The following is a 55,873-nucleotide window of genomic DNA, read 5'->3' as shown; positions in this document are numbered from 1 at the left end:
CCGCACCGCACACTTCACTACTCCGCAGCCCAAAAGCTATAGATTCACAGAAGGGAATCAACCACCACATGTCCGAGATCAAGTACGAATTCGGTGCCATTTCTTCCGCCGCAGCCGACATCAACGCCACCTCTGGTCGCATCAACAGCACCTTGGCAGACCTGAAGGCGCGCCTACAGCCGATGGTAAGCACCTGGGAGGGTGAGTCCGCCGTGGCTTATAACCAAGCGCAGGCCAAGTGGGACAAGGCGTCCCAGGAACTCAACACCGTGCTCGCCACCATCTCCAAGACCGTCGCGCAGGGCAACGATGCAATGAGCGACGTCAACCGTCGCGCCGCCGCAAGCTGGGGCTAAATCCACACCCTGATTGCACGGTTCCACGCTGTCCCAACCGGGGCTGCGGTGTCACTGACCACACCCGCGTGGCAGGAGGCGGACGCAGCCGCAGCCTTGGCCACGAAACCAGCGTGGCTATTCCTTTTTCTAGTCCATACCCACGAGCCGGCACCTCCCGTTTGAGCCGCGGAAGGTGCCGGTTTCGGTGTTTTGGTCTTTGGGCAGGTGAGCAAGTAGGGTAGGAAACCTATGTGTTCGCTCGTCGGCAAGCAGCTGGCGAAGCGCTCCCTGCAGGTCTCCACCGGCCGCTGTACGGGAGTGAATGGATGCTTAGCGCTGGCCGGCAGTTCCGAGACAGACTTTCAAGGAGTCAAATTGTCTACTTTCCACCCAAAGAGCGGTGACATCACCCGCAAGTGGTACGTCATCGACGCTACTGATGTGGTGCTGGGCAAGCTCGCTTCCACCGTTGCAGACCTGCTGCGCGGCAAGCACAAGCCACAGTTCGCACCGAACGTTGATGCTGGTGACCACGTCATCATCATCAACGCTGACAAGATCCACGTTTCTTCCGTCAAGCGCGGCCGCGAGATGCGCTACCGCCACTCCGGTTACCCGGGCGGCCTGAAGTCCATGACCCTGGGTCAGTCTTTGGACGCCAACCCGGTTCGCGTTATCGAAGAATCCGTTGCCGGCATGATGCCGCACAACAAGCTCTCCCGCGCTTCCATCAAGAAGCTGCACGTCTTCGCAGGCGAAGAGCACCCGTACGCCGGCCAGAAGCCGGAAACCTTCGAGTTTAAGCAGGTGGCACAGTAATGTCTGAGCAGAACATCGACAACAACGTAGCCGACGCTGCTGACATCGCTGCAGCAAGCGCCGCTACCGAAGAGTTCACCAACACCATCGGTGACTCCATCGCACCGGCCGAGACCGAAGAGGTCGAGGCTGCCGCTCCGGTACACGAGGGCCCGATCCAGACCGTCGGTCGTCGTAAGCGCGCCGTCGCACGTGTTCGCCTCGTTGCTGGCTCCGGCCAGATTGTGGTTAACGGCCGCGAGTTCGGCGAGTACTTCCCGAACAAGCTGCACCAGCAGGATATCCTCACTCCGCTGACCCTGCTGGAGCGCGAGAACCAGTTCGACCTCAAGGTCACCGTTAACGGCGGCGGCCCAACCGGTCAGGCTGGCGCCCTGCGCCTGGCTATCGCTCGTGCACTGAACATCTACAACCCGGCTGACCGCACCGCCCTCAAGAAGGCTGGTCTGCTCACCCGAGATGCTCGTGCAGTTGAGCGTAAGAAGGCTGGTCTGCACAAGGCACGTCGCGCACCGCAGTACTCCAAGCGTTAATCTCGCTTCTACTGCGCGCGCAAGCGCAACGCAAAGCCGCTGCTTCCTTTGGGAGGCGGCGGCTTTCGTCGTTTTTGAGCTTTGGCAGAGGAGAACGACACCTCTGCATGGTAGTACTATATGTGGTACTGATTAGTTGTGGGTAGCAGCGTAGAAGAAATCTTGGCCAAAATGAAAAGAAGCCCAGTGAACATAGCTTTTTCGGATCTAGTAAGTGTGTGTGACTATTTTTTTGAGCGAAGAAGCAGCAAAGGTACGTCGCACAGAACTTATAAGACGCCATGGCGTGGAGATCCCCGAGTGAATATTCAGAACGCGAAAGGAAAAGCGAAAGCTTACCAAGTTCGCCAAGTTCTTAAAGCGGTACAAAGGCTACAAAGCGAGCAAGAAAGAAGATAAAAATGGACGTCAGCAAATACACCTATCAAGTCTTCTGGTCTGAAGAGGATAATGAGTTTGTGGCGACGGTTGCCGAGTTTCCTTCACTATCGTGGCTGGATTCTGACCGTAGCTGTGCAGAGCAGGAACTGCTGAAGTTGGTTGCGGAAGTAGTAGAAGATATGCAGGTTTCAGGGGAAGTCATCCCTCAGCCGTTGGGGGCTCGTTCATATTCGGGAAAATTCAACGTTCGAACCTCTCCGTCGCTGCATCGTAAGCTAGTGATGGAAGCAAAGACGGAAGGAATTTCACTCAACGCATTGATAAACCAGAAGCTTGCCTCCGCCTAGCCCGCCCCAACATGCAATCGATGGGCACAGGAGTGCATAATTGATTGCATGACTCGACTTTTTGGAACCGATGGCGTTCGCGGCCTCGCGAACAAGAAGCTGACCCCTATTCTGGCCTTGCAGCTAGGCCAGGCCGCTGCGGAGGTATTTACCGCCAAGCGTGAATCCTACGAGCGCCAGCCGCTGGCCATTATTGGCCGCGACCCGCGTGTTTCTGGCGAGATGCTGGATGCGGCGATTGCGTCCGGGCTGGCTTCCCGCGGCGTGGACGTGGTGCGCGTAGGCGTGCTGCCGACGCCGGCGATTGCCTACCTGACGGATGACTATGGTGCGGATTTGGGCGTGATGATTTCCGCCTCCCACAACCCGATGCCAGACAACGGCATCAAGTTCTTCTCCGCAGGTGGTAAGAAGCTACCAGACGAGGTAGAAGATCAGATTCAGGCCACCATGGAAAACCTCACCGAGGATGGCCCGACCGGCACCAAGTTGGGCCGCATCATTTCGGAGGCCCCGGACGGACGCGAGCGCTACCTCAACCACTTGAAGGAAGTAGTCTCCACCGACCTGAGCGGCATCAAGGTGGTCGTAGACACCGCCAATGGTGCGGCCTCCAAGGTTGCTCCGATCGCCTACGAGGCGGCTGGTGCAGAGGTTATTGCTATCCACAACAAGCCGAATGCCTTCAATATCAATGAAGACTGCGGTTCGACGCACATTGAAAAGGCACAGGCGGCCGTCGTCGAGCATGGCGCCGATCTGGGCTTGGCCCACGATGGTGACGCCGACCGTTGCCTGGCTGTGGATGCCGAGGGCAATGTTGTTGACGGTGACCAGATTATGGCACTGCTGGCCGTAGGCATGAAGGAGGATAATGACCTGCGCTATAACACCCTGGTAGCAACCGTCATGTCTAACCTGGGCCTGAAGCTAGCCATGCAGGAACAAGGCATTGAGGTGCGCCACACCGCAGTAGGCGACCGCTATGTTCTGGAAGAGCTCAACCGCGGAGATTTCTCCTTGGGCGGCGAGCAGTCCGGCCACGTGGTGTTGACGGATGATTGCACGACTGGCGACGGTACTCTCACCGGCCTGTCCATCATGGCGCGCATGGCCAAGTCTGGGAAGTCCCTAAAGGAATTAGCATCGGTGATGACCGTGCTGCCACAGGTGCTCATTAACGTGCCGGTATCGGATAAAAGCGTCATCATGGATGCCCCCGAAGTACAAGAGGCCATTGCCCAGGCCGAGGAAGAACTCGGCGAAACCGGCCGCGTTCTATTGCGCCCCTCCGGCACTGAGGAGGTTTTCCGCGTCATGGTGGAGGCTGCCGATAAGGAGCAGGCACGCAAGGTTGCCGGGAGGCTTTCCGCCATCGTTTCCTCGGTCTAGCGCAACCGCCGAGTGCGGAAGAATTTTGACATCCTAGGGAACCATTTGGCGCAATCCCCAGTCCAATGAAGGTGAGAACTTTTACCGCATATGGATTTGGGGGAATACACCAGTGTCTGAGGTTTTTCTTCGCCCCTTGGAGGCGATGTCCGCACTACGGCAGGTCGTAGCCGATAACGACGAACAACGCGATGCCCACCGGGCCGAGGTGCCGGATTTTCCGGTGGCCGCGGCTGGACGCAACTTTGGCGGCCACGGTGAGCGCATTCGTGATGTCTTGGTGCGCATCCATGAGCGCGGCGGTCGGAGGTTGGATAATCTATCCGCCACCGCCCATGCCGCTCATGAACAGGTGCGCGCCTTTGCCGATTTTGATGAGTCCTTCGGCAGCTCCTTTGCGCGCGGCGGGGAGGCGGACAGCAAGTGAGTACGCTGACAAAATCCCTGCTGGGGGACTATTCAAACGCGATTTCCCAATTCCAGTTCGCATGCTTGGGAAGCTACTCGGGTCCCAGCATGCCGATGAACCTACTGGGGGAGCTAGTCGGTGCGGTGGACGGTATCGCGCCCGAAAACCTGGTGAAAAACACCGTTGCGGCCGTAGGCGGTAACCGCCCGAAGGGAGGCGGTGCTGGATTAGCGGGCTATTTGCAGCAAGATGATTCCGAGGTTGCTCAAGGCGCTATGCGCGAGCACCTGTGCGGCGTGCAGGAAGATTTCGACATTGACCGCCAGGATGCTGCCCATCTCACCAGTTCGGCGGAGCAGTGCTCGGGCGCTATTGCCGACGTCGTCGATGTCTCCGACACTGCCCTTACCGAGCTCATCTCTGCGGTCATTCCACTGCTGAATATCTTGTCCATGGTGGCCACCAAGCACCCGCTGGCCAGGTTTATTATCCCGATTCTTTCCACCATCGGCGGGCGCGTTATCGAAGAGACGAATCACAATATCGCTAGCACCTGCCGCGACCGCGATGATGCGATTGAGTCCTGCTATAACGAATTTGAATCGCGCTGCGAATGCGTCTGTGAGCGCCCAATGCCGGAAGATTGCCCGACGCCGGCTAAACCTACAGATAATGCCTGTCCCGAACCGGTAGAACAATGCCCGGAGACTCCTACTCCCACTAAGCCGATGCCGAAGGAAGAATGCCCACCTCCGCCCTCGCAGCCCACCGAGCCGGCCCAGGTGGAGTGTCCACCAGAGCCCACGCCCATGCCGGAGCCTGACTCAAAGCAAGAATCGAGCCAGACGACTTCCGCGCCGCCACAGCCGACGCCTCCTTCGCCACCATCAGTTCCATCAAGGGAATGCCCCGAGCCCGAGCCGGAGCAATCATCCAAGACGGAAGTGCACACGGAGACCACCGCAGAACACGGCGCGGGCTGCCACTGCAATGAATGCACCGAGCAATCATTTACCGAGCGTCCATCGCAGTCCCAGCGCGAAGTAGAGATCACCAGGCCGGCACAGGCGGAGATCATTCCGCCGCAGGAGCCGCCAGAACAGCCACATCAAGTAGAAGAACCGTGCCCGGACCCTGAACCCCAGCCAGAGCCGGAACCCAAGCCAGACATGGATACAGAACCCGCTTCTGACTCGGGCGCAGGCGAGGAAACACTCTGCCCGGAAAATACCGCGGGAAATTCTGAAGAATGTGTGGAAACGACCCAAACCAGCTCAGAAGGCTGTGGAATTGAATCCTCCTGCAGTGGCAGCCTCGGCCTGGTAGGGGCCGGAATCGCTTTAGTAGGCGTGGGCCTCATTGTGGAAGGTGCCGCGCAGTGCCTGGAGCACATGTCCGACGCGGATTGCCCGGTGCAAGAGCCTGAACCGGGCCCTGAGCCTGAGCCAGAACCAGAACCTGATCCCTGCCCGGAACCTGAGCCCGAACCCGAGCCGGAGCCTTGTCCTGAACCGGAGCCAACTGGCGATGATGGCGTAATGGCGCCGCCTCCTGAGCTGTCTCAGGTAGAGGAGCCAACGCCGCCACCAGAGAAGGTGGCACACCTCCAGGCGGCCGGTCCAGCAGAGGCACCGTCACCAGCCCCAACCCCAGCTCCTGAACCAGCACCGGCACCGGACCCAGCACCGCAGCCGGCTCCAGAAGAAGCACCGGCACCGGCACCAGCGCCGCAGCAAGAGGCGGCACCCGCGCCAGAAGAACCAACCATTAAGGCACGAAAGGCAGGTCAGTGGTAATGAATAACGACTTCGCAGAATTTGCGCAGGGCTTTCGGGAAAGGACGGCTAAACGCCTGCTGGAATTTGAAAAAACGCTGGCGAAAGCGCAAGACGAGCTAGAAAAGTCCGCGGATAAGGCCATGCAGGAGGCGCGAAGGGAGAAGGGGCAGGTGGGGCGTCGGCAAGCGGCGGCGATGCCAAGGCCCCGATATGGCGCTGCCCCGGCGCGCTCAAGGAACGCGTCGGGGCAGGTGCAATCTGTGCTGCGGCGGGGCTAATACCTTAGGCGTCGCGGGTGACGCCGGCGCGCTCGGCCAAGTCCTCGCCTACGAGGCTTTCGACCTTCTTGGCGCTCGCCTCTGGATCCGCAAAGGCGGCATAGGTGGAATCGCCATTGAGGGTGGCCAGCAGGAAGCCGGTGACCAAGCCGCGGGCGATTTCGGTAGGGCCGGACTGGAAGGCGGCGGTGCCGATGGCGAGCTTGCGCAGGCGATCCTCGGTAAAGCCGGCGTGGCTGCCCTTGTCGATGGCGCGGAAGCAGACCGGTCCGTTCCAGTTATGGGCCAGCTTGGCGGGGTTGCCGGCATTGAAAATATCTTCCTGGCCGGAGCCAATGACCAAGCCCGGGGTAGTAATGCGGCGGGCTGCCTGCACCGCAGACGGCGCGGTGATGGAAGGGTAAATCGCGGCGACGGCGGCGACCTTCTGGTTATCTAAGGCGCCGAGCACGGCTGTGCCACCGCCCATGCCGTGGCCAATCATGCCGAGCTTGCCCGGGGAGACCGTAATATTGCCAGCGCCAAGCTTTACCCCAGCGGCAATCTGCAGCGCGGATTCCATATCCGCGGCCAGGTTGCGGTGGTTGGGGAAAGGGCCGGTCTCGGAATCGGGGGCTACCACGACGATGCCCCAGCTAGCCAGGTGGCGCAGGGTGGCGTGGTAATCCTTAATCTTGTGCATCCAGTCATGGCCAAAGGCCACGGCGGGCAGGCTTTGGCCCTCCGCAGGGGTATAAACCTTGCCGGTGACTCCGGCATAGTCAAGGTCGCCAACCAAAACTCGGTTGCGACCGCGCTTCGACAACGTTGCTAGATGTTTATTCAAATTCGCAGACACGCATTCCAGGATAGAGGAAGATCACCCGCTAGGCGGGAAAGGGTGCGGGTTTATCTGAGAAATGTCTGCGTAGTATCCAGCCGAGCCACGGGTGTGGTGGAAAGGCTTTCCTAAGCCCCTCCTAACTTGCGCCCCTGTGGGTAGGGGAGTGCAATGTGTGGGCAACTACATACTCTATTTTTCTGGGAAGGCGGGCTGCGGTACATGACTACCGGCGTCGTTGATGTGGAAGAACTTTCTACTCGTTATGGGATGGAGGTAAAGACCGAGGTCATTGACCGCGTGGCACATGCCTCCGATGCCTCGCACTACCTGTACACCCCCAAGGCAGTCATCGAGGCCCGCTCGGCCGAGCACGTGGCCGCCATCTTCCGCGCGGGCCGGCAGCAGAATGTTCCGGTCACCCTGCGCTCCGGCGGTACCTCCCTTGCCGGCCAGGCTTCCGGCGATGGCTACCTGGTGGACGTGCGCAAGCACTTCCGCGGCATCGAGGTATTGGATGAGGGCAAGCGCGTGCGCGTCCAGCCCGGCGCCACGGTGCGCCAGGTCAACGCCCGCCTGGGCCTGCGCAATCGCAAGCTTGGCCCGGATCCGGCTAGTGAATCTGCCTGCACCATCGGTGGCGTGGTGGCCAATAACTCCTCCGGTATGGCCTGCGGTACCGAGCTCAATACGTATAACACTCTGGAATCGCTAACCTTCGTGCTGCCTACCGGCACCGTGATCAATACCGCCGATGCGGATGCGGACCAGCAGTTCCAAGAGCAGGAACCGGAGCTGGTGGAAACACTTACCCGCCTGCAGCGCCGCGTGCGCGATAACCAGGAGTCCGTGGACATTATCCGCCGCCATTTCCAGCTGAAAAATACGATGGGCTATGGCCTCAATTCCTTCCTGGATTTTGATAGTCCGGTCAAGCTCTTTGAGCACCTGCTCATCGGCTCGGAGGGAACCCTGGCCTTCATCGCTGAGGCGGTATTCCGCACCGTGCCCATTTCCAAGCTGACCACCACCACGGTGGCTGTCTTTGATGACCTCACCGCTGCCACCAAGTCCCTGCCGGCCCTGCTAGATACCGGGGCGGCCACCCTGGAGCTGATGGACTCTGCCTCGATCCGCGTAGGCCAAGGCTTTGACAAGATCCCGCAGGCCATCACCGGTTTCGATGTGGACAAGCAGGCCGCACTGCTCATTGAGTACCACGCGGATGCAGAAGAAGAACTGCGGGAGAAGGAAGGCAAGGGCTCGCAGCTTCTGCGCGAGCTGCCGCTGCAATCGCCGGCTGCCTTCTCGGCCGATGCCGCTTCGCGCAATACCGCGTGGAGCTTCCGCAAGGGCCTGTACGCCCAGGTCGCTGAGGCGCGCCCGTCCGGTACAACCGCGCTTTTGGAAGATATCGTCGTGCCCGTGGGGGATTTGGCTGATACCTGCTCTTCCCTGCAGGAACTCTTTGCCCGCTATGGCTATGACGACGCCGTTATCTTCGGCCACGCCAAAGACGGCAATATCCACTTCCTGCTCACGGACCGTTTTGAAGGCGATGACGCCATCGGTCGGTATAACGACTTCAACGAGGGCATGGTGGACTTGGTTCTCTCGGCCGAGGGCAACCTCAAGGCCGAGCACGGCACCGGCCGCGCCATGGCGCCATATGTACGCCGCCAGTATGGCGACGAACTCTACGCGGTCATGCAAGAACTCAAGCGGGCCTGCGATCCCACCAACACGATGAACCCAGGCGTTATCTTGGACGATGACCCCGATGCGCACATCAAAAACATCAAGCTCAACCCCACCGTGGAAGAGGAAGTGGACCGCTGCGTGGAGTGCGGCTACTGCGAGCCGGTCTGCCCGTCGCGCGATCTCACCCTTACCCCGCGCCAGCGCATCGTCGTGCGCCGCGCCCGCAAGCGCGCGGAAGAAGCCGGCGATAGCCAGCTCGTAGCCGAGCTGGATGGGGCCTATGAATACATGGGCATCGAGACCTGCGCGGTGGATTCCATGTGCCGCACCGCCTGCCCGGTAGGTATCGATACCGGCAAGTTCATCAAGCGCCTGCGCCGCGAGGAGGCCCAACCAGCGCAGCAGAAGCTGTGGGGCGCTGCCGCCAAGAACTGGCAGGTGGTTAGCCAAGGCGCCGGGCTGGCGCTGACCGGCGCGCACCTGCTGCCCACCGAGCTGGTCAAGAAGGTCACCAACGTGGGCCGCAGCCTCCTCGGTGAGGATAACCTGCCGCAATACCAGCCAGAGTTAGGCAAGGGTGGCAAGTCCCGCGGCCGCTTAGCTGGGCGCGTGGGAGACCGCTACGCGCAGACCACCGGCATCTACCTGCCAGCCTGCGTCAACACCATGTTCGGCCCACAGGGCGGCGGCAAGGGCACTACCGATTCCTTCGTGGCTCTCTTGGAGCGCGCCGGGGTAGCGCTGGAGGTTCCGGAGGGCATCGACAAGCTCTGCTGTGGAACCCCGTGGACGTCTAAGGGCATGCAAGCCGGCCACGAGGCAATGGAGCAGCGCGTGCGCGATATCGTCATGGAGGCCACCGATGGTGCGCGCCTGCCGGTCATCGTGGACGCCAGCAGCTGTACCGCCGGTTTCAAGGACATGTTGGAATCCGTCGGTATTACCGTCATTGACGCGATTAGCTTTACGGCTGATACCTTGCTGCCGCAGCTTAATGTGCAGCACCCAGTCGCTTCCGTGACCGTGCACCCCACTTGCTCTGCCTTCCAACTGGGCATGATGGAGGACGTAGAAAAGGTAGCCCGCGCTGCCGCGGCCGAGGTACACATTCCCACTGACTGGAATTGCTGTGGCTATGCCGGCGACCGCGGCATGCTGCACCCAGAGCTCACCGACGCCGCAACGCGCGCCGAGGCAGCGCAAGTCAAGGAAATCGGCGCGCAGTATCACGCCTCGACCAACCGCACCTGCGAGCTTGGCCTAACCCGCGCTACCGGCGAGGATTACCACCACATTTTGGAACTCTTGGAGCAGGCGACACGCTAGTTTTCCCAGCGCACTAGCGGGTGGGGTGCCGTGCCCTGCTTGCCGACGCCCCGCCTGCCTAGAGCTTTGCCCCTTGTGCTGTAAAATCAACAACCATGTGTGGAATTGTTGGATATATTGGTCACGCTGGTGGTGACCGTGATTACTTCGCCCTCGACGTAGTTCTGGAAGGGCTGCGCCGTTTGGAATACCGCGGCTATGACTCCGCTGGCGTAGCAATGTACGCCGATGGGGACATTAGCTGGCGCAAGAAGGCCGGTAAGGTCGCTGCGCTGGATGCTGAGATTGAGGCCCGCCCGTTGCCAGACTCCGTGCTGGGCATTGGCCATACCCGCTGGGCTACCCATGGTGGCCCTACCGACCTGAATGCGCACCCGCACGTGGTCGATGGCGGCAAGCTGGCCGTGGTGCACAACGGCATCATTGAGAACTTCGCCGAGCTCAAGTCCGAGCTTTTGAGCAAGGGCTACAACTTTGTTTCCGAGACCGACACTGAGGTTGCCGCTACGTTGCTGGGCGATGTCTTCCACAACGAGGCCGCTGGGGACCTCACCAAGGCAATGCAGCTGACCTGCTCCCGCTTGGAGGGCGCCTTCACACTGCTGGCCATCCACGCCGAGCAGGCCGATCGCATCGTTGCCGCTCGCCGTGACTCGCCGCTGGTTATCGGCCTGGGCGAGGGCGAGAACTTCCTCGGTTCCGACGTATCTGGCTTCATCGATTACACCAAGTCCGCCGTGGAGATGGACAACGACCAGGTCGTGACCATCACCGCCGACGAGGTGGAAATCACCGATTATGCGGGCAACCCTGCACAGGGCAAGCCTTTTGAAATCAAGTGGGATGCCGCCGCTGCCGAAAAGGGTGGCTTCGATTCCTTCATGGAAAAGGAAATTCACGACCAGCCCGCCGCTGTGCGCGATACCCTGCTCGGCCGCTTTGATGAACAGGGCCAGCTGGCTCTCGATGATCTGCGCATCGATGAGACCGTATTGAAGTCCATCGACAAGATCATCGTCATTGCTTGCGGTACCGCCGCCTATGCCGGCCACGTGGCACGCTATGCCATCGAGCACTGGTGCCGCATTCCTACCGAGGTCGAGCTCGCCCACGAGTTCCGCTACCGCGATCCGATCGTGAACGAGAAGACCCTCGTCGTCGCGCTGTCCCAGTCTGGCGAGACCATGGACACCCTGATGGCTGTGCGCCACGCCCGTCAGCAGGGCGCCAAGGTTATTGCCATCTGCAATACCCAGGGCTCGTCCATTCCGCGCGAATCCGATGCCGCGCTCTACACCCACGCCGGTCCGGAAATCGCCGTGGCCTCCACCAAGGCCTTCCTGGCGCAGATTACCGCCACCTACCTGCTTGGCCTCTACCTGGCCCAGCTGCGCGGCAACATGTTCGCCGATGAAATCCAGAGCGTTCTTGCTGAGCTGCGCCACATGCCGGACAAGGTCCAAAACGTCATCGATGAAGAGGACCAGGTGGCCAACCTGGCCAACTCCATGAAGGATGCGGAATCCGTGCTCTTCTTGGGCCGCCACGTCGGATTCCCTGTGGCACTTGAGGGCGCGCTGAAGCTCAAGGAAATCGCCTACCTGCACGCCGAGGGCTTTGCCGCCGGCGAGCTCAAGCACGGCCCGATTGCACTGATTGAGGAAGGCCAGCCGGTCTTCGTCATCGTGCCGTCCCCGCGCGGCCGCGACTCCCTGCACTCCAAGGTTGTCTCCAATATCCAGGAGATCCGCGCCCGTGGTGCCATCACCATCGTGATTGCGGAAGAGGGCGATACCGCCGTGGAGGATTACGCTAACCACGTCATCCGCATCCCGAAGGCACCGACCCTCATGCAGCCGCTACTGGCCACCGTGCCGCTGCAGATCTTCGCCGCCCATGTAGCAAAGTCCAAGGGCTACGACGTGGATCAGCCGCGTAACCTGGCCAAGTCCGTGACCGTGGAGTAATCCACGCCGAACGGTACTAGCTAAGCCTCCTTGCCTGCTGCGTTTCTTGCGTGGAAGGGAAGGGGGCTTTGGCATTTCATTGAAGCTTGAAACTGTTATGCTATTAGGAGCGATTGTTGTCGGTGAAAGGAGTAGGCAGTGCTCATCCGTCGTGTTTTTGCGTAAAACACTAAAGGAAGAACGGATTTAAGCATGCCTATTTTATTGAACGACCTTTCCCTAGTATGGCCCGATGGCACAACCTGCTTCAGTGGCCTAAACGGTGTCTTTTCTGGTCCTTTAACTGCGCTCATTGGGGATAACGGTGCAGGAAAAACAACTCTGCTTAACGTCATCCTTGGCAAAATCTTGCCCACTGCTGGAACGGTGGAAAAGCCGGAATCGATAGCGTACCTGTCACAAGACCTTGCTTGGAATGAACATGATGTAGTAGCAGACATCTTCGGTGTCACCCAAGTGCTCGCGGCGATTTACGCAGTCGAAGCCGGTGAGTATGAACCAGAACTTTATGAGTTAATTGGGGAGCAATGGGACGTCGGTGAGCGCATTGCCGCTGCCCTTTCCGCCGCTGGATTGGATATCCCATTAGACCGCCCTATCGCAAGCCTCTCTGGAGGGGAAGCGGTACGCGTCGCTTTGGTGGCGGTGTTCCTGTCCGAGCCGGATTTCATTATCCTTGATGAACCGACCAATAACCTCGACGGATCTGCAAAGAAGCATCTGAAAGAAATGTTGGTGAATGCCGCTGCGCCGGTGTTAGTGGTAAGCCATGACAAAGACTTGTTGGATGTAGTTTCCGAGGTAGCGGAATTAAGGGATGGGAACCTACGCTTCTTCCAAGGCAACTATTCCGACTACCTAACCACGATTGATGTAGAGCAGGAAGTAGCTCAAAAAGCAGTATCTACCGCCAAGGCGACTTATAAGCGGCAACTCCGCGAACAACAAGCAATGCAGACACGGATTGCGCGTGATGCGCGCCGTGGAAAGAAGTTCGCGGAGTCGAAGCGCAAACCAGGCATGACGATGAAGCTTGATAAGCAGCGATCCGAAAAGACGGCATCGCGCAGAGCGCAGATCCATTCAGGCGCAGTTGAAGCGGCCCAACGCTCTTTAGCTCGAGCTGAGCGAAACATACGAGATGATGATTCGGTCTATATCGAGCTGCCACAAACTGAGCTGCCGGAAGGAAAGCGGGTTATTTCGATTCCCGGGCTGACGATTGTCGGCCCAGAACGGGTGCGCTTGTCAGGACCAAATGGAAGTGGCAAGACCACGCTCTTAAACCGAATTAACTCCGGTGAGGCGGGTTACGTGATCGGCAACTCGGGGTATTTGCGTCAACGAATTGGATTAGATCCTTCTCTAAGCGTATGGGACGTGGTTACCAACGCGAATCCACGAGAGGATCCGCAGTTCATCCGTGATCAGCTAGCTCAGTTGTTGTTTCAATCTGACTCGGTTCATGCGTTGACAGGGACCCTCTCGGGAGGCGAAAGATTTAGGGCGGAATTCGCCAGAGTGCTCTTAGCGGATCCGGCGCCGCAATTGCTAATGCTCGATGAGCCGACTAACAACATTGATATTTCAACTGTTGATTGGTTGGTCTCGGTCTTGAAGAACTATCGGGGCGCATTGCTAGTGGTTAGCCATGATGAAGATTTCTGCTCGCGGATAGAACTTACGAGGCAAGTTTCCATAGAAGAAATTGGATGTGCCGACTCCAAGGTGGAGGTATCGCGAGTCAGTGCGCCGCACCCCACCCGAATTCAGCCCAAGGGTGAGCAGTGGCACAATGGTGGGCATGCTGAAAACCACGATTGATCTCTCCGCCATAGCGCACAACGTCCGCCTCATCAAGGAAAAGGTGGGGCCTGAGGTCAAGCTCATGTGCGTGGTCAAGGCCGATGCTTATGGGCACGGCGCGGCCAAGGTTGTGCCGGTGATGGCGCGTGCCGGTGCGGATTGCTTTGGCGTGGCCACCTTGCGGGAGGCGGTGGACCTGCGCCGCGCGGGCGTGGATGCGCCCATCGTGGCGTGGATTTGGCAAACAGATGAAATCCTCGAAGAAGCCTTGGCCAATGGAATCGAGGTAGCGGTCAACTCCCTTGAGCAGGCGCATAAGCTGGTCAAGGCCGATTTTCCTGCCGAGGTATACGTCAAGGTGGAAACCGGCATGCACCGCTCCGGTGTGGACGAAGGGGATTGGGCAGAGACCTTTAAGGTGTTGCGCGATGCCCCACACATCAAGGTGCTCGGGCTCATGTCCCACTTTGCGTGCGCCGATGAGCCGGATAATCCGCACAATGACGCGCAAGAGGAGGCGTTCCGCACGGCCCTGCAACTCGCGCGTGAGATTGGTTTGGAATGCCCAATCAATCACCTGGCCAATTCGCCCGCAGTGCTGACGCGTCCTTCCTCCTATTTCGAGCAGGTGCGCGTAGGCGCCGCTTGCTATGGCTTGGAGCCCATTGAAGGACGCGAACACGGCTTGCGCCCGGCCATGACCTGGTCCGGGCAGATTTTTAACGTCAAGCCCATTAAACCGGGGGAGGGCACGTGCTACGGATTGACCTGGAAGGCGGATAAGTCGGGATTTTTGGCCACAGTGGACTGTGGTTATGCCGATGGCCTGCCGCGTGGCTATCAGGGCGACCTGCACGTGGGCATTGGTGGGCACCTCTACCCGCAGGTAGGAAGAATCTGCATGGATCAGATTGTGGTGGACTTAGGTGAGAACCCGCATGGCGTGGACACGGGGCAAGACGCCGTGATCTTTGGCAACGGGGGAGTATCGGCCACGGATCTCGCCGCGGCAGCAGGCACCATTAACTATGAGGTGGTGTGCCTGCCCGATGGCCGCACCGAACGCGAATATATAGGAGAAGAAAATGCGCAATAGCTTTCCCGAATCCGGCAGCCGCGACCTATCCACGGTGGAAGACACCTATGCCTTTGGTGAAGAGCTAGGTGCGGCGCTTGAAGCCGGCGATGTAGTGATCCTGGATGGGCCGTTGGGAGCTGGAAAGACGACGCTGACGCAGGGCGTCGCCAAGGGCATGCAGGTTAAAGGCCGCGTTACCTCGCCAACCTTCGTTATCGCCCGCGTGCACCGCTCTACTGTGGGTGGGCCAGACCTTGTGCACGTGGATGCCTACCGCCTGCTCGATGAAGGCGGTGCTAATTCCGGGGACCCGCTAGGGGAGCTCGACGCGCTGGATCTGGACACGGAGCTAGAGGACGCCGTGGTTATTGCCGAATGGGGCGGGGGACTCGTGGAACAGATTGCGGAGCGCTACCTATTTATCAGCATCGACCGTGAGCCGGTGGACTATGCCGGCGCAGAAGAGGATGTTCGCCGCTTCACATGGTCTTGGAAAAGTGGTGCATAGTACATCGTTCCGCCTTATAGGGGGTTAAGTGATGAATATCCCAGAAAGCAAACTTGATCCGGGTATAACCACTACGTAATTCTATTAAGGTGTTGAATTTTCTCGCCTCAAGTCCTTTGCTATCTCTCTTCGTCATCATGGCGGTGGGTCTAGCGATTGGCAAGATCAAGATCTTCGGCATCTCTCTCGGTGCCGCGGCTGCGATGTTTGTGGCACTGGGTCTTTCTACTGCTAATCCGGATATCCAAATTCCGCCGCTGGTCTATCAATTTGGCCTGGCGATCTTCGTTTATGCCATTGGCCTTAGCTTCGGGCCTTCCTTCGTCCGCGAGTTTAAAACCCGCGGCTGGAAGCTCACCGTCTTCATGCTGGGCATGTTGGTTGTTTTGGTCGCCGTTGGCTATGGCCTCATCCGTGGCTTTGGCCTGAGCGTGCCAGAAGCCGTCGGCATGTTCGCCGGTTCGCTCTCCTCCACGCCGGGTATGGCTGCCGTGGTGGAAATGGTGGGCGATTCCACCCCGGTCGTCGGTTACTCCTTGGCCTACCCAGGCGCGGTTATTGGCGCGATTCTCGTCGCCGCCATTGGCGCCAAGGTTGTCAAAGCCAACCATGAGGAAGATGCCCGCGCAGAGGGCATGATTCCCGCCGAGCTCGTAGCCAAAGGCGTGCGCCTGACCAAGAACTTCAATGACACCGCTGGTCATATCTACCGCGTTACTGGCCAGACCGTTGTGGCTACTCGTATCATCTCCGACGAGGAGCGCCACCGCCTCGCCGTCCCAGAAATGCCACTGTGCGAGGGTGAAGCATATCTGCTCAACGGCTCCGAAGAGGCCGTCGATAAGGCCATTGAGGTCTTGGGTGAAGAACACCCAGTGGAGCTGACCGAGGACGCTGGGCTTAAATACACCCGCGTTACCGTGTCCAACCCGGAGATTGCCGGTAAATCCGTCCGCGAGATCAAGGCCCTCGACCACGGCTTTATCATCGCTCGTATCCGTAAGGGCGATAAGGACCTCGTGCCGCACCCGGACACTGTGCTCAACTACTCCGACCGCGTTCGCGTGGTGACTAGCCCGAGCCGCTTGCCATACGTGCGCAAGTACCTCGGTGACTCTGAGGCCGCGTTGGGTAATGCGGACCTGCTGTCCATGGCCATCGGCCTGTCCTTGGGTATGCTGCTCGGCCTCATTCCGATTCCGATGCCGGGCGGTTCCACCCTGCAGCTGGGCTTCGGTGGCGGGCCCGTGGTCGTCGGCCTGCTCTTGGGCTACCTTAACCGTACCGGCCCGTTGAACTGGCAGATGCCATTCCACACCCGTGAGACCTTGTCCAATATGGGCCTTACCTTGTTCCTGGCCGGCGTGGGTACCTCGGCCGGCGCCTCCTTCCGCGATGCCCTGACGGATCCATCCTCCCTGACCATCATGGGCGTGGGCCTTATCATCACCCTGGTCTCCGCCATCTTGATCGGCGTCATCGGCATGCTGGTGCTCAAGCTGAAGTGGGACGAGGCCATGGGCTGTGCGGCCGGCATGACCACCAACCCGGCCGTCTTTGCCTATATTCGTGACCAAACCGGCACCGAGCTGGCCGGCCGCGGATGGGCCACGGTCTATCCCACCACAATTATCGGCAAGATTATTGCCTCGCAGGTATTGCTCCTGTTGTTGCTATAGCGGCAATATCTCGCGTTAATTACTCACCCACAGGGTCGCCCGCCTACACTGGCAGGCACTACCCTGTGGGTTTTGTGTTGCGGTGAACCAGGTAGCATCGGTTGCCAGAACTACCGCCGCCCGCCTGAAACTTAAACATTTTTCAAGGAGCCATACTCATCCCATGACTAAATTCGCTCGCAACCTCACCGCCGCCATCATCGCCATCTTTATCGTTGTCATGATGGTTCTTCTTGCTTCCTCCACACTGCGCGAGGAAAACCACTTGGAGGGAAACCTCTCCTCCACGTTGTCCAAGGCACCAAATAACTTGGAGGTCATGACCGTCATGCCCACCGATGTCTATGGCGAGGAGTACCCCGCTATTGGTTTCATCTGCCCAGGCATGCGCGAAGACAAGGTTAAAGAGGCACAGATCGATACCGAGAACATCACCTTTGAAGATGGTGCGGTGCCGGAAGGCAAGAGCTACGCGGTAGCCATCTCCCAGAGCGCTAAGCCCTTCATCGAAGAGCTGGATCCGGAAAAGGTCGAGGTGTGCGAGATGATTGACATGCAGATCAAGGCCATGGAGCAGCAGGGCCAGAGCCTTGATGGCGGCGTGCCCATGATCCAGGGCACCCAGCCGCTGGGCTTCCAGCGCGAGGATGGCACCTGGAAGATGGTTGCCTAATGCGCGTCCTCGCGATCGACACGGCCACCACCGCCCTGATTACCGGGGTAGTGGATACCGTCACCGGGCAGACCACCGAGCGCGTGTTGGAGGATACCCGCGCGCATAATGAGCTGCTCATTCCTACCATCACCGAGGTCCTCGCAGAGGCGGGCATGGAGTATTCCGACCTCGATGCGGTGGTCACCGGCGTGGGCCCGGGGCCATTTACCGGGTTGCGCGTGGGTATGGCGACGGCCTCCGCGCTTGCCGACGCCCTTTCTATCCCCCTCCACGGCATCTGCACCCACGATGCCATCGCGGCCGCCGCCGAGCTCCCCGTAGATCCTGCCGCCGCGGCCGACGAAGCGACCGCCTTGGTAGCTACCGATGCTCGCCGCAAAGAGATCTACTGGGCCACTTACCGCGTTACCGACTCCGGAGTGCAGCGCATTTCTGGCCCCGCGGTGACGAAACCGGCCGAACTCGAGGTGGAACTTACCCCCACCGCCGAGGTCATCATCCCGGACCGCCTTGCTGAGCAACTCCCCGAGAAGCTTGCCACCCTTCCACACCGCGCGGCCCATCCGACCGCGTCGGCCCTCGTTGCCGCGGCCGACCTCGAGGCAGAACCCGCTCCCGTCGTGCCGCTGTACCTACGCCGCCCGGACGCGGTCCCGCCAAAGCAGCAAAAGCTTTCTGCCGCCATCCCGAAGGTCGAGCTGTGAAGCTGCGCGAGCTAACCCCAGCCGATGCACCCCGGTGTGCCGAGCTGGAAGAGGTCCTTTTCCCAGGCGAAACTCCGTGGTCCAGCCGGATTTTCCGGGAAGAAATGGCCCAGCCCTTCAACTTCTATCTCGGGGTGGAAGGCGCGATCGAGGAACCGGCGCCCGTAAAGCTTTTGGGCTATGCGGGCATCGGGATGATGGGACCGGCCGCGGACCCGGAGTTTGAAATCCACACCATCGGCGTCGACCCCGCCGCGCAGCGCCGCGGCATCGCGCGGATGATGATGGACAATATCTGCCATATCGCGGATCTTAAGGATGCCCCGGTCTTCCTCGAAGTTCGCGTGGGCAATGCTCCCGCTATTGGCCTGTATGAGCACTACGGCTTTGCCAAGCAGGGGATCCGCAAGAACTATTACCAACCCTCCGGGGCGGATGCGCACGTGATGGTGCGCCCGCGCCAGTCCGAGCGCCCAGAAGATTAAGGAGCAGTCATGAAGATCATGGGCATCGAGTCCTCCTGCGATGAAACCGGCGTGGGCATCGTCGAGCTGCGCGAGGACGGCCACATGGACATCATCGCTAACGCCGTTGCTTCCTCCATGGAGCAGCACGCGCGTTTCGGCGGCGTCGTCCCGGAAATCGCCTCCCGTGCCCACCTTGAGGCCATGCCGCAGGTCATGCAAGCGGCGTTGGATGAGGCGGGCATCGAAAAGCCGGATGCCATCGCCGCCACCGTGGGGCCGGGTCTAGCCGGTGCCTTGCTGGTGGGAGCCTCGGCCGCCAAGGCCTATGCCGCGGCCTGGGGCGTGCCTTTCTACGGCGTTAACCACCTTGGCGGCCACGTTGCCGTGGCCAACCTGGAAGGCGAAGAGCTGCCGCACTCGGTGGCCCTCTTGGTCTCGGGCGGGCATACGCAGCTGTTGGAGGTAGAGGCCGTCGGCAAGCCCATGCGCGAGTTGGGCTCTACGCTTGACGACGCCGCCGGTGAAGCCTACGACAAAGTCTCCCGCCTCCTCGGTTTGGGCTACCCGGGCGGCCCGGTGATCGATAAGCTCGCTGCCCGCGGCGAAGCCACCATCGATTTCCCGCGCGGCATGTCTCGCGCCGAGGATCTGCGCGGCCCGCACCGCCACGACTTCTCCTTCTCCGGGCTCAAGACTTCCGTAGCCCGCTACGTGGAGCGCGCCGAAAAGGCAGGGGAGATCATCAGCGTGGAAGATGTCTGCGCCAGCTTCCAAGAAGCCGTGGCCGATGTCCTGACAGCCAAGGCCGTGCGTGCCTGCGAGGACACCGGCGCCCGGGTGCTGCTATTGGGAGGCGGCGTGGCCGCTAATTCCCGCCTGCGCGAGCTGGCCGCCGAGCGCTGCGCCGCCGCTGGAGTAGAGCTGCGCGTTCCGCGCTTTTCCCTGTGCACCGATAACGGCGTGATGATCGCGGCCATCGGCGCGCAACTCATCCACGAAGGCGCCCAGCCCTCTGGCCTCGGCGTAGGCACCGATACCCAGCTGGATGTAGAAGAGCCGCAGTTAACCTAAAGTTCTTCTCGCTCGCGCTGCAGGCGGGGCAGGGGGCCGGTACTCTAAAGAGCGTTCATGCCCTCTTGGCTTTCTGAAGGAGCTTTCTCTCATGACCGTCGGTTTCCTTGTCAACCCTGATCTCACCCGCCGCAAGCTCGAGTTCGAGCTGGAGCACGCCAACCAGTTCTTGGGCGGCACCACCGAGGACCGCGTCTCCGTTGTTTTCCAGGAAGATGGCACCACCTACGCCGCGCTCTACAACCCCGAAGCCAAGGCCGAGGGCGCCGAGCCGAACCCGGTAGCCTCCCTGGCGCGCAACGCGGCTGCCACCGGCAATGCCGCCTTCCTGCAGGACCCCATCCGCTCCATCTGCGGCCCGGTCATTTTCGTTGACGCCGAGGGCGAAGACACCACTATCGATGCCGTTATCGAGTCCGTGGAGCAGGGTATTCGCGCAGTGAAGAACTACCGCGAAGATAACCCGGAGGAATACACCCTCTGGCGCGCGGCCGTTATCAACTCCGATAAGAGCCTTTAAGCCAAGCCCTCACAGGTAGGGTTCAAGCGCTTTTCGCGCGCCCGTAATACGGTGTTCACATTCTTATGGTGTTCTAGGGAGCCGTACCGCTTCTTCTAAGACTCCAAAGGTGAAAACTGTATGCTCCGTTCGTCGCGTTTCGTCGCCTCCTTCGCCACCGCCCTCGCCGTGGGTGGCGCTGCCGCCGTCGTGCCCGCCACCCCGGCGCTGGCCGCTGACTCGCCCATCTACCGCACCATCCTGCAGCCGGGCGAGGATGAATCCCAGGTCATGGTCACCTGGCGCACGAAGTCCAAGGCAGACGAGGTCCTCGAGATCACCGGCCCAGAAGGCACCACCACCTTCCAGGCCGACGAGCGCGATTATGGCGCATTGCTGTACAAGTCCCAGTTCGCCACCGCTACCAACCTGCAGCCGGATACCGAGTACTCCTACCGCGTCGGCTCCGAAGAAGGCGGCTGGTCCGAGCCAGAGACCTTCAACACTGGCTCCAATGGCGATGACTGGTCCTTCCTTACCGTCGCTGACCCGCAGATCGGCGTGGACCTCAAGGTGGATGACCAGGCTGAACAGTGGCGCAAGACCATCGGCTACGCGGCCTCCCACGTGCCGAATGCCAGCATGATCTGGTCGCTGGGTGACCAGGTGGAGGGTTGGGGTGCGCAGGTACCGCAGTACGATGCATACTTCTCCGCCCCGGAGATTCGTCACATCCCCACCAACACGGTCCCGGGCAATCACGAGACTTATAACCTCACCATGAAGCATCATGATGAGCATTTCTCCAACCCGCACCAGGCGGACGATATCCGCGACCACTACTTCGAACGCAATAACGTGCTCTTCATCGGCCTAGACTCCAATGCTTCTTCCGACGCCGATATCGCCCGCCACGAGCAGTTCCTGCGCGAGGCCATCGAATCCCGCGGCGCGGATAATGACTGGATCGTCGTTGGTATGCACCACGGCCCGTACTCCCAGGGCTCGCATCACTTTGATAAGGACGTCACCAACCTGCGCGAGAAGCTCACCCCGGTGCTGTCTGAACTCAATGTCGATGCCGTGCTCTCCGGCCACGACCACATCTACACCCGCAGCCACTTGATGAAGAACAATAAGCCGGTCCTGCCGGAAGAAAAACCGCAGCGCGGCGACGTTCTCGAGCCCAAGGATGGCGAGGCGCTGTACCTGACCACCACCACCGCGGGCGGCGGCAAGTACTACGACTTCACCGACGTGAATAACAAAAAGCACAAGGGCGCGCGCATGGAGACCATCGATCCAAAGCTTGCCCACGAATCCACCGCCATGTGGCGCCAGGACTACACCGAGGACTACATGCGCGTGGACGTCTCCGATGACAAGCTCACCTTCACCACCTTCAACGAAGGCGATAACACCCTGGTGGACAAGGTTTCCCTCAAGAAGAAGGACCGCGGCGCTGCGCCTGCCGACGACGCCACCAACCCCGCCGACTCCACCGAGTCCACCGACCCAGACACCCCAGAGGCGCCTAAGGATCCGGAGGGCGGCAGCTCCCTGAGCTCCAGCGATATTTTCGGCGGGCTCAGCTCGAAGAAGTAACTAGCATCGCGCCTGGGTGTGGCGGGTGTGGCTAGCGCTCCGTATGGCGCAGCCACGCCAATACGGCCTTGACCCGCCGGTTGGAATCCTCGGGCCGAAACCCGAGCTTCATAAACACATTGGAGACATGCTTGCTTACCGCTCCGGCGGTAAGAACGAGCGTGTCTTCAATTTCTTTATTGCTCAATCCTTGAGCCATCAGCCCCAGCACCTCCCGCTCGCGGGTGGTGAGCTGGGCTAAACCAGTACGCCGCGCCGACAGTAACGCTGTGACCACCTCGGGGTCCACCACGGTGCCGCCGCGGGCGACCTCGTCTAGCGTGCGCACGAATTCTTCCACGTCAGAAACGCGTTCCTTAAGCAGATACCCGAATCCGCCGTGTTCCAAGAGACGGTCGAGGTAGCTTGCCGCTACGTATTGGCTCAACACCACCACCGGTTGGGTGGGATTGGCCGCTCGCAGGTCGTGCACGGCGCGCAGGCCATCGTCGGTCATGGACGGTGGCATGCGCACATCGCTGATAATCAGGTCAAAATCTTCCTGCCGGGCAATAGCGCGCAGTTCTTCGGCATCCGCGGCCGCCGTAACGCTATGCCCCAAGGCGCTAAGTAGCTGCTCGAGCCCCGCGCGCAGCAGCGCGGAATCTTCCGCCAGTAGTAGTTTCATTCCGCCTCCTTCAGCGGCAATTCGACCTGCAGCCGGCCACCGCGTTCACCCGCAGCCGCGTCATGTGCGGCGGTAAAGCTCACCGTGCCGCCCAGTGCGGCGGCGCGCTCGCGCAGCCCGGCGATACCGGTGCCGGTCTCAGTCGGCTCCTTGGCCGTGGGACCGAGGTCAGCTTCGGGGCCGAGTCTGGGTCCGGTGCCATTATCAACGATGTCTAGGCGCAACGTCTGCCCGAAAGCAACCGTTACCACCGCCTGGGTGGCTGCACCGTGCTTGGAAGCATTGGTAAGCGCCTCGGCTACCGCGTGGTAAGCCAGCAGGGCAGTGGTCTCATCTACCGAGCGCTCGGCGCCTTCGACGTGTAGTTCGGTCTCCAGTCCGGAGTGGGCGAGGAGTTCGTCGAGGGCGGGGATTAATCCGGCGTCGAAAAGCACCTGCGGGGCAATGCCGCGCACCGTCGCCCGCAGGGAGGCCAAGGCCAATGAGGCATTATGTTCCGCATCGGCCAAGGCCGGTTGCGCCTCGGGAGGTGCCTGCAATTTCGCCGCGGCCAAATTGAGCTTGAGCGCGGTGAGGTACTGCTGTGGACCATCGTGCAGTTCGCGCTCGATGCGGCGGCGCTCGCCGGAGAAGGCATCGATAAGCGTGGAGCGCGAGGCCGCCAACTCCTCGGCCGAGGGGCTCAATGCCAGCCGAGTCAGCGAGGTTGATGCCAAGACCAGCAGGCGGTTGAGCCCCACCAATAAAGCCACCAGCAACGCCGCGGTGAGCCAACAGGTGAAGAAAATGAGCGGCCGGTTGGAGGTGGACCACTCGCCAAAGGAGAATTCGGTATTTGGCACGAATGGCGCAATGACCAGCACACCCGCTGTAAAGCCCAAGGCTGTCCACGCGGCAAAGCAGGCAGCCGAAAGCAATAGCTGCACAATAAGGTGATAAAATTGCTGCCAATCAAACCAGCGGCCCGCACGCCGGGGTGGGATCTCCACGCCCATCCACTGCGCACCCAACCGGCCGACAAATTCCGCGGCGCGTCCCACCAACGGAATCCACGGCAGCATCAGCACCGAAACCACCAACGCCGGGATAAATAGCGCGCCAAGGACGAGGCTCCACGCGCAGGCTTTGAGGGTTCGCATAACCCATGAGCCTAGCCGCCTTAGCCAGGGTGGGGCAGTAGAGCTAGCTCTACCATTTTCTCGGCAGCCCGCCCCATGTCTTTCTTCTGCGCGGCCGAGTGGAATCAAAGGCATGTTAAAAGCAGATAACCTCAGCAAGCGCTACGGCCGCCACACCGTGCTCAACCGCGTCACTGTGTCCATCGCCCCAGGCGAATTCGTCGCCATCATGGGGTCTTCCGGCAGCGGTAAAACCACGCTCCTGAACCTGCTATCCGGGCTAGATAAGCCCACCTCCGGCCGAGTCAACGCGCCGGGGCGCAAGCAGCGGGCCTTTGTATTCCAGGACTATAACCTCCTGGAATCCCTCAACGCCAAGCGAAATGCCACCTTGACCGCGCGCTTTTCCGGCCGACGCCCCGCACGCGGCAGGGTAGCGGAGGTCTTTGACTCGCTTGGCCTTGCTGGCTTAGAGCGCCGCCTGCCCGCGCAGCTTTCTGGCGGGCAGCAGCAACGTGTGGCCGTCGCCCGGGCACTGCTGGCCCAGGCGCCCTATATCTTCGCGGACGAGCCTACGGGCGCGCTTGACGACGCCACCGCATCCACCGTCCTTTCCCACCTGCGCGCCGCCGCCCGCGATGGAGCCAGCGTGGTCATGGTGACTCACTCGCACCTCGCCGCTGAGGCGGCCGACCGGATCATTTCCTTAGAGGAGGTGGCCCATGCTGGTGTGGCTTAAGGACTTACAGTCCAATTGGCTATCGTGGCTGGCCGTGGCGCTGACCCTGGTGGTGTCTTCCACCTCGTGCACCCTGGCGCTGGCCATGCTGGTGGCTTCCTCCGGGGCCGAAGAAGACCCCGCCGGCCCGCTGGGTGGCACGGTGTTGGGAATGGCCCTGTGCGTGGTGGTATTGGTGACGCTATCGCAGATGCGCCTTATCATTGCCGAGCGCGAGCCTATCTACCGCTCTTGGCGCATGGTGGGCATGCCCGGGGGGATGATCCTCGCTTTCATCCTGGGCCAAGTCGCAGTGGTCAGCGCGGCCGCCGGGCTACTCGGCGTGCTGCCTGCCCGCCCGCTGCTTGCCCCGTGCGTGCGCGCCCTGCGCAGCGATGGCATCCCCATGCCGGACATTGACATCACCGGCCAGGTCGTAGTCATTGCGGTAGCCGTCTGCACGTCCGCGGCGCTAGTCGGTGCGCTGCCTCCGCTGCGCCGCGTATTCCGGCCGCGCGCCGCCGCACACCCGGCGTGGCTCACGGTGAAATTCCTGCTTGCAGCCGCGGCCATTGGCGGCACAACATACGGGTGCCTGCAGATTGATGACCCTGGAGACCTGCTCTCGGCCGAGATGGGCTTGGTCATCCTCGTCGCTCTCGTCTTACCTTGGCTCATGCCCGGTATCGACCAATGGACCCGTCCGGCCGGTATCGCTGGGGCCAACGTGCGCGTGCGTCGGTACTTTTCCACCCCACACATCGTGCCGTGGGTGCTCATCGGCGGCTTTATTGTCGCCGTCGGCTCGGGCCTGCGCTTTGCAAACGACGCAGGCGCCGGCGGCACCTTGTCCTCGTGGCAGGTCTTCGTCGCCCTTTTAGGGCCTGTCTTTGCTCCCAGCATCGTGGGCGCTGTGCTTACCTCGCTGCTGATGCACGGGCGCATCGCGGCCGATATCCGCGGCCTTACCCTAGCCGGCGCCACCCCCTCGGCCTGGGCCCGCGTGCAAGTGGGGGAGGCGGCGTGCCTCACCCTGACCGCGGCCGGCGTGGTCTGGGCGCTGTGCTTGGCGACGCTCCTCCCACTCCACCACCTGCTCACCCCGCAGGCTTCCTTCGGCCGAACGCTGATAGAGGAGTTGTGGTGGCCGTCCTTCGCCGTAATCTTTGGTGCCATGTTTATCGCACTGGGCGTCGTCAAGCTGGCGCTTGCCGGATTCGTGCGCGCCGGGCAACGGGAGCGCTGAGGGGATCGCTGAGGGCGTAAAAATGTGGGCCGAGCCATTGTTGAGGGTTAGCAGTCACGAGGGTAGAGTGCTAATCAGGTTGTTTGACCCACAGTTGTTCACCCGCGACGACGGCTGTGCTGGACATCCACAACCGGCACGCGCGCGCCATACCGGTGCGCATACGAACACTACGGAGGAAACATCATGGCAAACATCAAGCCTCTCGAGGACCGCGTCCTCGTACAGATCGTAGAAGCTGAAACCACCACCGCTTCCGGCCTGGTCATCCCAGATTCTGCCAAGGAAAAGCCACAGGAAGCCACCGTCGTTGCAGTAGGCCCAGGTCGCACCAACGACAAGGGTGAGGCCACCCCGGTAGGCGTCAACGAAGGCGATACCGTGGTCTTTTCCAAGTACGGCGGCACCGAGCTGAAGTACAACGGCGAGGAGTACCTGCTGCTGTCCTCCCGTGACCTGCTCGCCGTCATCGAGAAGTAGGCCCACTTATGGCAAAGCTCATTGCATTCGACCAAGAAGCCCGCGAGGGAATCCAGCGCGGCGTCGATACGCTGGCTGATGCCGTCAAGGTCACCCTCGGCCCGCGCGGCCGCAACGTCGTGCTGTCCAAGGCCTTCGGTGGCCCCACCGTCACCAATGACGGCGTGACCATCGCCCGCGATATCGACATCGAGGAGCCCTTCGAAAACCTCGGCGCGCAGCTGGTCAAGTCCGTTGCTGTCAAGACTAATGACACCGCAGGTGACGGCACCACCACCGCTACCTTGCTGGCCCAAGCGCTCATCTTCGAAGGCCTGCGCAACGTCGCGGCCGGCGCCAACCCAGTCGAGCTTAACCGCGGCATCGCAGCAGCGGCCGAAAAGGCCGTCGAGGAGCTCAAGGCCCGCGCCACCGCGGTCAACTCCTCCTCTGAAATCGCGCAGGTAGCTACCGTCTCCTCCCGCGACCCGGAGGTTGGCGAGATGGTTGCCGGTGCCATGGACAAGGTGGGCAAGGACGGTGTGGTCACCGTCGAGGAATCCCAGACCATCGACTCCGCAGTTGACGTCACCGAGGGCATTTCCTTTGACAAGGGCTACCTTTCCCCGTACTTCGCTACGGAAGAAGAGACCTACCACGCCGTGCTGGACGACGCCGCAGTATTGCTCGTCCGCAACAAGATCTCCTCCCTGCCGGACTTCCTGCCGCTGCTGGAGAAGATCGCCGAGACCAACCGCCCGACCCTCATCATTGCGGAAGACGTCGAGGGCGAGCCGCTGCAGGCGCTCGTCGTCAACTCCATCCGCAAGGTGCTCAAGGTCGCTGCCGTTAAGGCCCCGTACTTTGGCGAGCGCCGCAAGGGATTCATGGATGACCTGGCCGTCGTTACCGGTGCCACCGTCATCGACCCAGAGGTGGGCGTCAACCTCAACGAGGCTGGCCTCGACGTGCTCGGTTCTGCCCGCCGCGTGACCATCACCAAGGATGACACCGTCATCGTCGATGGTGGCGGCACCGCTGAGGCAGTAGAGGAACGTCGCGAGCAGATCCGTCGCGAGATCGAGCGCACCGATTCCACCTGGGATAAGGAAAAGCTCGAGGAGCGCCTGGCTAAGCTCTCCGGCGGCGTGGCCGTTATCCGCGTCGGCGCCGCTACCGAGACCGAGGTAAACGAGCGCAAGCTGCGTGTTGAAGACGCCATCAACGCGGCCCGTGCGGCCGTAGAAGAGGGCGTCATCGCCGGCGGCGGTTCGGTGCTGGTCCAGATTTCTAAGGAACTCGAGTCCTTCGCCGAGGGCTTCGAGGGCGAGGCTAAGGTCGGCGTCCTCGCCGTCGCCCGCGCGCTGACCCGCCCGGCGTACTGGATCGCCGAAAACGCTGGTCTCGACGGCGCCGTCGTCGTCTCCCGCGTTGCCGAGATGTCCAACGGTGAGGGCTTCAATGCCAATACCCTGGAGTACGGCAACCTCATCGATAACGGCATTATCGATCCGGTTAAGGTCACCCACTCCGCCGTGGTCAACGCCACCTCCGTGGCCCGCATGGTTCTTACTACCGAGGCCTCCGTGGTGGAAAAGCCACAGGAAGAGCAGCCTGCTGACGCCGGTCACGGCCACCAGCACTAAACGGCTACCAACATCACCCGCCCCGCTTCCCGCGTGGCGGGTTTTGTTGTACCTAGCTAGGGCCGTGGAATACATCAAGGTCACCGCTGATACCGACCCCATTCGCAAGGCCTTCGCCAAGGCCAATGGCGTCAAACCCGCACTCTTTTCCGCGCATTCCGAGGGGCCTGCCCCAAGCGCGGCGGTGCGGGTGTGGTCTACGTGGAGCAGGGCGTGATTCGGTGACAGGGCGCTTTCTTGCCGACGCCCTCGTCTTCCCCTAGTTTCCCGTCCTAAGCGTTGACAGGGGCAGTGGCGCGGCGGCGCTGGCGAAGCTCTACGACGCGTTCGGATTCGCTCATTCCGCCCCATACACCATAGGGCTCGGCGGATTGCAAGGCATGCTCGCGGCACAAATCAATGACCGGGCAAGAATTGCAGATGGCTTTGGCGCGATTCTCGCGCTGGGCGCGGGCGCGGCCGCGCTCGCCATCCGGGTGATAAAACACATCTGAGTTTTCTCCGCGGCAGGCGCCTTGTAGCTGCCAATCCCACAAGTCAGCGGTGGGACCGGGAAGCAGATGAGGCTGAGACACGTTACTAAGCTCCTTTGTAAGGGCGAGAATTCTTGTGTGGCTTCCGCAGTGTTGCGGAAAGCAACCTCACGTAGTGTTTCGCGCGTGGGTAAACGGTGGGTTACCGATTTTTGACTTTTAAGTATTGTTCTCGCCATTCCCCTTCCTACACCACGGTTTACCAGCGCAAACGTCGAAGGTTAACGGTTTGTGAATTTTCTGGCTCTCAGCTTGCATAGGTAGTGGGGCTGCGCGTTGCCTTTGCATAAACTTCCCGTGTGCCAATATGGTTAGTTACCGGTTTAAAACATGTCAGAGGGTGCATACGTGAGTGATAAGGAACAGGAGCTAGCGGATCTCGTCCCGCATGCCGTCGACGGCAGCCGTCGAGCGCTGCAAAAAGTCCTGCGGATCATTCACCCGCAGGTGCTGCGCTACTGCCGCGCCCGCATCGGTGGCGGCCGTCAACCCACCGCGGAGGATGTAGCCCAAGAGATCTGTCTTGCAGTGGCCACCTCTATTGGCTCCTACGAGGACAAGGGCCGTCCGTTTATGGCCTATGTCTACGGCATTGCGTTCAACAAGGTCACCGATGCCCACCGCGCCATGGGGCGCGATAAGTCCACCCCTACCGAAGAAATTCCAGAAGACTCCGCGCGTGACGCCACCCCTGAAGAGTGGGCATTGGAGGCCGACGGTAGTAACAGAATGCGCGCCTTGCTCGATACGTTAAGTGACAAGGCGAAAAACATCGTTATTCTGCGCGTGTTCAACGGTTTGTCGGCAGAAGAAACCGCGGAAATTGTGGGTTCCACCCCAGGTGCGGTTCGTGTCGCACAACACCGAGCACTCGCTCAATTGCGAAAGACCCTCCAAGCCGCCCAGGAAACTGCGCGCTAAGGGCCTAGCGGCCGACTCTTACAGCAGATATTTCATATCAGAAAGGAAGGGGGAGAGACACCATCATGGCACCGAAGCATCACGGCGATAATGACGGCCTTGCAGACCAGCTCCAGCCCTTGGTAGATGATGATGCATTCCTCACCGAGCTTTCGAAGGGGACTAACCCTTCCGACAGCCAGGACGACCTGGCGGAGCTGCTGCTGGAGTTAAAGGGGGACGTCGATAAGCAGATGCCTCCAGCCCCGCTGGTAGAAGGCGCCGACGCTGAGCCTGAGGTCATCGACCTAGGCCAGGCCCGCAAGCGCCGCCGCGGCGGCCCGTTCGTACATGGACTCATCGGTGCGGCGGCCGCAACCCTAGTTATCGCTGGAGCCAGTGGTGCGATGTTGCACGCCGGAATCCTTGATAAGGGCGATAAGACCCGCAACGTGGAGCTGGCCGGCACGTTGGAAGAGATGGAATCTCGCGCGGCCGAAGGCGATATTGAAGGCGCTCGCGAACTGATGAAGGACGCCCGCGCCAAGCTGGATGAGGCCGAAGGCAAAGAAGAAAAGGCCATCGCCGCCAACCGCGAGGCGGAACAAAAGCGCTCTGCGCAACCGAAGCCCACCCCGCACACCGTGACGGAGACCACCACCGAAACCGTTGCGGAAGAGGCTTCGCAACCGGAACAGCAGCCGGAGCAGGTCACCGTGACCGAAACTCAATACGCCACCGAAACCGTGGTGGTCACGGAACAAGGACAGCCAAACCCGCAGCCCAACCCCAACGTTGAGGACGCGCCGACGACCACCATCGAGTTGGGCCAGCAGCAGTAGAAGCTAGCGGCCCTCTAGGCCATCCAAGTAACCCAAGGCGTAGTCCCAAGGCACGTAGCGGGAGGGATCTGGCTCGGCTCCTGGCTCATGCACCGGTGCTAGCTCGCCTTCAAGGGTGGCGCGCATATTGGCGGCCATAATGTCCCACTCATAAAAGTGGTTTTCCTGGCAATCCTCGCATAAGAAGAAGATGCCGTCGATGCCGCGCGGGCCGAGGATGGACGCAAATTTCTGCACCAGCGCGAGGTCGTGGATGATGGCGATCCGGTCGTCGTCGGTAAGCGGCATGACCTGCTCGTCCTCCTCTAGGAAGGAGGCAGGGTCATTCGGGTCATCGGCGAAAGGATCGCGGGGCATATTGGCGAAGAAGTTCACGCCTGCGAGCCTATTGAACTTACCCTCCCGAGGCAATTTACCCCCTGCCCAAATGGTGTCGTCGGCCGGCAACGCACTACAGTTGTGGTAGCCGCTAAACCTGTTAAGGAGAGACCTCGATGAGCGAGAACCGTATTCATACTGGTGGAGATGACCCGAACAAGGTAGCCCTGCGCGGCCTGACCTTTGACGATGTGCTCCTGTTGCCCGCCGAATCCAATATCGTGCCTTCCGAGGTCGATACCGGCGCGCAATTTACCCGCAATATCCGCCTCGGCGTCCCGCTTGCCTCGGCCGCCATGGATACCGTGACCGAGGCCCGCATGGCCATTGCCATGGCCCGTCAGGGCGGCATCGGCGTGCTGCACCGCAACCTGTCCACCGAGGACCAAGCCGAGCAGGTAGAGATTGTGAAGCGCTCCGAGTCCGGCATGGTCACCGACCCCATCACCGCCCGCCCGGATATGACCATCGGGGAAGTAGACGCGCTGTGCGCCCGCTTCCGCATCTCCGGCCTGCCGGTGGTAGACGAGGACGGCACCCTGGTGGGCATTTGCACCAATCGCGATATGCGCTTCGAGCCTGACTTTGACCGCAAGGTCAGCGAGGTCATGACGGCCATGCCGCTCGTCGTTGCGCGCGAGGGCGTATCCAAGAAAGAAGCCCTCGAACTGCTCTCGGCCAATAAGGTGGAAAAGCTGCCCATCGTCGATGCGAACAATAAGCTCACCGGTCTGATTACCGTCAAGGACTTTGTCAAGACCGAGCAGTACCCTAACGCGTCCAAGGACTCGGCCGGCCGCCTGTTGGTTGCGGCCGGCATCGGTACCGGCGAAGAGTCCTACCAGCGCGCCGCCGCGCTTGTCGACGCCGGCGTGGACGCCCTCGTCGTCGACTCCGCCCACGCACACAACAACCGCGTGCTGGAGATGGTCTCCCGCGTGCAAAAGGATTTCGGTTCCAAGGTTGATGTCATCGGCGGTAACCTCGCCACCCGCGAGGCCGCCCAGGCGATGATCGATGCCGGCGCCGACGCCATCAAGGTTGGTATTGGCCCGGGCTCCATTTGCACCACCCGCGTCGTCGCCGGCGTGGGCGCGCCGCAGATTACGGCCCTGATGGAGGCCGCCGCAGTAGCTGGCCCGGCCGGTGTGCCGGTTATCGGCGATGGTGGCATGCAGTACTCCGGCGACGTCGCCAAGGCTCTGGCGGCCGGCGCCGATACCGTCATGCTGGGCTCCATGTTTGCCGGCACCACCGAAGCCCCCGGTGACATCGTGGTCTACCAGGGCAAGCAGTACAAGCGCTACCGCGGCATGGGCTCTATGGGCGCCATGCAGGGTCGCGGACTTTCCGGCGAGAAGCGCTCCTATTCCAAGGACCGCTACTTCCAGGCCGATGTCCGCAGCGAAGACAAGCTGGTTCCGGAAGGCGTCGAGGGTCGCGTGCCCTTCCGCGGCGATATCGATGCCATCGTGCACCAGATTATCGGCGGCCTGCGCGCTTCCATGGGCTATACCGGCTCCGCCACCCTGGCCGAGCTAAAGACCAAGCGCTTCGTCCAAATCACCGCCGCGGGCCTGAAGGAATCCCACCCGCACCACCTGCAGCAAATCGCAGAAGCACCAAACTACCGCTAGGAATATCATGCGTGAATACGCCGAAATTGGCATCGGCCGCGAGGCCCGTCGTACCTTCGATCTAGAGCAACTATCCATCGTGCCGCAGCGCCGTACCCGTTCCTCCAAGGACGTGGACACCACCTGGCACATCGACGCCTATACCTTCGACATCCCCTTTGTGTCCCACCCCACCGATGCGCTCGCCACCCCTGAGTTCATCATCGAGATGGGCAAGCAAGGTGGCCTCGGCGTCATCAATGCCGAGGGCCTGTGGGGCCGCCACAAGGACCTCGAGGGAGCTTTAGCCCGCATTTACTCGCAGCCGGGCGATAACTCCATCATCCAGGAGCTGCACGCTGCCCCGCTTGACGACGCCCTCCTTACCGAGCGCATCTCCCAAGTCCGCGACTCCGGAGTTACCGTTGCTGTGCGCGTATCCCCCCAAAATGCTCGCGAGATGGCCCCGAAGGTCATCGCGGCCGGTGCCGAGTTGCTGTTTATCCAGGGCACCCTGGTCTCGGCCGAGCACGTGGCTACCGGCGGTGAGCCGCTGAACCTCAAGGAGTTCATTGGCTCCCTTGACGTTCCCGTCATCGCCGGCGGAGTTACCGACTACACCACTGCGCTACACCTGATGCGCACCGGTGCGGCCGGCGTCATCGTTGGCGCAGGCGTGACCACTAACGCCGAGACCGTAGGCATCGACTCGGCCATGGGCACCGCGATTGCCGACGCCGCCGCAGCCCGCCGCGACTACCTCGACGAGACCGGCGGCCGCTATGTACACATCATCGCCGATACCGAGTTTGAAAACTCCGGCAATATTGCCAAGGCTTTTGCCTGCGGCGCTGACGGTGTTGCTCTCGGCCCACTGCTTGCCCAGGCCCGCGAGGCCGGCGGCAAGGGCTGGTACTGGCCTGCCACGGCCGGCCACCCGCGTTTCCCACGCGGCTTCGTTCAGTTCTCCGGGGCCGATACCGACTTGGACGTCGATTTCCTCACCACCGGTACCCCGGCCGAAGCCACAGAAGAATCGGCCGCCCCGTCGCTGGAAACCGTGCTGCACGGTCCCTCCAGCGAGCCCTTTGGTCGCACCAACCTGGTCGGCGCGCTGCGCCGTTCCATGGCCAAGTGTGGCTACACCGACCTGAAGTCCTTCCAGAAGGTCGAACTCGCCGTTCGCTACTAATCCGCGCGAGAGTCCTGACGCGGCTGTGCCTTCTCGGCGCAGCCGCGTTTCTTTGTTTCAGGGCTTCCTTCGCCGCCGAACAGATACCAGTTGGCGAGGTAGGAGAGTGGTTTAGGAAACCAATTGCCAGCCGCCCTCACGCCTCCACGTGGTCTTGTCCGTCGTTGGCCGCCATTGCCCTGAGTTGTGGACTGGGCACACGCGTACTCCCGAGGGATTGAGCTCTACAACCTTCTCTTCGCCGCTCGCGCGTAGAACCACCGAATTTTGCGCTACTTCTGGATGCCCCACGCGCTCTGCCTGCTGCGTGCCGCACAACGGAACCCACTCATCCCACTCGCTTCCAAAGACTTCCGCGGCCGGAAGTGTTACCTGTTGCGGGCCTTGTTCATCCAGCGCAGACGCCACCTCAGCCGTAGTTGGGGTGGCGTCACAACCGCACAACAGCAGGCTCGCGGCGAGCACAATAGCCAAGCGCTTCATAAGCTATCAGTTTAGTGGGTTAGACTATGGGGCGTGACTAAGCCAAATACTACCCCGCGCCCCGTCCTCGTTGTGGACTTTGGCGCTCAGTACGCGCAGCTTATTGCCCGCCGCGTGCGCGAGACCAAGATTTACTCCGAGGTTGTCCCCAACTCCGCGTCTGTGGAGGAAATCAAAGCTAAAGATCCCGCCGCGCTTATTCTGACGGGCGGTCCGTCCTCTGTCTATGCTGACGGCGCCCCGGCTCTGAAGCCGGAGCTGCTTGAGCTCGGCATTCCAGTCTTCGGCATCTGCTACGGCTTCCAGGCCATGAACCATGCACTTGGTGGCACCGTGTCGTCCACTGGTGAGCGTGAGTACGGCCGTACCGATATGAATGTCAAGGGCGGCGTACTTCACGAAGGCCTGGAGGCTACCCACAAGGTGTGGATGTCTCACGGCGATGCCGTATCCGCCGCTCCTGAAGGTTTTGAGGTTACGGCCACGTCGGCCGGTGCTCCGGTTGCAGCGATGGAGTGCCTAGACAAGAAGATGGCCGGCGTGCAGTACCACCCTGAGGTACAGCACTCGCCGCACGGCCAGGAGGTGCTTACCCGCTTCCTTACTGAGGTTGCTGGCCTAGAGCAGAACTGGACGGCCGATAATATTGCCGAGCAGCTCATCGCGGATGTCCGCGCGCAGGTGGGCGAGGAAGGCCGCGCTATTTGTGGTCTGTCCGGCGGTGTAGATTCCGCTGTGGCGGCCGCACTGGTGCAGCGCGCCATTGGCGATCGCCTCACCTGTGTCTTTGTTGACCACGGCTTGCTGCGTGCCGGCGAGCGCGAGCAGGTAGAAAAGGACTTCGTTGCCTCCACTGGAGCGAAGCTGGTGACCGCAGATGAGCGCGCTGCTTTCTTGGAAAAGCTGGCAGGAGTTAGCGACCCAGAAGCCAAGCGCAAGGCCATCGGCGCGGAGTTTATCCGTTCCTTTGAGCGCGCGGTTGCAGGCGTGCTTGACGACGCCCCTGCAGGCTCCACCGTCGACTACCTCGTCCAGGGCACTCTGTACCCGGACGTTGTCGAGTCTGGCGGCGGCGATGGCACGGCGAATATTAAGTCTCACCACAATGTCGGCGGTTTGCCAGATGACGTGGAGTTCAAGCTGGTCGAGCCGCTGCGCCTGCTGTTTAAGGACGAGGTACGTGCCGTCGGCCGCGAGCTGGGCTTGCCAGAAGAGATCGTTAGCCGCCAGCCATTCCCTGGCCCGGGCTTGGGTATCCGCATCATCGGTGAGGTGACCGAGGAGCGCTTGGAGACGCTACGCGAGGCAGACCTTATTGCTCGCACCGAGCTGACCAATGCCGGCCTGGATGACCAGATTTGGCAGTGCCCGGTAGTACTGCTGGCCGATGTCCGCTCCGTTGGTGTGCAGGGCGATGGCCGTACCTATGGCCACCCGATTGTGCTGCGCCCGGTGTCCTCGGAAGACGCCATGACCGCAGACTGGACCCGTTTGCCTTACGAGGTGCTGGAGAAGATTTCTACCCGCATCACCAACGAGGTGAAGGACGTCAACCGCGTGGTCTTGGACTGCACCTCCAAGCCACCGGGAACCATCGAGTGGGAGTAAAACGGCATGCGTAGAAGGCGCTCAGTCTAGTGCTGAGCGCCTTTTCGCTCGTTTTGGCGCCGGCGTTTACTCGCGCGGGGTAAACGGTGGCCGCCACACAATGCGCCCGCCCACCCGCTCGAGGCGGCCGCGCCGAGGTGGGGCGTTGGGGTCATCGTCGTTGACGCCATTATGGTAAGCGCAGCACATGACCAGGTTTTTCATATTCGTCTCCCCGCCATTGCTCCACGCTTTAAGGTGGTGGACTTGGGAGAGGTCGGCCGGCTGGTTGCAGCCCGGCCAGGCGCAGCGTGGGTTTTCTGCGGCGGCCATAATGCGCTGCTTGTCATTGGCCACGCGCGCCGTGCGGTAGAGATTGACTGGACCTTCTTCGGGGTGCACGAGCGTGACGTAGCCGGTTTCTTTGTCGCCAGCAAAGCCGACGTCGTTGAGCACGCGGCGCAGATATTCGGTGCCGGTGATGGTGGCGCCATTGGTCAGATCGAGCTCGATATCATTGCCGCGGCCGTCGCGGATGCGGATGAATTTGTCTAACGGCACGATGGCATTGGTCACCACTTCTGCCCGCGCGGCCGCAGCTTGGTCAAAGAAGATCTTTTCTACCGCCTCGAGCGATTGCTTTCCAGTCGCGGCCAGCGCGGCGTTGAGATCCGCGATGAAACTAGAGGTTCCGGTGATGGCAAGCGTCCAGTAATCATTGGGGCGTCGGTAAGTGCGCACGCCTGGGCTTACGGTGTCGTCTTTCATCTCCCGCAGGCGCCGTCGGGCGTGTTTAAGGATGTGGCTCATTGAGCTGGTCATCGCGCAGCATTCTGCGCGCAGCTGCCAGGCCTGCTTTTTGCTGGGCGCGCGGTTAACAATGCGTTCTAGGGCGGTAAGGGTGGCGATGGAGTGGGTGTTGCGGCGGGCGTCGGCAATAGCGCGGCGCTGCAGGCGCGTAAATTTGGTGCGGCCGAAGTAGCTTTCGCACAAAAGCAGCAGATCGGCGGCGATGGCATCGGGCGCGCCGCGGTCCATAAGCTCGGACCCGGACATGCCTTGGCACCCGGCGATGATATCCATGCCAGGGCCCAAGGCGGTGAGGTAGGTCTCGAGTGCGTTCATGCCTGCAACGCTACGGCGCACACCCATACCGGCGCAGGGCCGGCGCAACCGCTACGGCCGATTCTGTGGATAACCCGGCCCGCATACCCGCCGTGGGCCGAAAAGCTGTGGATAACCCCGAAAAGTGTCGTTTAGATTAGGCAAACGCGAGCCGGCGCGTGCCATCCACATGGGGGAAGACGAAAAAGCTCAGCCCAAAGACCACTAGCCACACCAGCCCGGCGCCCCACGCAGGCAGGGCCACGATGGGCGCGAGCATCACCATAAGCCACAGAATCATCAGTGGCACGAGCTGTGCGATGGTAGGAACTAGAGCGACATTGCGCTTGTCGGCATAAGCGCGCATCGCACGGCGGTAGGGGTGGGCAAAGACGAGGACGAAGGCCGCCACGAGGCATACGAGCGCCCCAACCAGTGCGGCAAAGATATGCGCGCGGCTTGCCAAGAGTGCCACGGCCGCACCGATGAGGATGGACGAGCCCAAGCGCACCCATGGCGGAGTGGGGATGGGGGTGGTGTGCTCGCGCATGGCGCCGTAGGCAGCGTTGAAGTTCATGCCGCTAAGGCTACCATTCGAACATACACTTGCATGTGTCCGGGTGAGGGTTCATACTATTCGGGTGAGTCAAACGAGCGTTCGCCTAGAGAAAGCGGTGGCCGGGCTAAGTAGGTCGGACCGCGTGGCGATGCTGCGTACCCGCATGCGCGCTATGGAGCGCGGCCCGGAAGAAGAGCTGGTAGATACGCTCCCTGGCCTGGCGCGCTTGCTTCCCGCAGGTGGGCTGGCGCGCCGGCAGGTGGTGCACTGTGTGAACTGCCCGGCGCTGGTGGTGGAGCTTATCTGTCATCTCACCGCCCGCGGCGGGTATGTGGGAGTGGTGGGGTGGCCGGATTTACTACTCGCACAAGTGGCCGAGGAGGGTGCTATCGAACGCGTGGTAACCGTGCCGGATCCGGGCCTGGATTCCTGGATGGTGGCGGGAGTATTGGCGGAAGGGTTGGACCTCGTCATCCACCATGGGCCGCCCGGCGAGGTGAGCCCTACCAAGGCTCGGCCGGTGCTGGCAAAAGTGCGCGGCGGGCGCGCGGCCGTGCTTACGGTGGGCACGCGCCTGCCCGGCACGGCGGTGGGGATAGGGGCGCGGGTGAGTGCCTATCGGGGCGTCGGCAAGGGCAGCGGGCGCATTCGCGGCGTGGACATGGACGTGGAGGTGACCTCGAAGCAGGCTACCTCGCGCGGGGTGCTCACGGTGGGTGAGCGCCGCCGGTTGGAGGCCGTATGAGGGTAGCGGCCGTGTGGTTTCCGGATTGGCCCATCCAGGCCGCCGGTGGGCAGGGTCCTATGGTTATTGCGCGCAACCACGCGGTGGCGGTGTGCGATAGGAAGGCGCGCCGGGCGGGCGTGCGGCGCGGGATGCGCCTGCGCCAGGCCCAAGCGCTGTGCCCTGAGGCCGCAGTGGTGGAGGCCAATCCGGACCGGGATGGCGCGGCGTTTGCGGAGGTTGCGGCCGGCTTAGATGCGGTGGCGTCTTCGGTGGAGGTGCTGCGCCCGGGCCTGGCGATTGTGGATGCGGGCGCGGCGCTGCGCTACCACGGGGAGAAAGCACTAGAGATGCTTGTCGACGCCTCTTCGTACGCCGGCTTCGACTCCACCCTCGGCGTCGCCGATGAGATTGCCACGGCCGTCATCGCGGCCCGGCACCGTGGTGTGGGCGCGGTGGTGCCAGAGGGCGGCTCGCGGGAGTTTTTGGCCACTCAGCCCATAGGCGTGCTGGCGGCCGATGAGGCCTTGGGCTTTGAGGCTGGGTTTATCGCACAGCTGGATAAGCTGGGCGTGCGGCGCCTGGGTGATTTAGCCGCGCTGCCGTTTAAGCAGGTAGCTACCCGGTTTGGTGAGCCGGGCCGGCGCGCCCACGAACTGGCCCAGGCCCGTGCGGATAGGCGCGTGGCCCCAGAGATGGCGCGCCCGGATCTGGCGGTGGAAATGGAAGAGCGCATCGAGCGCGTGGACGCGGCGGCCTTCGCGGCCCGCCAACTCGCGGCCCGGCTGCATGCCCGCTTGGAAGAGGCCGGCAAGGTGTGCCTGCGGCTGCGCGTGGTGGCGGAGTTTGGCACCGGTGAGGAGCTGGCGCGGGTATGGCGCACGCAGGAGGCGCTGACGGAGCAAGCTACCGCGGACCGGGTGCGCTGGCAGCTCGATGGCTGGCTCACGCGCGCTACTGGTGAGGGCGCGGCCATTCGCCGCCTAGCGTTGGAGCCGGTGGAGGTTGCCGCCCCAGCCGCCGCTGGCCTCTGGGGCGGGGAGGGTTCGCAGGAACAGGTCAAGCGCGTGATCGCCCGCGTGCAATCGCAGCTGGGGGTGGACCGCGTGCTGCAGCCGCGGGCGGTGGGCGGCCGTGGGGTGGCCGAGCGCATCGAGTACGTGCCCTATGGCGAGCAGCGCGATGCCCCGCCGGACGGCGAGTGGCCCGGCTGCATTCCCGCGCCCCTGCCCGCGCGGCTGGGCGGTGGGCCGAATCACCCGGCCGCGCGCATTCGGCTTGTCGACGCCGCCGAGCACCCCGTCTTCGTCACCGCTGAGGCCCTCCTGTCCGGGGTGCCGGTGGCCTTGAGCTGGGGTGCGCGTCGTTTCCGCGTGCTGGGCTGGGCCGGCCCCTGGCCGGTGGATACGCAGTGGTGGACCGATACTCCACAGCACGTAGCGCGCTTGCAGGTGGTGGGCCAAGCCGACCACGAAGAGCATCAGCGGGCGTGGCTGTTGGTATGGTCCGGCGGCCGCTGGCGGGTTGAGGCGACTTACTAATTGCGAATATCGACCACGAGGCGGGTGGGGTTATCGAGCACCTGCACGGAATAAGGCTTGCGAGAGGTCATGCCGATGACAAATTGGCAGCGGCCTTCGTAGGTGCCACCATTGACCACTTGGGTGACAACTCCCTCCGTGGGGGCATTCACCACGCCGATGCGGGGGTCCTCCTTGCCGGCCTCGAAGGGGTAGACCACGCCGTCGATATTGACATTGAGTGCGGTCTCGCCGGAGTAATCAATGGTCTTGCCGGAGCCCTGCTGCGTGGGCGTGTCGGCGAAGTCCACGAACCAGCCGGGAGCGCCGCCGCCGTCGAGCTCGAAGACGACGCGCTCAAAGCCCTCGTGCTGGCCGATGCGCACGTCGGTCACCGTGAGTTCGGAGGGCGCCTGCGGCCGGAGGGTCTTCATCTCCATATTGGCCTGGCCCAGCGGATTGAGCTGGGAGCTATCCACGGACGCAGCCATGGTGGTGCGGTCCGACTCCTGGGCGGCGCAGCCGCTGAGAGAAGCAGTGACGAGAAGCGTTGCGGCGAGACGGACTTTCAACATGTCCCCTAGGTTATATTTTCAGTCGTGAACTGTATAGCTGAGGGGGTACTTCGTGGCCGAATTGTTGCCAAGGGTGTGAGCTGAAAAGCAGAAAGGTTAGGCTTAGGTATATGACCGAGTTCTGTTCAGATATCCAGGTAGAGCCGCTGCCAGGCACGGCGAAGAAGGAATCCGTCTATGTGCTTTTCGAGTGGCCGGGCGGATGGTCGCGAGACGTGCTCGATGGCGATACCTTTGGGCCGGAGCTCACAGCGCAGCTCAAGGCCAAGCTGAAGGGTGCGGCAGGGCTGCAGCTAATTCGCCGGCCGGGCCGCAACGGCCGCCAGGTGGGCAAGATGCACCGCTGCTACCTGGTGTGGGCCGAACAGGGCGTGATGGAACTCGTGCTGCTGACGGGCCCGGAGAAGATCCTCGATCTGGACCTGACCGGGCCTGGCCGCAATGGGGGCGGCGCTTTGGATACGCCGCTGGTGCTGGTGTGCACGCATGCGAAGCGCGATACGTGTTGTGCGGTCAAGGGCCGGCCGCTGGCCGCGGATCTGGTGGCGGATTACCCGGATATGGTGTGGGAGACCTCGCACACGAAGGGGCACCGGTTCGCGCCGTCGGTCATGCTCATGCCATGGGCCTATTCCTTTGGTCGCATGAATAAAGAAGCCGCCGCGCAGATGATTGCGGCGGCGGCGAAGGGGAAGTATTTCTACCCGGTAAATCGCGGGCGCGGTATTTTCGGCCCGCGCGGCCAGGTGGCGGAGTTGGCGGTGGCCCGCTCGCTTATCGACGCCGGCGAGGACCTCTCCTATGGCCAGCTCACCGCCACCGGCGGCGGCGAGGTCAGCCACACTGACGGCCGGCGCTGGCGCGTGGCGCTCGAGGAGCGCGAGGTAGAAGGCGTGGTCTCCTCGTGCGGCGATGCACCGAAGAAAGGCCAAGCCATCGTAGCGACCGGCGTGGAGCCGGTCGTGGAGTAGGCCGCGCGGGGAGGGGCGGCGTCGGCAAGCGGGGGCTAGCGGCGCATGACCTTGGAAGAAAGCCAGTTGCCGAGGAACTGGGCGGCCTGCACCAGCACGATGATGATGAGCGTAGCCACGACGGTGACTTCCCACTCGAAGGCGCGGTAGCCGTAGACGATGGCAAAGTCGCCCAAGCCGCCGCCGCCGACGTAGCCGGCCATAGCGGACATATCCACGATGGCGATGAACAGGAAGGTGTAGCCCAGGATCAGCGGGCCGAGGGCCTCCGGAACGATGACGGAGGTAATGATCTTCCACGGCGAGGCACCCATGGAGCGGGCGGCCTCGATAACACCGGGATCGATGGCCACGAGGTTTTGCTCCACCACGCGGGCCACGGAGAAGGTTGCGGCGATCACCATGACGAAGGTGGCCGGGCCGCGGCCGATGGAGCCGCCCATTACAGCGACGGTCAACGGCTGGGCAAAGGCCAGCAAAATGATGAACGGGATGGGACGGACGAAGTTCACCAGCAGGTTGACAATGACGTAGACAAACCGGTTCTGCAGGATGCCGCCTGTGCGGGTGGTGTAGAGCAGCATGCCCAGGCCAAGGCCGAGGATGCCGGAGATGATGAGGGTGGTCGAGACCATGATGAGGGTATCGACGATGGCCTCGGCTAGTGAAGGGCCGAGGCGGTCCCAGTTGGCTTGGGCGAGGTTGGTGACGGTCATCGTGCAATCTCCTCAATCTGGGTGGTGGTAGAAAGCGTGCGGTAGAACTCTTCGATGGCGTTATTATCGCCGCTAAGCCGCACGGTCAGCTTGCCAAAGGAATGCTGCTGCAACGTGGTGATACCGCCGTGGACAACGGCGATGGACACGCCGGCCTCCTTGAGCCGAGCGGCGGCGGTGAAGAAGCCGGATTCCTCGGTGAGGTTGATGGTAAACAGGCGGCCTTCGTGCGCAAGCAGGTCGTCGGTTTCGACGACGTCGGGTTCGTTGCGCAGCGAGGTGGCCACGAACTTGGCGGCCACGGAGGTCTGCGGGTTGGAGAAGACCTCGTAGACGCTGCCTTGCTCTACTACGCGGCCGTTTTCCATCACGGCGACCTTATCGGCGATGGAGCGAACGACTTCCATCTCGTGGGTAATAACCACGATGGTGATGCCGAATTCCTTGTTCACCCGGCGCAGCAGGTCGAGGACTTCCTGCGTGGTGGTGGGGTCGAGGGCGGAAGTGGCTTCGTCGGCAAGCAGCAGCGAAGGGTTGGTGGCCAGCGCACGGGCAATGCCAACGCGCTGCTTCTGGCCGCCGGAAAGCTGCTCCGGGTAGCTCTTGCCCTTGTCTCCCAGGCCGACGAATTCCAGTAGCTCCTGCACGCGCTGGGCGCGCTCCTGCTTGCCGACGCCCTGCAGCTGCAGCGGGTATTCAATATTGCCCGCCGCGGTGCGCGAGTTCATCAGGTTGAACTGCTGGAAGATCATGCCAATATTGCGGCGAATGCCGCGCAGCTTCTTCTCGGACATGCCGACGATATTGGTGTCATCAAGCAGTAGCTCGCCCGCGGACGGGGTGTCCAAACCGTTGATCATGCGCACGAGGGTGGACTTGCCGGCGCCGGAATAGCCAATGATGCCGACGATTTCGCCGGGCTCGATGGTCATGGAGACATTGTCGAGGGCCTTGACTCGTGCCTTTTTCTGTTTAAAGACCTTGGTGATCTCGCGGAACTCGATGCGGGTGCCGCGTTGAGTGGAATCTGCCACGTGTTTGCGTCCTTAGCTAGGAAAGTGCCAAACCCCGCCGGGGGCTCCGGCGGGGTAAAGCAAGGGTGATTAGTCCAGATCTGCTTCGAGCTTATCCAGGATCTTCTGCAGATCCTCCTGGCTGCGCTCCACCTGGACGGAGGTGCCGGCGGAGTCTTCGTCGACGCCCTTTTGAACGGCGTCGGTGTGCCATAGCTCGGCGAGCTTCTTGATGTCTTCGTTGTCTGCATCTTCCTCGCGGACGGCGAAGACATTGATGTACGGCTCTGCCTCTTCGGCGTTCGGCTCGTCCTGGAAGATGGCGGTGGCTGGGTCGATGCCGGCGCGCTCCAGGAAGGAGTTATTGATAATCGCCGGGGTGCCCTCGCCGTGTGCGGACGTGGTCTGTGCTGCGTCTACCGGGGTGACCTTGACCTTGGACTTCTTCTCGTCGATATCCAGCGGGGTTGGCTCTAGGTTGTTCTTGTCCTTCAGGGTGATAAGTCCGGCCTGAACCAGCACGTTGATGGCGCGAGCCTGGTTGGTGGAGTCATTCGGAATGGCGACCTCTTCGCCCTCGATGCCGTCGGGGGAGTCGTGGTCCTTCCAGAACAGTGCCAGCGGCACGATCTCGGTAGCCACGATTGGCACCAGGTTGGTGCCGTTGCCGTGGTTATACTCCGCCAAGAACTTCAGGTGTTGGAAGTTATTGGTATCCAACTCACCCTGATCCAGAGCCTGGTTTGGGGTGTTGTAATCCGCGAAAGGCTGGATATCGATGTCATAGCCTGCGTTCTTTGCTTCCTGCTCGAACGCTACCCAAGCCTTCTTTGCGTCATCGGTGGTGCCGACTGTGATGGTCTTGGAGTCATCGGAGTCGGAAGAGCATGCCACCAGGCTGGTGGCAGCGATGGTTACGGCGGCGGTAGCAGCCACTACGCGACGGATCTGCATGGGGAATCCCCTTCTTGTAGGAGTTGGAATAATTTGTCTGTTTAGCAACCTAGCAATCAGCGAACCGCTTTGTCTATTGTGGGCATCACGTCGCACCGGCTTGTCTAGAACAATGATTCGATATTACGCTGTCTGGCGTGGAATTTAATGGCGGAAAAGCGCTGTCCTGGTCGCGGGTAGAGCGCATTCTCTCTGGTCGCGAATCTGCTGCGCCCGTGCCGGTTAATCACCTTCATGGGCCAGCGGATTCTGCTCGGCGCGGTCACTCCGCCGTCCCCTTTGCGGAGCTGCACGCGGTAAGTTCTTATAGCTTTCTCGACGGCGCTGCCGAGCCGGAGGAGCTGGTGGCTCGAGCCGTAGAGCTGGGCCTTGAGGGGTTGTCCATCGTGGACCGCGATGGCTTTTATGGTCTGATGAAATTTGCCGAAGCCGCAGCTAAAGCAGGACTTCCGGCCGTATATGGTGCGGAGCTATCGCTCACGGAGGCCCCGGTGACCGTGCTGGCACGCACCCCGGAGGGCTATCGCCGCCTGTCGCGCCTCATCGCGCGCGCCCGGATGGAAGCCGGGGAGAAGGATCGCGTAGCCTATCCGCCCTTGGACGAGGTGGCGCGCGAACTGGAAGGGGAGTGCTTCTTTCTGGTGGGGCCGGAGGCGCTAGCAGAAATCGATAACCTGCTCGAAAGAATAAAAATAGACAGCATAGTTCTCGAATATTCGTGCAGCATGTCCCCCGAGGATGCGGATCAGCACCGTTTCCTCGATAAATACAATAACCTGCGGGCCATCGCAACCGCACGGCCCGCGGCCGCGACCCGCGACCAAACTCGGCTCGCCGCCGCCAAGCGTGCCCTAGCCCGGCGCGAATCCCTTGCGGCCGCCGCGCCGCACGCCCACCCCATGGGGGCTGGCTGGCTGCGATCCGGCGAGCAGATGGCGCAACTCTTGCCGGATCGGCCGGAGCTCATCGCCGAAACTGTGGCGCTCGCCCGCGAGTGCTCCTTTACCTGGGACGCCCTCGCGCCCAACCTGCCGCATTTTCCGGTGCCGGAGGGGTATACCGAAATGAGCTGGCTGGAGCATGAGGTCTGGCACCGCGCCAAGGAACGCTATGCTTCGCGCCCAGCCGAGATTAGGCAGGCGGCGCGGAAGCAGATTGGGCATGAGTTGGGCGTCATCAAGCAGCTGGGCTTCCCCGGCTACTTCCTGATTGTGTGCGACCTGGTGGATTTTTGCCGCCGCGAGAATATTCTGTGCCAAGGCCGCGGCTCGGCCGCCAACTCCGCGGTGTGCTTTGCGCTAGGCATTACTAATGCCGAGCCTATCTCCGCGCAGCTGCTTTTCGAGCGTTTTCTCTCCCCGGACCGCGATGGCCCGCCCGATATTGATATCGACATTGAGTCCGGTCGCCGCGAGGAAGTTATTCAGTATGTCTACCGCACCCACGGCCGCGATCGCGCCGCGCAGGTGGCCAATGTCATTACCTATCGCCGCAAGGGAGCTACGCGCGATGCGGCCCGCGCGTTGGGCTACCCGCAGGGCTCGGCCGATGCGTGGTCGAAAGGTACCTCTGAGCCGCCTGCCGACGTCTCCTCTTTAGCCGAGCAATTCCTCGGCCAGCCCCGCCACCTAGGCATCCACTCCGGTGGCATGGTGCTGTGCGATCGGCCCATTGCGGACGTCGTTCCTATGGAATGGGCGCGCATGGAAAATCGTTCCGTATTGCAGTGGGATAAGGACGATTGCGCGGCCGCCGGCCTGGTGAAATTCGATCTCTTGGGCCTGGGCATGTTGGAGGCGCTGCACCACATGATCGATGCCGTGCGCGCCACCACCGGCCGCGAGGTGCACCTGTGGGAGCTCGACCTAGCCGAGCCGGAAGTTTATGACATGCTCTGCCGCGCCGATGCGGTGGGTGTCTTCCAAGTGGAATCCCGCGCGCAGCTAGCCACGCTGCCGCGTCTGAAGCCGCGCCGCTTCTTTGACTTAGTGGTCGAAGTCGCGCTCATTCGTCCCGGCCCCATCCAGGGCGGGTCCGTGCACCCCTACCTGCGCCGCCGCGACGGCCTTGAGGAGGTGACCTATGACCATCCGGTGCTGGAAAAATCCCTGGGCAAGACCCTAGGTATTCCGCTCTTCCAGGAGCAGTTGATGCAGATCGCGGTCGACGCCGCCGGCTTCTCCGGTGCCGAGGCCGATGACCTGCGCCGCGCCATGGGCTCGAAGCGCTCCCCGGAAAAGATGGCCGCGCTGCGCAGCCGCTTCTTTGCCGGCCTGCGCGAGACCAACGGTATCGAGGGTGAGGTGGCAGAGAAGCTGTGGACCAAAATCGTGGCCTTCGCCGCCTATGGCTTCCCGGAATCGCACTCGCAGTCCTTTGCCTCGCTGGTGTATTTTTCCGCGTGGTTTAAATACCACTACCCGGCGGAATTCTGCGTGGGGTTGCTGCGCGCGCAGCCGATGGGTTTCTATTCCCCGCAGTCGCTCATCCAGGATGCTCGGCGCCACGGCGTGCGGGTGCTGCCGGTGAGCATCAATGACTCCGGCGCCCAGGCCCGTGCGACGGGGTCGTCCGAGATCCGTTTGGGCCTTAACCTCATCAAGGGGCTGGGGGAGTCCGCCGCCGAGCGGGTGGAGGCGGCCGCGCCTTTTACTAGCGTGTCCGATCTTTCGCGCCGGGCGGATCTCAGCGTGGAGCAGGTGGAGGCGCTGGCTACGGCCGGGGCGCTGGAGTGTCTGGGGCTGGATCGTCGCCAAGCGCTGTGGCAGGCTGGCGTCGCCGCCACCGAGCGTGAGGGCATGCTGCCCGGTACGTCCGCCCTGGCTTCGCCGCACCTGCCCGGTATGTCTGCGTTTGAGCTCATGGCTACCGACGTCGCCGCTACTGGCGTGACCCATAATCAGCAGCCGATGGAGCTGGTGCGTGCCTCGCTTGCCGACGTCCTCCCTGGCTCCCAGCTCCCCCATGTCCCCGATGGCACCCGCGTGCGTATCGCCGGCATTATTACTCACCGCCAGCGCCCGCGCACTGCTTCTGGCCTGACCTTTTTGGGCGTCGAAGATGAAACCGGTTTGATGAACGTGATGGTCTCGCCCGGATTGTGGTCGCGGCATAAGGTGCTGGCCCGCACCGCCCGGGCGATGATCATCCGCGGCATCGTGCAAAATGCCACCGGAGCGGTCAGCGTGGTCGCAGATAAGCTCGAGCCGTTGGACTTTGGAGAATTCCTCTCCCGCGGCTCCCGCGATTTCCGCTAGTTGCCGCCGCTGCGCAGCTCGTCCGCGTTGAGCTTATTGGCCAATTCCTTGGCTACCGCAAACGGAATCCACAGCAGTTGGGTATAGATGAGCTTGGCAAAGAAGATGGCGATATTTGCCCCCGAGGTCGCTTCCTCCACCGCAACCTGCTCCGCGCCGGAGAATCGCAGGCCAAAAGCGGTGGCGCCGGCGACGAGGAAGAGCACTATGGCCGTGGCCAATGCGGTTTTCAGGCCTTTGTCGCGGGCGTCGGTATGCAGGCGCAGCTCGTACTCATCCATCTCCGTAGTGGGAACGTCGAGGTGCCGAATGGACTGGCGCAGCCACGTGGTGCACATGGTCGCCGCAATGCCAGCTATCGGCCACAGCAGATTAGACAAGCCAAGCGCGAAGAAGTGCAGGGCCGCCGCCACGATGGCTAGGCCGAGAAAAATATCGCCGGCCAGGATCAAGCGCTTGCGGCGGGAAACAGAGGCGGGAATTGTGGTAGCCATTAGGAATTCTTCCTATAGATTTCAGTGGACATAGGGGCAAATTCCTGGCGGGAAAAGATGGCCTCCACTGGAAGGTCAAAGACCTCGCAGACGCGGAAAGCTAGGTCCAGGCTGGGGGAGTGGTCCCCGCGCTCAAGGGCTCCGACGGTCTGGGGGTTGACGTCGATGGCCTCAGCCAGCTGCGCGCGCGACATGTCCCGCTCGGCGCGTAGCACGCGTACCCGGTTATAAATGGGTGCGGAGGGCTTCTTCTTTGGGGACATGAGTCAAAGTATTGCATAAACCCAACGCCCTGGCAAGGGTTGCTACTCGACGCCGAAGATATCCCCTGGCTGGCAGTCCAGTGCCGCGCATAGTGCTGCGAGGGTGCTAAAGCGTACGGCTTTGGCACGATTATTCTTCAATACGGAGAGGTTGACTGGGGTGATGCCTACTTCTTTAGCGAGTGCCGTTCCGGTTATGCCGCGCTCTTCCATTATTCGGTCGAGGTGGCAGACTACCTGGGGCCCTTGTGGCTCAGACAAGTCCTTCGACCTCCTCTTCTAGCTTGCAACCGCGCTTGATGGCGGCTGAGAAGAGCTGTAGGGCGCAGGCAAAGAGGTAAAGCAGCGCGAGCTCGCCAAATGACGTTCCGCTCTGGCTGGACCACCAGTCGATCCCTAGCTGTGAAGAGGCCCAGTTGTTGCCCATACCTTCGAGCGGGAAGCGTCCGATAAACCAGACGAGAATCCCGATGGCTATTCCATTGAGGAAGCGAATATTTTTCGTAGTGAAGACCTGCCCGCGAAGCATGGGCTTGACCAGACGGTAGGTAAAGAACGCGATGATCAAAATAGCCGCAATCTTAACGACGAGCGCTGCGGTGAGCGTCCAGAATGGTCCGCCGTCGAGGTTGTGTTTGCTTAGGCCTTCTGGGACGGCCGCACTCAGTGCGGTGGAAAAGCGTCCGGTGGCAAGCTCACGCAGGTAGGTAGGGCCGAGGATGACGATGGTAAGGAGGCAGATGCCGGCCGCTGTGTTAATTTCGCGGCGCTCGGCCTTGGAGGTGGGTTGTGGGGTGGTCATGACAATCCTTTCCGCCGATTGTTTATCGACTCTCGATGTTGTCGTAATTCGATAATATCGATTAACGATAAGTGAGGCAAGGGTATGGCCCGATTGATACTGTCAATAACTATGAGCGAAGAAATGAATCCCGTCTCGCCACGCCTGGTGACCTCGCGTTATATCCACCACCTGAGCTGGATGATTGTCCTCGCGGCGGCCGCCGGTGCGGCAGGTTTCTGGTGGACCCCGTGGTTCTACTGGGCGGCCGGGCTTTTCGTCGCCCTTTTCTTCTGGCTGCTCTGGCTCATCCCCGCCCAGGTGCGCAACATGGGCTGGCTCGAGACCGACGATGAGCTGCTTATCACTCGCGGCAAGCTCTGGCATTCCTTCACCGTCGTGCCCTACGGCCGCATCCAATTCGTGGACGTGACCTCCGAGCCCATCGACCGCGCCCTCGGGCTAAAAAAGCTGCAGCTCCACACGGCCTCGGCCAGCACGGACGCCACCATTAAGGGCTTGGAAGCCCCGCTTGCCGACGCCCTCCGTACCCGCCTTGCCCACCAAGCCCGCGAACGGATGAGCGGCCTATGAGCGACCAGTCCAGCACCCAACCAAGCTTCCGCCGCGTCCACCGCCTCACCCCGCTGCTGCGCCTATGGTCAGTGATCCTGGCCCTCATCGCGGCCTTCGCCCTCAACGTCAACCTGGAAGCCCTGCGCGATATCTTTGCCTTCATCACTGGCGAGCACCGCGGTGAGGCCCTGCGCGATACCGCCTTTGCGATCGCCGGGTTCGTTGCGGTCTGCGCGGTCGTGTGGCTCGCCTCCGGCCTATGGTGGCGCCGCATGGGCTACCAGCTCGGCGGGGACGAGCTCTCCCTGCGCCGCGGACTCTTTTCCACCCAACTGCGCACCGCGCGCTATGACCGCACCCAGGCCGTCGACGTCGTCGAACCCGTCATCGCACGCCTTTTCCGGCTGGCGGCCGTGCGCGTAGAAACAGCCGGCGGCCAGTCATCGGTCATCGAAATCGCGTACCTCAAAAAGGCCGACGCCGAAGCCCTGCGCGAGGATATCCTCGCCCGCGTCCACGGCGCTCCCACACCGGCCGCCACCGCCGCGGACACTGACATCGATGCAACCGCCGCCGACGCGACCAGCGCCCACACGCCCGCCGCGCCGGCCGAAGAACCGGCCCTCGTGCCCGAAATCCCGATCGCGCGCTCCCTTATGGCGGCCGCGCTGCGCACCTCCACGCTTTTCCTCGTCGGCTTCCTCATCGTCGTCGTGGTCACCCGGCTGCCGCTGTCGACCGCGCTGCCCATCCTCGTCAGCGCGCTACCCAACGCCTGGAACGTGCTCGATTCCTCCTGGCGCTACACCGCCCGCACCGACGGCGAGGTCCTCAACATCACCTACGGCCTGGCCGATCGCCGCCGCCAAAGCATCCGCCTTGACCGCATCCACGCCGTGCAAATTACCCAGCCGTTCCTGTGGCGGCCGTTGGGCTGGTACGAGGTGAGGGTTTCGGTGGCGGGATATGGGGCGTCGGCAAGCGGCAAGGCTTCTGGCTCCACCCGCATCCTGCCGGTCGGCTCCCTCGCCCAAGCCCGGCAATTCCTCCCGGCCGATGCCGCCCCCACCTACGCCTCGCCGGCCCGCGCCAAGTGGGTCTCCCCGCTGGACTACCGCCAGCAAACCGTCGCGCTCACCGGCGACTACGTCATCGTGCGCAACGGCCGGCTCAACCGCCGCGTCAAGGCCATCCACACCTCCCATATCCAGGAGCTAACCTACCGCCGCGGGCCGATTTCCCAGGCGCTCGGCCTAGCCACCGTCAACCTCGACCTAGTTCAAGGGCCCGTGCGCATGGCCGCGCGCAACCTCACGCTTGCCGACGCCACCGCACTCCTTGCCCGCCTGCGCTCCCGCCAACTGCCAGGGCTTAAACCGCCCCGTTAAAGCCCAGCTGGCGCCACGCCTCGAATACGGCCGTCGACGCCGAATTCGACAGGTTCATCGAGCGTCTGGCCGGCACCATCGGAATGCGCACGCGGTCCGTCACGCGCGGATGATTAATATGCTCCTCCGGCAGGCCAGTCGGCTCCGTGCCAAAGAGCAAAACATCGCCTTCTTGGTATTCGATATCCGTAAACCACTTATCCGTATGCGTGGTAAACGCGAATACACGCGCGCCCGGCAGCGCATCCATGCAGGCCTGGAAGTCCTTGTGAATCTGCACATCGGCCAAATCGTGATAATCCAGACCGGCGCGCTTTAAGTGCTTATCGTCGAAATTGAAACCCAGCGGCTCAATCAGGTGCAGGCTCGCGCCCGTTACCGCGGCCGTGCGGATGGCGTTGCCCGTATTAGTAGGAATGACCGGGTTATCAAAGACAATGTGCAGCTGGCTCATGCCTTCAGTCTAGGATGGTGGCTATGAGCGCTACCAAACTAGATGGCACACTGTACCGCGACGAGATTTTCGCCGACCTCGCCCAGCGCGTGGCCGCGCTGAAGGACAAGGGGATTACGCCCGGCCTCGCTACCGTCCTGGTCGGCGAAGACCCCGGCTCCCAGTCCTATGTGAAGATGAAGCACCGCGACTGCGAAAAGCTCGGCATCAACTCCATCCGCAAGGACCTGCCGGCCGACATCACGCAGGAAGAACTCGAGGCCGTTATCGATGAGCTCAACGCCGATGACGCCTGCACCGGCTACATCGTCCAGCTCCCGCTGCCCAAGCACTTGGATGAAAACGCCATCCTCGAGCGCATCGACCCCGAAAAGGACGCCGACGGCCTGCACCCGGTCAACCTGGGCAAGCTGGTGCTCAACGAGGACGCGCCCCTGCCCTGTACCCCGAACGGCTGCCTGCACCTGCTGCGCCGCTTCGGCGTTGAGCTTGACGGCGCCAAGACCGTGGTCATCGGCCGCGGCGTGACCGTGGGCCGTCCCATCGGCCTGATGCTTACCCGCCGTAGCGAGAACTCCACCGTCACCCTCTGCCACACCGGTACCAAGGACCTGGCCGCCGAGACCCGCGAGGCCGATATCGTCATCGCCGCCGCCGGCCAGCCCCACATGCTCACTGCGGACATGATTAAGGAAGGCGCCGCGCTTCTCGACGTCGGAGTCTCCCGCGTCGACGGCAAGCTCACCGGCGACATCCACCCAGACTGCTGGGACAAGGCCGGATTCGTCTCGCCGAACCCGGGCGGCGTCGGCCCGCTGACCCGCGCCTTCTTGGTGCGCAATATCGTCGAGCGCGCGGAAAAGTTGGCGTGAATCTAGATAACCCGCACGATGCCGGCCTCGCGCCCTCCCCGCTGCCGCCCGCCGCGCAGTGGGCGGCTATCGGCATCTTCGTGGCGGGCGTGGTCGTCTCCGGAGGTTACGCGGTCTTCGAGTACTGGCGTCGGGCCACGTTTCTCCTCGGCCTCGCCTTGCTGTGGCTCACTGTGGTACGCCTGACTTGTGATTCCAGCCGCGTTGGCGTGCTGGCAGTGCGTTCGCGTCGCTTCGATGCCTGCTTTACCGGCCTACTCGGCGCCGTGATGGCCTTTCTGGCCTTCTCCGTGGATTCGCTCGGCAGCTAGTTATCCACAGTCTTTTGTAGAGCTTTCACCTATCTCGGCCTTAGAGGGTGTCGTTCGGGAGATTATCCACAGGCTGCCGCCCGTCACCGCGCGCCGAGTTGCGCGGCCGGTTTAGGCTCAGGGCCATGATTTCGAACTACCTGACAGCCGTGAATTCCCCGATGGTGCTCATCGAGGAGTGCGTTGGGCTGTCGGTAGAAAAGCTCGTCGATAAGGGCTTTAGCGATCGCGAGGCCGCCGAGTTTGCCCGCCTTGCCGACACCTACTTCGGCCGCACTTCCTTTCGCGCCAAGCAGCGCGCCGCCCGCCGCACCACACTGCCGCTTGACGCGCTAAAAATCATCGAGCACTACGCCCAGAAGATGAAAACCCAGCGTGCGGCCTGGGCGCTGCGCGAGGCACTCTGCGCTCTGCGCGTTGCTACCAGCGAGATTGAAAAGCGCGCCCGTCGCCTTGTGCGCGAGGAACGCACCACCAAGCGCTCTGAGGGCGTGCGCCTGATCCGCCGCCGCGATGACCTGTGGACGCTGACCATAACCGCCGAGTCCGAACTGGTGGCAGAGATTAATAACCATGTCTCCACCGTCGCCGATGCCCGCCGCGTCTTTTCCTAGGGCGCCGCTGCCTCCACAATCACCACCAATGTGGTGCTCACCCTCAATGAGATGGTCAAGGTCATCCACGGCGAGGACGTCACCTTGCAGCTGACCAATGGCGCGCAGATTACCGGTGCAGACCTTGTTCGCCGCGCGCTTTCCGACGTCGGCCTTATCACCCTCATCCATCCTGTCACCGGCCCCGTAAACCTCTATCAAGCACGGCGCTTAGCAACATGGAAGCAACGCCAGATGGCGATGGCGGAAACCCCTGTGTGCCCGTGGCCCGATTGCCATACGCCAGCGGATGAATGCCAAGTCCACCACCTCACCCCGTGGCTGCTCGGTGGGGACACGAATCCCGAGAACCTCACCATGGCCTGCAAGTATCACAACGGGGTCAATGATGATGACCCTAATGCGCCGCCGCGCCGCGGCAGGCTCGAGCGCCGGCCCGGTGAAGGTATCGTCTGGCGCCCGCCTTGGGCCAAGCCGCCCGAAAACCGCTGAGTTTCGCCCTGTAAAGCCATAGCCCCAGCGCAGCGTGCCGCACCACTTGTCGCTAGTGCGCGCTGCGCGGCTTCGGCGATCCCACAAGGGCAGAGCTTTTAAATCGAATATTCCGTGGGATCACCGGCCGCTGAATCAATGCGCGGGTTGGGCTGGGAAAGGGTGAGGAAATTGCGCAGGATGCGATCCATTTGGCGTGACTCGGTCAGGAAGGCGTCGTGGCCTACCGGGGAGACAACCTTTGCCATCGCCAGCAGGTTGCCGAGGTTGCGCGAGAGGTGTTCTTGCTGGTGATACGGGTACAAGATATCCGTGTCCACGCCGACGACCATGGTCGGCACCTCGGACGAGCCCAGCACGCGGTTAAGGCCGCCGCGGCCGCGGCCGATATCGTGGCGGTTGAGCGCCTCGGTGAGGGTGACGTAGGAGCCGGCATCGAAGCGATCGGCCAGCTTGGTGCCCTGATAGTCCAGGTAGGAGTTGACGGCAAAGCGCTCATTGCGGCGGCGGTAGGGCCCGAGCGGATTCTCGCCGGCTTGGGCCTGGACGCCGAAGCGCTCGTCGATTTCCTGCTCGCCGCGATACGTCAGGTGTGCAATGCGACGCGCGGCCGCCAGCCCCTCGCGCGGGCGCTGCGCGGAGGCGTAGTAGTCGCCGCCATGCCAGAAGGAATCCTGCTCGATGGCCGCGATCTGCGCCGACTGGATGCCAATCTGCCAGGCGGAAGCGCGGGCCGATACGGCAATGACGCAGGCCGCATCAACGGCCTCGGGGTGCATCAGCGTCCACTCCAGCGTGCGCGCGCCGCCCATCGAACCGCCAATGATGGCGTGGACGTGGGTGATGCCGAGCTCGCGGAGCGCGGCGCGCTCGGCCGAGACGAGGTCGCGCACCGAAAGCGCGGGGAAGCGCGAGCCCCAGGCGCGGCCGTCGTCCGGATGCGGGGAGGCGGGATCGGTGGAGCCGCCGCAGCCGCCCAGTGCGTTGGTGGCGATAACGCACCACTTCGTCGTATCTAGCGCCTTGCCAGGGCCGACCAGATCGGCCCACCATTCGGCCACATTCGAATCACCGGTCAGGGCGTGTTCAACCACAATGACGTTATTGCGGCCGTGGGGATCGCCGAGGAGGTGGCCGAAGCGGTGGTAGGCAATGTGGGCGTCGGGAAGCGTGGCGCCGGCTTCGGTGTGAAAGTCGCCGATGCTAACTAGCTTCATGCCAGCGCGTTAAAGCCCAGCTCGAGGTCCGCGATCATGTCATCGATGTGCTCGATGCCCACGGAGAGACGGATGGTGGACTGGGTGATGCCGGCCGCGGCAAGCGCAGGCTCGTCGGACTGGGAGTGCGTGGTGGTTGCCGGGTGCACGGCCAGGGAGCGGGTATCGCCGATATTGGCGAGGTTGGAGTGGAGCTTGAGGGCGTCGATAAACGCCCAGGCTTCCTCGCGGCCGCCGTCGATGTCGAAGGAGAGGACGGAGCCGGTGTAGGCGTAGCCAAGCTTTTCCTTGGTGGCCTTATACGGCGAAGAATCCAGGCCGGCGTAGTTGACCTTGGTGACCTTGGCGTGGCCTTCCAAGTACTCGGCAACGGCCTGGGCGTTGGCATTGTGCTTTTCGACGCGCAGCCCCACCGTCTCGATTCCATTCAGCGTCAGCCAGGCGTTGAAGGGGGAGATGGCGGCGCCGGTATCACGCAGCAGGCCGGCGCGGGCCTTGAGGGCGAAGGCTGGGGCGCCGAGATCGGCGTACTTCAGGCCGTGGTAGGCCTCATCCGGAGTGACGAAGTAGGGGAAGACGGGCTCGCCGTTGCGGGTGACGGTCCAGTCGAAGGAGCCGCCGTCGATAATCGCGCCGCCGATGGCCGAGCCATTGCCGGTGTAGAACTTGGTGGTGGACACTACGACGATGTCCGCGCCGAGGTCCAGCGGCCGGGCGAGGGCGGCGGTGGCGATGGTGTTATCCACGATGAGTGGGACCTGGTTGTTGTGGGCGACCTCGGCGATGGCCGGGATATCGAGGACATCGGCCACGGGGTTGCCGAAAGTCTCGCCGTAGAAGGCCTTGGTATTCGGCTGGACGGCGTCCTGCCAGGACTGCGGGTCGTCCGGGTCCTCGACGAGGGTGACGTCGATGCCTTGGCGCTTGAGCGTGACGGTAAAGAGGGTGGAGGTGCCACCGTAGAGGCGCGGGGAAGTCACGATGTGGTCGCCGGCCGAGGCGAGGTTCAAAATGGCCGCGGTTTCGGCGGCCTGGCCGGAAGCGAAGGCAACGGCCGCGACACCGCCCTCGAGGGAAGCGAGGCGTTCTTCCAGCGCGTCCTGGGTGGGGTTGGTCAGGCGGGTGTAAATGGGGCCGGCGTCGGAAAGATTGAAGCGGTTGGCCGCGTGCTCGGCGTCGTTAAAGACGTAGGAAGTGGTCTGGTAAATCGGCACGTTGCGGGCGTTGTGGTGCCCGTCGAGGTTTTGGCCCGCGTGTACGGAGCGGGTAGCGAAGGACCAGTTGGAATTGGAGTTATCGTATTTCGTCGTCATGCTTGGCAAGACTAGACCAAGCGGTATGTCTTGCGAACGGGTTTGGTGAAACCCGCTGGCAGGAGCGAGAATAAAAATAGACCAAGCGGTCAGTTGGGTTAGGGGTGGGGGTGGTTATTTTTGTGGCTATCGGTGGGG

General features: G+C 62.1%; 57 protein-coding genes and 1 pseudogene. 39 read left to right on the top strand and 19 right to left on the bottom strand.

The genetic code is table 11. The features are described from left to right. The first annotated feature begins 68 nt into the window (after window positions 1–68). From MHY24_RS05180 to MHY24_RS05140, 8 genes are all read left to right on the top strand, one after another. Window positions 69–356, top strand: coding sequence for a WXG100 family type VII secretion target (locus tag MHY24_RS05180; protein ID WP_239193042.1), 288 nt, complete (start codon window positions 69–71; stop codon window positions 354–356). 357 nt (window positions 357–713) lie between these two features. Further along, window positions 714–1,157 carry a 50S ribosomal protein L13 gene (gene rplM, locus MHY24_RS05175; RefSeq protein ID WP_204610199.1) on the top strand — a complete coding sequence of 148 codons (444 nt, stop codon included), beginning with the start codon at window positions 714–716 and terminating at the stop codon, window positions 1,155–1,157. Beyond that, window positions 1,157–1,690: a 30S ribosomal protein S9 gene (rpsI, locus tag MHY24_RS05170; RefSeq protein ID WP_204610198.1), complete on the top strand. Its 534-nt coding sequence runs from the start codon at window positions 1,157–1,159 to the stop codon at window positions 1,688–1,690. Before rplM ends, rpsI begins: the two co-directional genes overlap by 1 nt. Window positions 1,691–2,091: 401 nt before the next feature. Then, complete coding sequence (locus MHY24_RS05160; RefSeq protein ID WP_239228597.1) at window positions 2,092–2,418, top strand: type II toxin-antitoxin system HicB family antitoxin; 327 nt, start codon at window positions 2,092–2,094, stop codon at window positions 2,416–2,418. Window positions 2,419–2,466: 48 nt separating this feature from the next. Continuing rightward, window positions 2,467–3,810 carry a phosphoglucosamine mutase gene (gene glmM, locus MHY24_RS05155; RefSeq protein WP_239228596.1) on the top strand — a complete coding sequence of 448 codons (1,344 nt, stop codon included), beginning with the start codon at window positions 2,467–2,469 and terminating at the stop codon, window positions 3,808–3,810. 145 nt (window positions 3,811–3,955) lie between these two features. Next, window positions 3,956–4,237 carry a hypothetical protein gene (locus MHY24_RS05150; protein WP_239228595.1) on the top strand — a complete coding sequence of 94 codons (282 nt, stop codon included), beginning with the start codon at window positions 3,956–3,958 and terminating at the stop codon, window positions 4,235–4,237. Between the two features lie 89 nt (window positions 4,238–4,326). After that, entirely contained in the window at window positions 4,327–6,015 is a 1,689-nt protein-coding gene (locus MHY24_RS05145; protein WP_239228594.1) for a hypothetical protein, read from the top strand. Next, complete coding sequence (locus tag MHY24_RS05140; protein ID WP_204610194.1) at window positions 6,015–6,275, top strand: hypothetical protein; 261 nt, start codon at window positions 6,015–6,017, stop codon at window positions 6,273–6,275. The genes MHY24_RS05145 and MHY24_RS05140 overlap by 1 nt, the downstream gene beginning before the upstream one ends. A 4-nt stretch (window positions 6,276–6,279) precedes the next feature. Here MHY24_RS05140 and MHY24_RS05135 read toward each other — a convergent pair whose 3' ends face one another. Next, complete coding sequence (locus MHY24_RS05135; protein ID WP_239228593.1) at window positions 6,280–7,113, bottom strand: dienelactone hydrolase family protein; 834 nt, start codon at window positions 7,111–7,113, stop codon at window positions 6,280–6,282. Window positions 7,114–7,317: 204 nt separating this feature from the next. Between MHY24_RS05135 and MHY24_RS05130 the strand changes: the two genes are divergently transcribed. From MHY24_RS05130 to MHY24_RS05075, 12 genes are all read left to right on the top strand, one after another. Continuing rightward, window positions 7,318–10,122 carry an FAD-binding and (Fe-S)-binding domain-containing protein gene (locus MHY24_RS05130; protein WP_239228592.1) on the top strand — a complete coding sequence of 935 codons (2,805 nt, stop codon included), beginning with the start codon at window positions 7,318–7,320 and terminating at the stop codon, window positions 10,120–10,122. 95 nt (window positions 10,123–10,217) lie between these two features. After that, window positions 10,218–12,089 (top strand): glutamine--fructose-6-phosphate transaminase (isomerizing), encoded by a 1,872-nt coding sequence (gene glmS / locus MHY24_RS05125; protein ID WP_239228591.1) that lies wholly within the window; start codon window positions 10,218–10,220, stop codon window positions 12,087–12,089. A gap of 192 nt (window positions 12,090–12,281) precedes the next feature. Next, the gene (locus MHY24_RS05120; RefSeq protein ID WP_239228590.1) at window positions 12,282–13,913 is read left to right on the top strand and encodes an ABC-F family ATP-binding cassette domain-containing protein; all 1,632 of its coding nucleotides are present in this window, start codon (window positions 12,282–12,284) and stop codon (window positions 13,911–13,913) included. Then, on the top strand, window positions 13,888–14,991 hold the full coding sequence (gene alr, locus MHY24_RS05115; protein WP_239228635.1) for an alanine racemase: 1,104 nt from the start codon (window positions 13,888–13,890) through the stop codon (window positions 14,989–14,991). Before MHY24_RS05120 ends, alr begins: the two co-directional genes overlap by 26 nt. Next, a complete protein-coding gene (tsaE, locus tag MHY24_RS05110) occupies window positions 14,981–15,481 on the top strand; it encodes a tRNA (adenosine(37)-N6)-threonylcarbamoyltransferase complex ATPase subunit type 1 TsaE (protein ID WP_204610187.1) in 501 nt (166 codons plus the stop codon). Before alr ends, tsaE begins: the two co-directional genes overlap by 11 nt. An 89-nt stretch (window positions 15,482–15,570) precedes the next feature. Continuing rightward, window positions 15,571–17,160, top strand: coding sequence for an aspartate:alanine exchanger family transporter (locus MHY24_RS05105; RefSeq protein ID WP_204610186.1), 1,590 nt, complete (start codon window positions 15,571–15,573; stop codon window positions 17,158–17,160). Window positions 17,161–17,323: 163 nt separating this feature from the next. Beyond that, complete coding sequence (locus tag MHY24_RS05100; RefSeq protein ID WP_239228589.1) at window positions 17,324–17,833, top strand: hypothetical protein; 510 nt, start codon at window positions 17,324–17,326, stop codon at window positions 17,831–17,833. Next, on the top strand, window positions 17,833–18,540 hold the full coding sequence (gene tsaB, locus MHY24_RS05095; protein ID WP_239228588.1) for a tRNA (adenosine(37)-N6)-threonylcarbamoyltransferase complex dimerization subunit type 1 TsaB: 708 nt from the start codon (window positions 17,833–17,835) through the stop codon (window positions 18,538–18,540). Before MHY24_RS05100 ends, tsaB begins: the two co-directional genes overlap by 1 nt. Beyond that, window positions 18,537–19,025 carry a ribosomal protein S18-alanine N-acetyltransferase gene (gene rimI / locus MHY24_RS05090; protein WP_239228587.1) on the top strand — a complete coding sequence of 163 codons (489 nt, stop codon included), beginning with the start codon at window positions 18,537–18,539 and terminating at the stop codon, window positions 19,023–19,025. The genes tsaB and rimI overlap by 4 nt, the downstream gene beginning before the upstream one ends. A 9-nt stretch (window positions 19,026–19,034) precedes the next feature. Continuing rightward, complete coding sequence (tsaD, locus tag MHY24_RS05085) at window positions 19,035–20,078, top strand: tRNA (adenosine(37)-N6)-threonylcarbamoyltransferase complex transferase subunit TsaD (protein WP_239228586.1); 1,044 nt, start codon at window positions 19,035–19,037, stop codon at window positions 20,076–20,078. Window positions 20,079–20,169: 91 nt separating this feature from the next. Beyond that, window positions 20,170–20,598 carry a hypothetical protein gene (locus tag MHY24_RS05080; protein ID WP_005322709.1) on the top strand — a complete coding sequence of 143 codons (429 nt, stop codon included), beginning with the start codon at window positions 20,170–20,172 and terminating at the stop codon, window positions 20,596–20,598. Between the two features lie 120 nt (window positions 20,599–20,718). Beyond that, window positions 20,719–22,182, top strand: a complete 1,464-nt coding sequence (locus MHY24_RS05075) for a metallophosphoesterase family protein (RefSeq protein WP_239228585.1) — start codon at window positions 20,719–20,721, stop codon at window positions 22,180–22,182. 31 nt (window positions 22,183–22,213) lie between these two features. Here MHY24_RS05075 and MHY24_RS05070 read toward each other — a convergent pair whose 3' ends face one another. Next, window positions 22,214–22,849, bottom strand: coding sequence for a response regulator transcription factor (locus MHY24_RS05070; RefSeq protein WP_204610178.1), 636 nt, complete (start codon window positions 22,847–22,849; stop codon window positions 22,214–22,216). Next, window positions 22,846–23,988 carry a sensor histidine kinase gene (locus MHY24_RS05065; protein ID WP_239228584.1) on the bottom strand — a complete coding sequence of 381 codons (1,143 nt, stop codon included), beginning with the start codon at window positions 23,986–23,988 and terminating at the stop codon, window positions 22,846–22,848. The genes MHY24_RS05070 and MHY24_RS05065 overlap by 4 nt, the downstream gene beginning before the upstream one ends. Before the next feature lie 112 nt (window positions 23,989–24,100). Between MHY24_RS05065 and MHY24_RS05060 the strand changes: the two genes are divergently transcribed. The 5 genes from MHY24_RS05060 to MHY24_RS05040 all read left to right on the top strand — a co-directional run bounded on the left by MHY24_RS05060 (window position 24,101) and on the right by MHY24_RS05040 (window position 28,253). Further along, a complete protein-coding gene (locus tag MHY24_RS05060) occupies window positions 24,101–24,706 on the top strand; it encodes an ABC transporter ATP-binding protein (RefSeq protein ID WP_239228583.1) in 606 nt (201 codons plus the stop codon). Next, the gene (locus tag MHY24_RS05055) at window positions 24,690–25,931 is read left to right on the top strand and encodes an FtsX-like permease family protein (RefSeq protein ID WP_239228582.1); all 1,242 of its coding nucleotides are present in this window, start codon (window positions 24,690–24,692) and stop codon (window positions 25,929–25,931) included. Before MHY24_RS05060 ends, MHY24_RS05055 begins: the two co-directional genes overlap by 17 nt. Before the next feature lie 186 nt (window positions 25,932–26,117). Next, window positions 26,118–26,411 carry a co-chaperone GroES gene (gene groES, locus MHY24_RS05050; RefSeq protein ID WP_204610153.1) on the top strand — a complete coding sequence of 98 codons (294 nt, stop codon included), beginning with the start codon at window positions 26,118–26,120 and terminating at the stop codon, window positions 26,409–26,411. Between the two features lie 8 nt (window positions 26,412–26,419). Further along, window positions 26,420–28,036, top strand: a complete 1,617-nt coding sequence (gene groL, locus MHY24_RS05045; protein ID WP_198492548.1) for a chaperonin GroEL — start codon at window positions 26,420–26,422, stop codon at window positions 28,034–28,036. A gap of 46 nt (window positions 28,037–28,082) precedes the next feature. Next, window positions 28,083–28,253: a hypothetical protein gene (locus MHY24_RS05040; protein ID WP_239228581.1), complete on the top strand. Its 171-nt coding sequence runs from the start codon at window positions 28,083–28,085 to the stop codon at window positions 28,251–28,253. 55 nt (window positions 28,254–28,308) lie between these two features. Here MHY24_RS05040 and MHY24_RS05035 read toward each other — a convergent pair whose 3' ends face one another. Next, entirely contained in the window at window positions 28,309–28,611 is a 303-nt protein-coding gene (locus MHY24_RS05035; RefSeq protein ID WP_198492550.1) for a WhiB family transcriptional regulator, read from the bottom strand. Between the two features lie 306 nt (window positions 28,612–28,917). Between MHY24_RS05035 and MHY24_RS05030 the strand changes: the two genes are divergently transcribed. Both MHY24_RS05030 and MHY24_RS05025 read left to right on the top strand, forming a co-directional pair. Next, complete coding sequence (locus MHY24_RS05030) at window positions 28,918–29,490, top strand: sigma-70 family RNA polymerase sigma factor (RefSeq protein ID WP_239192960.1); 573 nt, start codon at window positions 28,918–28,920, stop codon at window positions 29,488–29,490. A 65-nt stretch (window positions 29,491–29,555) separates the two neighbouring features. Beyond that, window positions 29,556–30,311, top strand: coding sequence for a hypothetical protein (locus MHY24_RS05025; RefSeq protein ID WP_239228580.1), 756 nt, complete (start codon window positions 29,556–29,558; stop codon window positions 30,309–30,311). A gap of 3 nt (window positions 30,312–30,314) precedes the next feature. On the opposite strand, the gene MHY24_RS05020 is transcribed toward MHY24_RS05025, so the two are convergent. Then, window positions 30,315–30,686: a DUF5319 domain-containing protein gene (locus MHY24_RS05020; protein ID WP_005326826.1), complete on the bottom strand. Its 372-nt coding sequence runs from the start codon at window positions 30,684–30,686 to the stop codon at window positions 30,315–30,317. Between the two features lie 119 nt (window positions 30,687–30,805). On the opposite strand from MHY24_RS05020, the gene guaB reads away from it, so the two are divergent. Next, window positions 30,806–32,326 (top strand): IMP dehydrogenase, encoded by a 1,521-nt coding sequence (gene guaB / locus MHY24_RS05015; RefSeq protein ID WP_204610143.1) that lies wholly within the window; start codon window positions 30,806–30,808, stop codon window positions 32,324–32,326. A 7-nt stretch (window positions 32,327–32,333) separates the two neighbouring features. Further along, window positions 32,334–33,497 (top strand): GuaB3 family IMP dehydrogenase-related protein, encoded by a 1,164-nt coding sequence (locus MHY24_RS05010; RefSeq protein WP_005322688.1) that lies wholly within the window; start codon window positions 32,334–32,336, stop codon window positions 33,495–33,497. 111 nt (window positions 33,498–33,608) lie between these two features. On the opposite strand, the gene MHY24_RS05005 is transcribed toward MHY24_RS05010, so the two are convergent. Beyond that, complete coding sequence (locus MHY24_RS05005) at window positions 33,609–33,980, bottom strand: hypothetical protein (RefSeq protein WP_239228579.1); 372 nt, start codon at window positions 33,978–33,980, stop codon at window positions 33,609–33,611. A gap of 33 nt (window positions 33,981–34,013) precedes the next feature. Here MHY24_RS05005 and guaA point away from each other — a divergent pair, with 33 nt between their 5' ends. Then, complete coding sequence (gene guaA / locus MHY24_RS05000; RefSeq protein WP_239228578.1) at window positions 34,014–35,588, top strand: glutamine-hydrolyzing GMP synthase; 1,575 nt, start codon at window positions 34,014–34,016, stop codon at window positions 35,586–35,588. Between the two features lie 66 nt (window positions 35,589–35,654). On the opposite strand, the gene MHY24_RS04995 is transcribed toward guaA, so the two are convergent. Further along, entirely contained in the window at window positions 35,655–36,692 is a 1,038-nt protein-coding gene (locus MHY24_RS04995; protein WP_239228577.1) for an HNH endonuclease signature motif containing protein, read from the bottom strand. A gap of 136 nt (window positions 36,693–36,828) precedes the next feature. Continuing rightward, the gene (locus MHY24_RS04990; RefSeq protein ID WP_005322680.1) at window positions 36,829–37,248 is read right to left on the bottom strand and encodes a hypothetical protein; all 420 of its coding nucleotides are present in this window, start codon (window positions 37,246–37,248) and stop codon (window positions 36,829–36,831) included. Between the two features lie 130 nt (window positions 37,249–37,378). Here MHY24_RS04990 and MHY24_RS04985 point away from each other — a divergent pair, with 130 nt between their 5' ends. Both MHY24_RS04985 and MHY24_RS04980 read left to right on the top strand, forming a co-directional pair. Then, complete coding sequence (locus MHY24_RS04985) at window positions 37,379–37,975, top strand: hypothetical protein (RefSeq protein ID WP_239228634.1); 597 nt, start codon at window positions 37,379–37,381, stop codon at window positions 37,973–37,975. Then, window positions 37,972–39,495 (top strand): DNA polymerase Y family protein, encoded by a 1,524-nt coding sequence (locus tag MHY24_RS04980; RefSeq protein ID WP_239228576.1) that lies wholly within the window; start codon window positions 37,972–37,974, stop codon window positions 39,493–39,495. The genes MHY24_RS04985 and MHY24_RS04980 overlap by 4 nt, the downstream gene beginning before the upstream one ends. Here the strand turns inward: MHY24_RS04980 and MHY24_RS04975 are convergent. Next, window positions 39,492–40,049 carry a hypothetical protein gene (locus MHY24_RS04975; protein WP_239228575.1) on the bottom strand — a complete coding sequence of 186 codons (558 nt, stop codon included), beginning with the start codon at window positions 40,047–40,049 and terminating at the stop codon, window positions 39,492–39,494. The genes MHY24_RS04980 and MHY24_RS04975 overlap by 4 nt on opposite strands. A gap of 110 nt (window positions 40,050–40,159) precedes the next feature. Here MHY24_RS04975 and MHY24_RS04970 point away from each other — a divergent pair, with 110 nt between their 5' ends. After that, the gene (locus MHY24_RS04970; RefSeq protein WP_239228574.1) at window positions 40,160–41,020 is read left to right on the top strand and encodes a sucrase ferredoxin; all 861 of its coding nucleotides are present in this window, start codon (window positions 40,160–40,162) and stop codon (window positions 41,018–41,020) included. Window positions 41,021–41,055: 35 nt separating this feature from the next. Here the strand turns inward: MHY24_RS04970 and MHY24_RS04965 are convergent, their stop codons facing one another. The 3 genes from MHY24_RS04965 to MHY24_RS04955 form a co-directional block, all read right to left on the bottom strand. After that, the gene (locus tag MHY24_RS04965; RefSeq protein WP_204610138.1) at window positions 41,056–41,736 is read right to left on the bottom strand and encodes a methionine ABC transporter permease; all 681 of its coding nucleotides are present in this window, start codon (window positions 41,734–41,736) and stop codon (window positions 41,056–41,058) included. Beyond that, entirely contained in the window at window positions 41,733–42,770 is a 1,038-nt protein-coding gene (locus MHY24_RS04960; RefSeq protein ID WP_239228573.1) for a methionine ABC transporter ATP-binding protein, read from the bottom strand. The genes MHY24_RS04965 and MHY24_RS04960 overlap by 4 nt, the downstream gene beginning before the upstream one ends. A 69-nt stretch (window positions 42,771–42,839) precedes the next feature. Beyond that, window positions 42,840–43,703, bottom strand: a complete 864-nt coding sequence (locus MHY24_RS04955) for a MetQ/NlpA family ABC transporter substrate-binding protein (protein WP_239228572.1) — start codon at window positions 43,701–43,703, stop codon at window positions 42,840–42,842. A gap of 137 nt (window positions 43,704–43,840) precedes the next feature. Between MHY24_RS04955 and MHY24_RS04950 the strand changes: the two genes are divergently transcribed. Next, window positions 43,841–46,960: an error-prone DNA polymerase gene (locus MHY24_RS04950; RefSeq protein WP_239228571.1), complete on the top strand. Its 3,120-nt coding sequence runs from the start codon at window positions 43,841–43,843 to the stop codon at window positions 46,958–46,960. Here MHY24_RS04950 and MHY24_RS04945 read toward each other — a convergent pair. From MHY24_RS04945 to MHY24_RS04930, 4 genes are read right to left on the bottom strand one after another with little or no spacing between them, the layout of a single operon-like run. After that, complete coding sequence (locus tag MHY24_RS04945) at window positions 46,957–47,454, bottom strand: hypothetical protein (RefSeq protein WP_239228570.1); 498 nt, start codon at window positions 47,452–47,454, stop codon at window positions 46,957–46,959. The two genes, MHY24_RS04950 and MHY24_RS04945, sit on opposite strands and share 4 nt — an antisense overlap. Beyond that, window positions 47,454–47,717, bottom strand: coding sequence for a helix-turn-helix transcriptional regulator (locus MHY24_RS04940; RefSeq protein ID WP_005322660.1), 264 nt, complete (start codon window positions 47,715–47,717; stop codon window positions 47,454–47,456). The genes MHY24_RS04945 and MHY24_RS04940 overlap by 1 nt, the downstream gene beginning before the upstream one ends. A gap of 42 nt (window positions 47,718–47,759) precedes the next feature. Then, window positions 47,760–47,978 (bottom strand): helix-turn-helix transcriptional regulator, encoded by a 219-nt coding sequence (locus MHY24_RS04935; RefSeq protein ID WP_255712183.1) that lies wholly within the window; start codon window positions 47,976–47,978, stop codon window positions 47,760–47,762. After that, window positions 47,971–48,519: a hypothetical protein gene (locus MHY24_RS04930; protein ID WP_239228569.1), complete on the bottom strand. Its 549-nt coding sequence runs from the start codon at window positions 48,517–48,519 to the stop codon at window positions 47,971–47,973. Before MHY24_RS04930 ends, MHY24_RS04935 begins: the two co-directional genes overlap by 8 nt. Window positions 48,520–48,630: 111 nt before the next feature. On the opposite strand from MHY24_RS04930, the gene MHY24_RS04925 reads away from it, so the two are divergent. Both MHY24_RS04925 and MHY24_RS04920 read left to right on the top strand, forming a co-directional pair. Then, window positions 48,631–49,092, top strand: a complete 462-nt coding sequence (locus MHY24_RS04925; protein ID WP_239228568.1) for a PH domain-containing protein — start codon at window positions 48,631–48,633, stop codon at window positions 49,090–49,092. Continuing rightward, window positions 49,089–50,462 carry a PH domain-containing protein gene (locus MHY24_RS04920; protein ID WP_239228567.1) on the top strand — a complete coding sequence of 458 codons (1,374 nt, stop codon included), beginning with the start codon at window positions 49,089–49,091 and terminating at the stop codon, window positions 50,460–50,462. The genes MHY24_RS04925 and MHY24_RS04920 overlap by 4 nt, the downstream gene beginning before the upstream one ends. Here the strand turns inward: MHY24_RS04920 and MHY24_RS04915 are convergent. Beyond that, window positions 50,446–50,916 (bottom strand): tRNA (cytidine(34)-2'-O)-methyltransferase, encoded by a 471-nt coding sequence (locus MHY24_RS04915; RefSeq protein WP_005322648.1) that lies wholly within the window; start codon window positions 50,914–50,916, stop codon window positions 50,446–50,448. The two genes, MHY24_RS04920 and MHY24_RS04915, sit on opposite strands and share 17 nt — an antisense overlap. A gap of 23 nt (window positions 50,917–50,939) precedes the next feature. Here MHY24_RS04915 and MHY24_RS04910 point away from each other — a divergent pair, with 23 nt between their 5' ends. From MHY24_RS04910 to MHY24_RS04900, 3 genes and pseudogenes are all read left to right on the top strand, one after another. Continuing rightward, entirely contained in the window at window positions 50,940–51,788 is an 849-nt protein-coding gene (locus MHY24_RS04910; RefSeq protein WP_150850691.1) for a bifunctional methylenetetrahydrofolate dehydrogenase/methenyltetrahydrofolate cyclohydrolase, read from the top strand. Continuing rightward, on the top strand, window positions 51,785–52,099 hold the full coding sequence (locus MHY24_RS04905) for a DUF3017 domain-containing protein (protein ID WP_239228566.1): 315 nt from the start codon (window positions 51,785–51,787) through the stop codon (window positions 52,097–52,099). Before MHY24_RS04910 ends, MHY24_RS04905 begins: the two co-directional genes overlap by 4 nt. Before the next feature lie 125 nt (window positions 52,100–52,224). Then, window positions 52,225–53,205 (top strand): annotated as a pseudogene (locus MHY24_RS04900) (HNH endonuclease signature motif containing protein). A 98-nt stretch (window positions 53,206–53,303) separates the two neighbouring features. On the opposite strand, the gene MHY24_RS04895 reads toward MHY24_RS04900, so the two are convergent. Beyond that, window positions 53,304–54,422: a homoserine O-acetyltransferase gene (locus MHY24_RS04895; RefSeq protein WP_239228565.1), complete on the bottom strand. Its 1,119-nt coding sequence runs from the start codon at window positions 54,420–54,422 to the stop codon at window positions 53,304–53,306. Beyond that, entirely contained in the window at window positions 54,419–55,735 is a 1,317-nt protein-coding gene (locus tag MHY24_RS04890; protein WP_239228564.1) for an O-acetylhomoserine/O-acetylserine sulfhydrylase, read from the bottom strand. The genes MHY24_RS04895 and MHY24_RS04890 overlap by 4 nt, the downstream gene beginning before the upstream one ends. Window positions 55,736–55,873: the final 138 nt, after the last annotated feature.

This window comes from Corynebacterium sp. ACRPQ (genome assembly GCF_022347225.1).
Taxonomy (GTDB): Bacteria; Actinomycetota; Actinomycetes; order Mycobacteriales; family Mycobacteriaceae; genus Corynebacterium; species Corynebacterium tuberculostearicum_D.
Note: the sequence above shows the minus strand (reverse complement) of the source record. Positions and strands in the feature narration are given on the sequence as shown.

Coding starts and splice junctions, on each gene's coding strand:
- MHY24_RS05180 (WP_239193042.1), top strand. CDS start 69: ATGTCCGAGATCAAGTACGAATTCGGTGCCATTTCTTCCGCCGCAGCC.
- rpsI (WP_204610198.1), top strand. CDS start 1,157: ATGTCTGAGCAGAACATCGACAACAACGTAGCCGACGCTGCTGACATC.
- MHY24_RS05160 (WP_239228597.1), top strand. CDS start 2,092: ATGGACGTCAGCAAATACACCTATCAAGTCTTCTGGTCTGAAGAGGAT.
- glmM (WP_239228596.1), top strand. CDS start 2,467: ATGACTCGACTTTTTGGAACCGATGGCGTTCGCGGCCTCGCGAACAAG.
- MHY24_RS05150 (WP_239228595.1), top strand. CDS start 3,956: ATGTCCGCACTACGGCAGGTCGTAGCCGATAACGACGAACAACGCGAT.
- MHY24_RS05145 (WP_239228594.1), top strand. CDS start 4,327: ATGCCGATGAACCTACTGGGGGAGCTAGTCGGTGCGGTGGACGGTATC.
- MHY24_RS05140 (WP_204610194.1), top strand. CDS start 6,015: ATGAATAACGACTTCGCAGAATTTGCGCAGGGCTTTCGGGAAAGGACG.
- MHY24_RS05130 (WP_239228592.1), top strand. CDS start 7,318: ATGACTACCGGCGTCGTTGATGTGGAAGAACTTTCTACTCGTTATGGG.
- glmS (WP_239228591.1), top strand. CDS start 10,218: ATGTGTGGAATTGTTGGATATATTGGTCACGCTGGTGGTGACCGTGAT.
- MHY24_RS05120 (WP_239228590.1), top strand. CDS start 12,282: ATGCCTATTTTATTGAACGACCTTTCCCTAGTATGGCCCGATGGCACA.
- tsaE (WP_204610187.1), top strand. CDS start 14,981: ATGCGCAATAGCTTTCCCGAATCCGGCAGCCGCGACCTATCCACGGTG.
- MHY24_RS05100 (WP_239228589.1), top strand. CDS start 17,324: ATGACTAAATTCGCTCGCAACCTCACCGCCGCCATCATCGCCATCTTT.
- tsaB (WP_239228588.1), top strand. CDS start 17,833: ATGCGCGTCCTCGCGATCGACACGGCCACCACCGCCCTGATTACCGGG.
- tsaD (WP_239228586.1), top strand. CDS start 19,035: ATGAAGATCATGGGCATCGAGTCCTCCTGCGATGAAACCGGCGTGGGC.
- MHY24_RS05080 (WP_005322709.1), top strand. CDS start 20,170: ATGACCGTCGGTTTCCTTGTCAACCCTGATCTCACCCGCCGCAAGCTC.
- MHY24_RS05075 (WP_239228585.1), top strand. CDS start 20,719: ATGCTCCGTTCGTCGCGTTTCGTCGCCTCCTTCGCCACCGCCCTCGCC.
- MHY24_RS05070 (WP_204610178.1), bottom strand. CDS start 22,849: ATGAAACTACTACTGGCGGAAGATTCCGCGCTGCTGCGCGCGGGGCTC.
- MHY24_RS05065 (WP_239228584.1), bottom strand. CDS start 23,988: ATGCGAACCCTCAAAGCCTGCGCGTGGAGCCTCGTCCTTGGCGCGCTA.
- MHY24_RS05060 (WP_239228583.1), top strand. CDS start 24,101: ATGTTAAAAGCAGATAACCTCAGCAAGCGCTACGGCCGCCACACCGTG.
- MHY24_RS05055 (WP_239228582.1), top strand. CDS start 24,690: ATGCTGGTGTGGCTTAAGGACTTACAGTCCAATTGGCTATCGTGGCTG.
- groES (WP_204610153.1), top strand. CDS start 26,118: ATGGCAAACATCAAGCCTCTCGAGGACCGCGTCCTCGTACAGATCGTA.
- groL (WP_198492548.1), top strand. CDS start 26,420: ATGGCAAAGCTCATTGCATTCGACCAAGAAGCCCGCGAGGGAATCCAG.
- MHY24_RS05025 (WP_239228580.1), top strand. CDS start 29,556: ATGGCACCGAAGCATCACGGCGATAATGACGGCCTTGCAGACCAGCTC.
- guaB (WP_204610143.1), top strand. CDS start 30,806: ATGAGCGAGAACCGTATTCATACTGGTGGAGATGACCCGAACAAGGTA.
- MHY24_RS05010 (WP_005322688.1), top strand. CDS start 32,334: ATGCGTGAATACGCCGAAATTGGCATCGGCCGCGAGGCCCGTCGTACC.
- MHY24_RS05005 (WP_239228579.1), bottom strand. CDS start 33,980: ATGAAGCGCTTGGCTATTGTGCTCGCCGCGAGCCTGCTGTTGTGCGGT.
- MHY24_RS04995 (WP_239228577.1), bottom strand. CDS start 36,692: ATGAACGCACTCGAGACCTACCTCACCGCCTTGGGCCCTGGCATGGAT.
- MHY24_RS04990 (WP_005322680.1), bottom strand. CDS start 37,248: ATGAACTTCAACGCTGCCTACGGCGCCATGCGCGAGCACACCACCCCC.
- MHY24_RS04985 (WP_239228634.1), top strand. CDS start 37,379: ATGCTGCGTACCCGCATGCGCGCTATGGAGCGCGGCCCGGAAGAAGAG.
- MHY24_RS04980 (WP_239228576.1), top strand. CDS start 37,972: ATGAGGGTAGCGGCCGTGTGGTTTCCGGATTGGCCCATCCAGGCCGCC.
- MHY24_RS04975 (WP_239228575.1), bottom strand. CDS start 40,049: ATGTTGAAAGTCCGTCTCGCCGCAACGCTTCTCGTCACTGCTTCTCTC.
- MHY24_RS04970 (WP_239228574.1), top strand. CDS start 40,160: ATGACCGAGTTCTGTTCAGATATCCAGGTAGAGCCGCTGCCAGGCACG.
- MHY24_RS04965 (WP_204610138.1), bottom strand. CDS start 41,736: ATGACCGTCACCAACCTCGCCCAAGCCAACTGGGACCGCCTCGGCCCT.
- MHY24_RS04955 (WP_239228572.1), bottom strand. CDS start 43,703: ATGCAGATCCGTCGCGTAGTGGCTGCTACCGCCGCCGTAACCATCGCT.
- MHY24_RS04945 (WP_239228570.1), bottom strand. CDS start 47,454: ATGGCTACCACAATTCCCGCCTCTGTTTCCCGCCGCAAGCGCTTGATC.
- MHY24_RS04940 (WP_005322660.1), bottom strand. CDS start 47,717: ATGTCCCCAAAGAAGAAGCCCTCCGCACCCATTTATAACCGGGTACGC.
- MHY24_RS04930 (WP_239228569.1), bottom strand. CDS start 48,519: ATGACCACCCCACAACCCACCTCCAAGGCCGAGCGCCGCGAAATTAAC.
- MHY24_RS04925 (WP_239228568.1), top strand. CDS start 48,631: ATGAGCGAAGAAATGAATCCCGTCTCGCCACGCCTGGTGACCTCGCGT.
- MHY24_RS04920 (WP_239228567.1), top strand. CDS start 49,089: ATGAGCGACCAGTCCAGCACCCAACCAAGCTTCCGCCGCGTCCACCGC.
- MHY24_RS04915 (WP_005322648.1), bottom strand. CDS start 50,916: ATGAGCCAGCTGCACATTGTCTTTGATAACCCGGTCATTCCTACTAAT.
- MHY24_RS04910 (WP_150850691.1), top strand. CDS start 50,940: ATGAGCGCTACCAAACTAGATGGCACACTGTACCGCGACGAGATTTTC.
- MHY24_RS04895 (WP_239228565.1), bottom strand. CDS start 54,422: ATGAAGCTAGTTAGCATCGGCGACTTTCACACCGAAGCCGGCGCCACG.
- MHY24_RS04890 (WP_239228564.1), bottom strand. CDS start 55,735: ATGACGACGAAATACGATAACTCCAATTCCAACTGGTCCTTCGCTACC.